The 56656-nt window shown below is 71.1% G+C and carries 54 protein-coding genes, 2 tRNA genes, 1 rRNA gene and 1 pseudogene (1 of these 58 cut by a window edge); 43 read left to right on the forward strand and 15 right to left on the reverse strand.

Annotation, left to right across the window (positions count from 1 at the left end; translation table 11 throughout):
* The 20 genes from rrf to AB0C16_RS21070 form a co-directional block, all read left to right on the forward strand.
* Nucleotides 1-91, forward strand: a 5S ribosomal RNA gene (gene rrf / locus AB0C16_RS20975); the annotation flags it as partial.
* 620 nt (nt 92-711) lie between these two features.
* Nucleotides 712-2001 (forward strand): folylpolyglutamate synthase/dihydrofolate synthase family protein, encoded by a 1290-nt coding sequence (locus tag AB0C16_RS20980; protein WP_357685505.1) that lies wholly within the window; start codon nt 712-714, stop codon nt 1999-2001.
* Nucleotides 1998-2342: a DUF4233 domain-containing protein gene (locus tag AB0C16_RS20985; protein WP_357685286.1), complete on the forward strand. Its 345-nt coding sequence runs from the start codon at nt 1998-2000 to the stop codon at nt 2340-2342. Before AB0C16_RS20980 ends, AB0C16_RS20985 begins: the two co-directional genes overlap by 4 nt.
* 86 nt (nt 2343-2428) lie before the next feature.
* Nucleotides 2429-4705, forward strand: coding sequence for a hypothetical protein (locus AB0C16_RS20990; RefSeq protein WP_357685288.1), 2277 nt, complete (start codon nt 2429-2431; stop codon nt 4703-4705).
* A 264-nt stretch (nt 4706-4969) separates the two neighbouring features.
* On the forward strand, nt 4970-5380 hold the full coding sequence (ndk, locus tag AB0C16_RS20995) for a nucleoside-diphosphate kinase (protein ID WP_357685289.1): 411 nt from the start codon (nt 4970-4972) through the stop codon (nt 5378-5380).
* 267 nt (nt 5381-5647) lie between these two features.
* Nucleotides 5648-6679 carry a rod shape-determining protein gene (locus AB0C16_RS21000; protein ID WP_357685291.1) on the forward strand — a complete coding sequence of 344 codons (1032 nt, stop codon included), beginning with the start codon at nt 5648-5650 and terminating at the stop codon, nt 6677-6679.
* Entirely contained in the window at nt 6679-7566 is an 888-nt protein-coding gene (gene mreC, locus AB0C16_RS21005; RefSeq protein WP_357685293.1) for a rod shape-determining protein MreC, read from the forward strand. The genes AB0C16_RS21000 and mreC overlap by 1 nt, the downstream gene beginning before the upstream one ends.
* Nucleotides 7563-8027 (forward strand): rod shape-determining protein MreD, encoded by a 465-nt coding sequence (gene mreD / locus AB0C16_RS21010; RefSeq protein ID WP_357685295.1) that lies wholly within the window; start codon nt 7563-7565, stop codon nt 8025-8027. Before mreC ends, mreD begins: the two co-directional genes overlap by 4 nt.
* A complete protein-coding gene (gene mrdA / locus AB0C16_RS21015; protein WP_357685297.1) occupies nt 8024-10069 on the forward strand; it encodes a penicillin-binding protein 2 in 2046 nt (681 codons plus the stop codon). The genes mreD and mrdA overlap by 4 nt, the downstream gene beginning before the upstream one ends.
* The gene (rodA, locus tag AB0C16_RS21020) at nt 10066-11232 is read left to right on the forward strand and encodes a rod shape-determining protein RodA (protein WP_357685299.1); all 1167 of its coding nucleotides are present in this window, start codon (nt 10066-10068) and stop codon (nt 11230-11232) included. Before mrdA ends, rodA begins: the two co-directional genes overlap by 4 nt.
* Before the next feature lie 54 nt (nt 11233-11286).
* Nucleotides 11287-13197 (forward strand): TIGR03960 family B12-binding radical SAM protein, encoded by a 1911-nt coding sequence (locus AB0C16_RS21025; protein ID WP_357685301.1) that lies wholly within the window; start codon nt 11287-11289, stop codon nt 13195-13197.
* Between the two features lie 167 nt (nt 13198-13364).
* The gene (locus AB0C16_RS21030; RefSeq protein ID WP_357685303.1) at nt 13365-14126 is read left to right on the forward strand and encodes a TIGR03936 family radical SAM-associated protein; all 762 of its coding nucleotides are present in this window, start codon (nt 13365-13367) and stop codon (nt 14124-14126) included.
* A 143-nt stretch (nt 14127-14269) separates the two neighbouring features.
* Nucleotides 14270-16963 (forward strand): Rne/Rng family ribonuclease, encoded by a 2694-nt coding sequence (locus tag AB0C16_RS21035; RefSeq protein ID WP_357685304.1) that lies wholly within the window; start codon nt 14270-14272, stop codon nt 16961-16963.
* Between the two features lie 227 nt (nt 16964-17190).
* Entirely contained in the window at nt 17191-17493 is a 303-nt protein-coding gene (gene rplU / locus AB0C16_RS21040) for a 50S ribosomal protein L21 (RefSeq protein WP_049575732.1), read from the forward strand.
* 15 nt (nt 17494-17508) lie between these two features.
* Complete coding sequence (rpmA, locus tag AB0C16_RS21045; protein WP_012893687.1) at nt 17509-17766, forward strand: 50S ribosomal protein L27; 258 nt, start codon at nt 17509-17511, stop codon at nt 17764-17766.
* Nucleotides 17767-17942: 176 nt separating this feature from the next.
* Nucleotides 17943-19295, forward strand: coding sequence for a GTPase ObgE (gene obgE / locus AB0C16_RS21050; protein WP_357685307.1), 1353 nt, complete (start codon nt 17943-17945; stop codon nt 19293-19295).
* 30 nt (nt 19296-19325) lie between these two features.
* Nucleotides 19326-20444, forward strand: a complete 1119-nt coding sequence (proB, locus tag AB0C16_RS21055) for a glutamate 5-kinase (protein WP_357685309.1) — start codon at nt 19326-19328, stop codon at nt 20442-20444.
* A 150-nt stretch (nt 20445-20594) separates the two neighbouring features.
* Nucleotides 20595-21875 carry a glutamate-5-semialdehyde dehydrogenase gene (locus tag AB0C16_RS21060; protein ID WP_357685310.1) on the forward strand — a complete coding sequence of 427 codons (1281 nt, stop codon included), beginning with the start codon at nt 20595-20597 and terminating at the stop codon, nt 21873-21875.
* A 66-nt stretch (nt 21876-21941) separates the two neighbouring features.
* Entirely contained in the window at nt 21942-22118 is a 177-nt protein-coding gene (locus AB0C16_RS21065) for a hypothetical protein (RefSeq protein ID WP_357685312.1), read from the forward strand.
* Nucleotides 22119-22200: 82 nt separating this feature from the next.
* The gene (locus AB0C16_RS21070; protein ID WP_357685314.1) at nt 22201-24237 is read left to right on the forward strand and encodes a serine/threonine-protein kinase; all 2037 of its coding nucleotides are present in this window, start codon (nt 22201-22203) and stop codon (nt 24235-24237) included.
* A gap of 3 nt (nt 24238-24240) precedes the next feature.
* Here AB0C16_RS21070 and AB0C16_RS21075 read toward each other — a convergent pair whose 3' ends face one another.
* A complete protein-coding gene (locus AB0C16_RS21075; RefSeq protein ID WP_357685316.1) occupies nt 24241-25272 on the reverse strand; it encodes a M48 family metallopeptidase in 1032 nt (343 codons plus the stop codon).
* An 87-nt stretch (nt 25273-25359) separates the two neighbouring features.
* Here AB0C16_RS21075 and nadD point away from each other — a divergent pair, with 87 nt between their 5' ends.
* From nadD to AB0C16_RS21095, 4 genes are all read left to right on the forward strand, one after another.
* Entirely contained in the window at nt 25360-25980 is a 621-nt protein-coding gene (gene nadD / locus AB0C16_RS21080) for a nicotinate-nucleotide adenylyltransferase (protein WP_357685318.1), read from the forward strand.
* A gap of 90 nt (nt 25981-26070) precedes the next feature.
* Nucleotides 26071-26466, forward strand: a complete 396-nt coding sequence (gene rsfS, locus AB0C16_RS21085) for a ribosome silencing factor (protein ID WP_357685319.1) — start codon at nt 26071-26073, stop codon at nt 26464-26466.
* Nucleotides 26463-27092, forward strand: coding sequence for a histidine phosphatase family protein (locus tag AB0C16_RS21090; RefSeq protein WP_357685321.1), 630 nt, complete (start codon nt 26463-26465; stop codon nt 27090-27092). The genes rsfS and AB0C16_RS21090 overlap by 4 nt, the downstream gene beginning before the upstream one ends.
* Nucleotides 27093-27201: 109 nt before the next feature.
* Nucleotides 27202-27274, forward strand: a tRNA-Ala gene (locus AB0C16_RS21095).
* A gap of 157 nt (nt 27275-27431) precedes the next feature.
* Here the strand turns inward: AB0C16_RS21095 and AB0C16_RS21100 are convergent.
* From AB0C16_RS21100 to AB0C16_RS21115, 4 genes are all read right to left on the reverse strand, one after another.
* Nucleotides 27432-27659, reverse strand: coding sequence for an arginase family protein (locus AB0C16_RS21100; RefSeq protein WP_357685507.1), 228 nt, complete (start codon nt 27657-27659; stop codon nt 27432-27434).
* Between the two features lie 144 nt (nt 27660-27803).
* Nucleotides 27804-28394, reverse strand: coding sequence for a TetR/AcrR family transcriptional regulator (locus AB0C16_RS21105; RefSeq protein ID WP_357685323.1), 591 nt, complete (start codon nt 28392-28394; stop codon nt 27804-27806).
* A gap of 24 nt (nt 28395-28418) precedes the next feature.
* On the reverse strand, nt 28419-29144 hold the full coding sequence (locus AB0C16_RS21110) for an ABC transporter ATP-binding protein (RefSeq protein WP_357685325.1): 726 nt from the start codon (nt 29142-29144) through the stop codon (nt 28419-28421).
* On the reverse strand, nt 29141-30283 hold the full coding sequence (locus AB0C16_RS21115; protein WP_357685326.1) for an ABC transporter permease: 1143 nt from the start codon (nt 30281-30283) through the stop codon (nt 29141-29143). Before AB0C16_RS21115 ends, AB0C16_RS21110 begins: the two co-directional genes overlap by 4 nt.
* Before the next feature lie 196 nt (nt 30284-30479).
* On the opposite strand from AB0C16_RS21115, the gene AB0C16_RS21120 reads away from it, so the two are divergent.
* Nucleotides 30480-31424, forward strand: coding sequence for a GNAT family N-acetyltransferase (locus AB0C16_RS21120; protein WP_357685331.1), 945 nt, complete (start codon nt 30480-30482; stop codon nt 31422-31424).
* Nucleotides 31425-31510: 86 nt separating this feature from the next.
* On the opposite strand, the gene AB0C16_RS21125 is transcribed toward AB0C16_RS21120, so the two are convergent.
* Together AB0C16_RS21125 and AB0C16_RS21130 are read right to left on the reverse strand one after the other, a co-directional pair.
* On the reverse strand, nt 31511-32482 hold the full coding sequence (locus AB0C16_RS21125) for a DUF2207 domain-containing protein (RefSeq protein ID WP_357685333.1): 972 nt from the start codon (nt 32480-32482) through the stop codon (nt 31511-31513).
* 94 nt (nt 32483-32576) lie between these two features.
* A complete protein-coding gene (locus AB0C16_RS21130; protein WP_357685335.1) occupies nt 32577-33563 on the reverse strand; it encodes a YafY family protein in 987 nt (328 codons plus the stop codon).
* 46 nt (nt 33564-33609) lie between these two features.
* Here AB0C16_RS21130 and AB0C16_RS21135 point away from each other — a divergent pair, with 46 nt between their 5' ends.
* On the forward strand, nt 33610-34062 hold the full coding sequence (locus tag AB0C16_RS21135) for a hypothetical protein (protein WP_357685337.1): 453 nt from the start codon (nt 33610-33612) through the stop codon (nt 34060-34062).
* On the opposite strand, the gene AB0C16_RS21140 is transcribed toward AB0C16_RS21135, so the two are convergent.
* Both AB0C16_RS21140 and nhaA read right to left on the reverse strand, forming a co-directional pair.
* Complete coding sequence (locus AB0C16_RS21140; RefSeq protein WP_357685339.1) at nt 34040-34861, reverse strand: hypothetical protein; 822 nt, start codon at nt 34859-34861, stop codon at nt 34040-34042. The two genes, AB0C16_RS21135 and AB0C16_RS21140, sit on opposite strands and share 23 nt — an antisense overlap.
* A 161-nt stretch (nt 34862-35022) precedes the next feature.
* Nucleotides 35023-36852, reverse strand: coding sequence for a Na+/H+ antiporter NhaA (gene nhaA, locus AB0C16_RS21145; RefSeq protein ID WP_357685341.1), 1830 nt, complete (start codon nt 36850-36852; stop codon nt 35023-35025).
* A gap of 319 nt (nt 36853-37171) precedes the next feature.
* Between nhaA and AB0C16_RS21150 the strand changes: the two genes are divergently transcribed.
* Together AB0C16_RS21150 and AB0C16_RS21155 are read left to right on the forward strand one after the other, a co-directional pair.
* Nucleotides 37172-38719 (forward strand): M28 family peptidase, encoded by a 1548-nt coding sequence (locus AB0C16_RS21150; RefSeq protein WP_357685343.1) that lies wholly within the window; start codon nt 37172-37174, stop codon nt 38717-38719.
* A 138-nt stretch (nt 38720-38857) separates the two neighbouring features.
* The gene (locus AB0C16_RS21155) at nt 38858-39481 is read left to right on the forward strand and encodes a TetR/AcrR family transcriptional regulator (RefSeq protein WP_357685345.1); all 624 of its coding nucleotides are present in this window, start codon (nt 38858-38860) and stop codon (nt 39479-39481) included.
* Nucleotides 39482-39554: 73 nt separating this feature from the next.
* Here the strand turns inward: AB0C16_RS21155 and AB0C16_RS21160 are convergent, their stop codons facing one another.
* Nucleotides 39555-40049: a DUF523 domain-containing protein gene (locus AB0C16_RS21160; protein ID WP_357685346.1), complete on the reverse strand. Its 495-nt coding sequence runs from the start codon at nt 40047-40049 to the stop codon at nt 39555-39557.
* Between the two features lie 104 nt (nt 40050-40153).
* Here AB0C16_RS21160 and AB0C16_RS21165 point away from each other — a divergent pair, with 104 nt between their 5' ends.
* The 6 genes from AB0C16_RS21165 (at nt 40154) to AB0C16_RS21190 (ending at nt 43305) form a co-directional block, all read left to right on the forward strand.
* Entirely contained in the window at nt 40154-40519 is a 366-nt protein-coding gene (locus tag AB0C16_RS21165; protein ID WP_357685348.1) for a hypothetical protein, read from the forward strand.
* Nucleotides 40516-40896, forward strand: coding sequence for a hypothetical protein (locus tag AB0C16_RS21170; protein WP_357685350.1), 381 nt, complete (start codon nt 40516-40518; stop codon nt 40894-40896). Before AB0C16_RS21165 ends, AB0C16_RS21170 begins: the two co-directional genes overlap by 4 nt.
* Nucleotides 40897-40927: 31 nt before the next feature.
* Entirely contained in the window at nt 40928-41542 is a 615-nt protein-coding gene (locus tag AB0C16_RS21175; protein ID WP_357685352.1) for an SRPBCC family protein, read from the forward strand.
* Between the two features lie 63 nt (nt 41543-41605).
* Entirely contained in the window at nt 41606-42433 is an 828-nt protein-coding gene (locus AB0C16_RS21180) for a metal-dependent hydrolase (protein ID WP_357685354.1), read from the forward strand.
* A gap of 122 nt (nt 42434-42555) precedes the next feature.
* On the forward strand, nt 42556-42771 hold the full coding sequence (locus tag AB0C16_RS21185; RefSeq protein ID WP_357685355.1) for a helix-turn-helix domain-containing protein: 216 nt from the start codon (nt 42556-42558) through the stop codon (nt 42769-42771).
* Between the two features lie 3 nt (nt 42772-42774).
* Nucleotides 42775-43305 carry a Clp protease N-terminal domain-containing protein gene (locus AB0C16_RS21190; protein ID WP_357685357.1) on the forward strand — a complete coding sequence of 177 codons (531 nt, stop codon included), beginning with the start codon at nt 42775-42777 and terminating at the stop codon, nt 43303-43305.
* A gap of 9 nt (nt 43306-43314) precedes the next feature.
* Here AB0C16_RS21190 and AB0C16_RS21195 read toward each other — a convergent pair whose 3' ends face one another.
* A complete protein-coding gene (locus AB0C16_RS21195) occupies nt 43315-44205 on the reverse strand; it encodes an RNA polymerase sigma-70 factor (RefSeq protein WP_357685359.1) in 891 nt (296 codons plus the stop codon).
* A gap of 77 nt (nt 44206-44282) precedes the next feature.
* On the opposite strand from AB0C16_RS21195, the gene AB0C16_RS21200 reads away from it, so the two are divergent.
* The 3 genes and pseudogenes from AB0C16_RS21200 (at nt 44283) to AB0C16_RS21210 (ending at nt 46686) form a co-directional block, all read left to right on the forward strand.
* Nucleotides 44283-44355: transfer RNA gene (locus AB0C16_RS21200), tRNA-Ala, on the forward strand.
* Between the two features lie 481 nt (nt 44356-44836).
* Nucleotides 44837-45545: pseudogene (locus tag AB0C16_RS21205) on the forward strand (transposase); the annotation flags it as partial.
* Nucleotides 45546-45903: 358 nt separating this feature from the next.
* On the forward strand, nt 45904-46686 hold the full coding sequence (locus AB0C16_RS21210) for a calcium-binding protein (protein WP_357685361.1): 783 nt from the start codon (nt 45904-45906) through the stop codon (nt 46684-46686).
* 70 nt (nt 46687-46756) lie between these two features.
* Here the strand turns inward: AB0C16_RS21210 and AB0C16_RS21215 are convergent, their stop codons facing one another.
* Genes AB0C16_RS21215 through AB0C16_RS21230 form a run of 4 tightly spaced genes read right to left on the reverse strand, consistent with a single transcriptional unit; the run spans nt 46757 to nt 51801 of the window.
* The gene (locus AB0C16_RS21215) at nt 46757-48874 is read right to left on the reverse strand and encodes a beta-L-arabinofuranosidase domain-containing protein (RefSeq protein WP_357685363.1); all 2118 of its coding nucleotides are present in this window, start codon (nt 48872-48874) and stop codon (nt 46757-46759) included.
* Nucleotides 48867-49631: a carbohydrate ABC transporter permease gene (locus AB0C16_RS21220; RefSeq protein ID WP_357685365.1), complete on the reverse strand. Its 765-nt coding sequence runs from the start codon at nt 49629-49631 to the stop codon at nt 48867-48869. The genes AB0C16_RS21215 and AB0C16_RS21220 overlap by 8 nt, the downstream gene beginning before the upstream one ends.
* Nucleotides 49628-50542, reverse strand: a complete 915-nt coding sequence (locus AB0C16_RS21225) for a sugar ABC transporter permease (protein ID WP_357685366.1) — start codon at nt 50540-50542, stop codon at nt 49628-49630. The genes AB0C16_RS21220 and AB0C16_RS21225 overlap by 4 nt, the downstream gene beginning before the upstream one ends.
* The gene (locus tag AB0C16_RS21230; protein WP_357685368.1) at nt 50539-51801 is read right to left on the reverse strand and encodes a sugar ABC transporter substrate-binding protein; all 1263 of its coding nucleotides are present in this window, start codon (nt 51799-51801) and stop codon (nt 50539-50541) included. The genes AB0C16_RS21225 and AB0C16_RS21230 overlap by 4 nt, the downstream gene beginning before the upstream one ends.
* Nucleotides 51802-51924: 123 nt before the next feature.
* Here AB0C16_RS21230 and AB0C16_RS21235 point away from each other — a divergent pair, with 123 nt between their 5' ends.
* The 6 genes from AB0C16_RS21235 to araA form a co-directional block, all read left to right on the forward strand.
* Nucleotides 51925-52929 carry a LacI family DNA-binding transcriptional regulator gene (locus AB0C16_RS21235; protein WP_357685370.1) on the forward strand — a complete coding sequence of 335 codons (1005 nt, stop codon included), beginning with the start codon at nt 51925-51927 and terminating at the stop codon, nt 52927-52929.
* A gap of 191 nt (nt 52930-53120) precedes the next feature.
* Complete coding sequence (locus AB0C16_RS21240; RefSeq protein WP_357685509.1) at nt 53121-54104, forward strand: LacI family DNA-binding transcriptional regulator; 984 nt, start codon at nt 53121-53123, stop codon at nt 54102-54104.
* A gap of 68 nt (nt 54105-54172) precedes the next feature.
* On the forward strand, nt 54173-54310 hold the full coding sequence (locus tag AB0C16_RS21245) for a hypothetical protein (protein ID WP_357685372.1): 138 nt from the start codon (nt 54173-54175) through the stop codon (nt 54308-54310).
* A complete protein-coding gene (gene araB / locus AB0C16_RS21250; protein WP_357685374.1) occupies nt 54307-55989 on the forward strand; it encodes a ribulokinase in 1683 nt (560 codons plus the stop codon). The genes AB0C16_RS21245 and araB overlap by 4 nt, the downstream gene beginning before the upstream one ends.
* Nucleotides 55986-56639: an L-ribulose-5-phosphate 4-epimerase gene (locus tag AB0C16_RS21255; RefSeq protein ID WP_357685375.1), complete on the forward strand. Its 654-nt coding sequence runs from the start codon at nt 55986-55988 to the stop codon at nt 56637-56639. The genes araB and AB0C16_RS21255 overlap by 4 nt, the downstream gene beginning before the upstream one ends.
* Nucleotides 56636-56656, forward strand: partial view of an L-arabinose isomerase gene (gene araA / locus AB0C16_RS21260; protein ID WP_357685377.1) — the 5' portion only. 1434 nt of this gene lie beyond the right edge of the window; only the first 21 of its 1455 coding nucleotides appear in the window; its start codon is at nt 56636-56638; its stop codon lies off the right edge, out of view. The genes AB0C16_RS21255 and araA overlap by 4 nt, the downstream gene beginning before the upstream one ends.

The raw sequence follows: 56656 nt of genomic DNA on the forward strand, positions 1-56656 counted from the left end.
ACCCGGTTACATTCCGAACCCGGAAGTTAAGCTTCTCAGCGCCGATGGTACTGCACTCGGGAGGGTGTGGGAGAGTAGGTCGCCGCCGGACAATCGTTTGATGTGGGAAGGGCCTCCTGGATTAGGGGGCCCTTCTCGCGTTTACGGGCCTTCGTTTACGGCCCTGTTCCTGTGTTTACGGACCTGCCTGCGTGTTCGCTTGGTTGGTGGGGTTTGGTCGGGTTCCGTTCGGGGCGGGGCCCGGTCGGGCTTGTTCGGGTGGGTTTCGGTCGGGCAGACCGCAGGCTTGTGGGTTGTGGTTGGGCGGGGCGCAGCCGGTTGGCTGCGGGCGGGCTCGGGCGCGGGTTTTCGGGTGGTTGGTTTGGGGTTCCGGTGGCGGGGCCCCTTTTTTTGCGTTCATGGGAAGCGTTTCGGAGTGCGTCAGGTGCCGGTAGGAGGGCTTTTCGCATGGGCTGGATTGCGCTTCTAGAGAAGCGCGCTCAGTCCATCGGAAGTGGCCAGGTGGCGACGTGACCGAGCAGGCCGTTTACGGTGGAAGCGATGTCGGCGTAAGAAATGGACCGCCGGCCCGTGCTACACGCCAGGGTGAGCGGCGAATCGATTCCAGTGGCTCGATATCAGATCCTTGGAGCGCCCTGGCGCGGCGTGGGGAGTGCTCTGTGCGGTCAGTAGGGTTGAGGGGTGGACTATCGTGCGGTTGAACGCGCGATCATGGAACGAGGCGTCGAGTGGCAGTTCGAGCCGACGCTCGACAGGATCGCGGCTCTCATGGATCTGCTCGGCTCGCCTCAGCGGGCCTACCCCGTCATTCACATAGCGGGCACCAACGGCAAGACGAGCACCGCGCGGCTCACGGAGGCATTGCTCAAGGAGCGCAACCTGCGCGTAGGGCGCTTCACCAGCCCCCACCTGGTCTCGATGCGCGAGCGCATCACGGTCGATGGCGCGCCGTTGAGCGAGGAGCAGTTCGCGCAGGCATATGAGGAGATCGCTCCTTTCGTCGAGCTGGCCGACACGCAGGGACGCCGCATCCAGTTCTTCGAGCTGCTGACGGCCATGGCGTTCGCGGTGTTCGCCGACACCCCGATCGACGTCGCGGTCGTGGAGGCGGGCATGGGAGGCTCCTGGGACGCCACCAACGTCGCCGACGGCACCGTCGCCGTCATCACGCCCATCTCGCTCGATCACACCGACCGGCTCGGGCCCGACATCCCGAGCATCGCGAGGGAGAAGGCCGGCATCATCAAGCCCGGCGCCACCGCCGTGCTCGCCCAGCAGGAGCTTGAGGCGGCCGAGGTGCTGATGCGTCGGGCCGCCGAGGTCGGCGCCGTCGTCGCGCGTGAGGGCCTGGAGTTCGGCGTGCTCAATCGTGAGATCGCGTTGGGCGGGCAGCTGATGACGCTGCGCGGCCTCAAGGGCGTCTATGACGAGGTCTACCTGCCGCTCCACGGCGCCCACCAGGCGAGCAACGCGGTCACCGCGCTGGCCGCCGTGGAGGCGCTGAGCGGCGGTGACGACCCGCTCGACATCGAGCTGGTACGGCAGGCGTTCGCGCAGGCATCGTCGCCCGGGCGGCTGGAGGTCGTGCGCCGCAATCCCACCGTCGTGGTCGACGCCGCACACAATCCCGGCGGCATGCAGGCCACGCTCGAGGCCATGCACGAGGCGTTCGACTTCGCCAAGTTGATCTGTGTCGTCGCGGTGATGCGAGACAAGGACGTTCACGGACTGCTCGAGCTGCTCGAGCCCATGGTCGACGAGATCGTCGTCACGAGAAACTCCTCACCGCGGTCGATGGCTCCCGAGGCGCTTGCCGCGCTGGCCACGCCCCTGTTCGGAGAAGACCGTGTGCACCTCGTCGAACGCCTCGACGACGCCATCGACAGAGGCATTGCGATCGCCGACGCCGAGGGCGAGTTCAGCGGCACAGGTGTGTTCATCACCGGCTCCGTGGTGACCGCGGGCGACGCCCGTCATCTGCTGAAGGCGGAAGGCTCATGATGAACTTCCAGGTCACACCCGGCATGCGCAGGCTCGGTGCCAGCGTCCTCGGCATGGAGGCCATCGTCGCCGGCCTCACCACGCCAGTGGCGATCAGTGTCGGCGGAGTCGCGCCCGCTCTGGCGGCGACCGTCGGTCTGGGGCTGGCCGTGCTCTGCGTCGTCGCGGCCGGGCTGCTCAAACGGCCGATCGGCTACATCCTGGGCAGTGCCGTACAAGTCCTTGCGATCTGCATGGGATTTCTCGTATCGACCATGTTCTTTCTCGGGGCGATCTTCGCGGCGCTGTGGATCACCGCGATATTCGTCGCTCGCCGTGTCGAGGGCGTGACTTCCCGCTAAAGTCGGCCTACATGGCCGTCCCCCCGATTCAGCGGTCCCCCAGAGCGCCAGCCGCGGGACCTACCGCGGGCGTCACGTTCCCGTGGTTGCTCGACATCGTGCTCGCGTTGCTCATCGTGGCGGCGCTGCCCCTGGCGATCGTCGCGATCCCCAACACCGTCTCCGTGGTCGGCGACCTGCTGCCCAACGGCGTCGACCGGCTCGAGCTCATGCGCGCTCACGGCCTCGCCCTCCCGGCGATGATCCTGACCGTGCCGCTCGCGGCGGTGGCGCTGGGGCGGATGAGAGTCGCCCACGTACTGGTCGGCGGGCTCGCGCTGCTGGCGGTGGCCGACGCCGCCGGCGGCTACGCCGGGTCGACGCTCCTGGTCGGCGTCCTGCGCGTGCTCCACGGCATCGGCGCGGGGCTGCTCATCCCGGCCACCCTGGTGGCCGCCTGGCAGCGTCCGCCGGTGCTGCGGGCCGTCTGGACCGGCATGCTCTCGCTGAGCCTGCTCGCCGCCCAGGCGCTGGCCCTCTGGCCGCTCGACGGCATCCATGACTGGAAGGTCACGCTCCAGCCCTACCCCATGCTGACCGGCATCGCGCTGGGGCTCGCGGCCGCCTACCTCGTCGTCTGGCAGCTGCACGGCCGTCCGCCGGCGCCCGTGCCACGAGCGAGCGAACGCAGCCGCCTGCTCCTCGCGACCGTGCCCGCGGCGGGCATCTCGGTCGTGGCCGTCAGCACCGCGACCGAGGACTGGCGGGCCAACCTGGTGATCCTGGTGGCGGTGCTGGCGATCGGGGCGCTGCTCGCGCTGGCGTCCATCGGCACCCGGGAAGGCCGCACCTTCGCCTACACCATGGTCGCGGTCGGCGCGGTGCTGCTGCCCAGCGTCGCCCAGGTGACCTACGTCGAGATGAGGGGGCTGGGCGGGCCAGGGCTGAAAGGGCTGTGGATTCCGTTCGCCGTCGCGGGTCTGCTCGCGGTGGCCGCGGCCGTCGCGGTCCGGCTGTTCGCGGGGTCGGCGACGCGGTGGCTCACGCCTCTGGGGCTGTTGTCCATGGTGGTCGGTCTCTGCTCGGTCCGCGTCGTGGTGCCCGCTCCGCAGGGGTTGGTGCTGATCGTGCCGCTTACCCTGCTGGCGGTGGGCGCCGCCGTGGCCGTCACCGCCGCGCTCGGCAAGGCCGGGCTCGGGTCTGCCCTCTTCGGCCTGGCGCTGTGTTTCCCCGGGGTGCTCGCGGGCTATCTGCTCGGCACCGGGGTGCAGATGGCGATGCTGCGCGGGGTGACCTCGACGCAGGAGCTGGTCGACCGGTTCGTGGGCGCTCTCCATCTGTGGGCGCTGATCGGCGGCTTCGTCGTGGTGGTGGTCATCCTTCTGGCCTCTCTCCTGGCTCGCCGCATGCCGGTCGCGGCCGACATCTCGTCGGGCACGGCCGGCGCCTCTCCGGACGAGGTCGCCCCCTTCTCCGGGCCGGGCCCGTCGGCGGAGGATGGTCCCGCGTCGATCGACCTGAACGAAGCCGCCGGCCAGGACGCTTCGCCACCCGAGGGTGAGCCTGCTCCCACGGCGGGCGGCGAGCGCGGCAGGAAGAAGCCATTCACGGAGGTCGATTCCGCCCCGGAGCCTTCGCGGCCCGCCGCGGGTGACGATCCCACGGGAGCGCTTCCTCGCGTCACCGCCCCCCTGACCGGTGGCGCCCGCCTCTCGAAGAACGACTCCGCCAGGTCCGCGACCCCGTCTGGTGGGCAGGAGCCGGATTCCGGCGCGCGCGTCGGCAGGGGGGCGGCGGCCTCGGATGCGCCGTCCGGCGAGGGCGGGGAGGCGACCTCGGAGACACGGCGCGCGGGCAAGAAGGCGGTGTCGTCGGAGGCGGCTGCCGCGCGTACGAGAGCGGCGACGTCCGGCGCGCCCGGTGAGGATGGGGGAGCGGCTTCCCCGACGCGGCGCGCGGGCGGCAAGAGGGCTCCGTCGTCCGCGGCCGGTCAGGGAGCCACGAAGGGTAGTGCGACCGCCGGCGGTGGACGATCGGCGTCCGAGACGCCGCGCGACGCCGATGAGGCGGCCGGGCCCGAGGCTGCCCGCGACGAGGCGGCCGCGTCTGACGCGCCCGCTGATGGCGGGGAGTCGACGGCCACGGCGCCGTCTGGGGGCGTGAGGCCGGGTTCCGGTGTGACCGGTGCCGGCAAGGAGATGACGCGGCCCCGGGGGCGTGGTGACGCCGATGCCCTCCGGAGCGGGCGTGGTGGGCCTGACGCGTCCATACCTCGCCAGGGCGGGCCCGATCAGGCGACGCCGGACGTTCAGGGTGAGTCCACGGGGCCGCTGCCGCCGGTGCCGCCGCCGACGCCATCGCCGGAAGACAGCGGATCCCCGTAGACCGTGACCGCCTGCCGATGGTCATCACGGCCCGCCGGAGGAGGCGGGCGTGGTGGTCGCGGGCGGTGAAGACGTGGCGGCGGCGCTGGTTTCGGGTGTTCCGGCGTGGGTTCGTGGAGACTGGCGCACCATCGTGGACGGTAAGCTGAGCCGCGGCTACAGCCGACGCGAGGTCCTCCGTGCCGCGGAGCGTTCTCCTTGGAGTGATCCCGGCAGCCGTAGCCGCATCCACGACCCCAGACCCTGTTCGAAGGAGAACCTCAAGTGTCCGAGCGCACTCTTGTCCTGATCAAGCCCGACGGGGTGAAGCGCGGCCTCATCGGCGACGTGATCGCCCGCATCGAGCGCAAGGGCCTCAAGGTCGTGGCGATGGACCTGCGCACCCTCGACGTTGACACCGCCAAGGCGCACTACGCCGAGCACTCCGAGCGCCCGTTCTTCGGCGAGCTCGTCGAGTTCATCACCTCGGCTCCGCTCGTCGCCATGGTGCTCGAGGGTCCGCGGGCCGTCGAGGCGTTCCGCGCCCTGGCCGGGCTGACGGACCCGGTCAAGTCGCCTCCCGGCACGATCCGCGGCGACCACGCCCTGGAGATCGGCGAGAACGTCGTCCACGGCTCCGATTCGGCCGAGTCGGCCGCCCGCGAGATCAAGATCTTCTTCCCCGACCGCTTCTAGCGTTCCGGAGGGATTCGCCCTCCCCGCTCCACCAGGTGCCCGCCGGCCACAGTGCCGAGCGGGCACTTCTGCGTTGGGGGACACTCCGGTCGCATTCCGGGGCCGCTTCCGAGGGGGCATTCCGGGCAAAATGGGACTTTACGGAGGGGCGGAAGTTTTTTGTAGGGCGCGTGGGCTCATTCTAGGTGCCCCGGGGTACGTACCGTTACGATTCGAATTCGATCCGTAGTCATTGGGCGTACGACATTACGGAAGGCTCCGTTCCCCATGGGCAGCAAGCTCGCTTTTCTCGGCCGGGACATGGCCGTAGACCTCGGCACAGCCAACACCTTGGTGTATGTGCGCGGTCGGGGCATCGTGCTCAACGAGCCGTCGGTCGTCGCCATCAACACCGCCACCGGCAAGATCGTCGCGGTGGGCATCGAGGCGAAGCGCATGATCGGCCGGACCCCTGGGAACATCGTGGCCGTTCGACCGCTCAAGGACGGAGTGATCGCCGACTTCGACGTCACCGAGCGGATGTTGCGATATTTCATCCAAAGGGTGCATAAGAGGCGCCACTTTGCCAAGCCGCGCATCATCATCGCGGTGCCCAGTGGCATCACCGGCGTCGAGCAGCGGGCCGTGAAAGAGGCCGGTTACCAGGCCGGGGCCCGCAAGGTCTACATCATCGAGGAGCCGATGGCCGCGGCGATCGGCGCCGGCCTGCCGGTGCACGAGCCGACCGGCAACATGGTTGTCGACATCGGGGGAGGCACCACCGAGGTGGCGATCATCTCGATGGGCGGCGTGGTCACCAGCCAGTCGATCAGGGTGGGCGGTGACGAGCTCGACCAGGCGGTGATCACCTTCGCCAAGAAGGAGTTCTCCCTGATGCTGGGCGAGCGCACCGCCGAGGAGATCAAGATGGCGATCGGCTCGGCCTGCTCCCTCGGAGAGGAGCCGCACGCCGAGGTGCGCGGACGTGACCTGGTGAGCGGCCTGCCGAAGACGATCGTGGTGTCCGGCGAGGAGATTCGCAAGGCCATCGAGGAGCCCGTCAACTCCATCGTCGACGCGGTCAAGACCACGCTCGACAAGTGCCCGCCCGAGCTGTCCGGTGACCTGATGGACCGCGGCATCGCCCTGACCGGCGGAGGAGCCCTGCTCAGGGGCATGGACGAGCGGATCAAGGCGGAGACGGGCATGCCCGTCCACCTGGTCGAGAACGCCCTCGACTCGGTGGCGCTCGGCTCCGGCAGGTGTGTCGAGGAGTTCGAGGCATTGCAGCAGGTGCTCGTGCCGGAGTCGCGTCGCTGATGGGAGAATCGCGCCGCGCCCGGCTGATCCTAGGAACGCTGCTGACGGCGGCGCTGGTCATCCTGACCGTCGACCATCGCGCCGGTGAGGGTTCGCCGTTCCAGCCGGTGCGACTGGCGGGCGCGTGGCTCTTCGGCGGGGCCGAGCAGCTCACCGGCACCGTGGTCCGACCGGTGAGCGACCTCCTGCACGCGGTGGCGAGCGCGCCCGGCGCCCAGAGCGACATCAAGAAGCTCCAGGCCGAGAACGCCAGGCTGCGTGCCGGCCTCGACGCGAGCAGACTCGACGCGGCCCGCTCCGCGCAGCTCAAGCGGATGCTCGGCCTGGCCGGGCGCGGCGGCTACAAGGTCGTGGCGGCCAACGTGATCGCCCGGCGCGGCAGCCCCGGCTTCGAGGACGCCGTCCAGCTCGACGCCGGCACCGACGACGGCGTACGGCCCGAGATGACCGTGCTCAACGGTGACGGCCTGGTCGGCCGCGTCATCCAGGCGTCTCGCAACACCTCGACGGCGGTGCTCATCAGCGACCGGGCGTCGGCCGCGGGAGCCCGGCTGGAGGGTGGTGAGGAGATCGGGGTCGTTCACGGGGTGGGGGAGAACGGGCGGCTCGTGCAGTTCAGGTTGCTCGACTCGACCGCGCCGATGACCCGTGGGGGACGCATCGTCAGCTTCGGTTCCCAGCGCGGCGCCCCATATGTGCCGGGGGTGCCGATCGGGGTGATCGAACGGGTCGAGGCGACGCCGGGCGAGCTGACCCGGGTCGCCTTCGCCCGGCCGTACGCCGATCTGACCGCGCTCGACGTCGTCGGCGTGGTCGTGGCCGCGCCCGCGCGCGACCCGAGGGACGCCGTGCTGCCGGAGAGCGCGCGTAAGGAGGGAGCGCGATGATAGCCGTGCTGATCGTGCTGGTGACGGTGCTGGTGCAGGTCATCGTGGTCAACCGCCTGGGGTTGCCGGGCGGCACCGCGCCCGACCTGGTGCTGCTGGCCGTGGTGGGCGTGGCGATGGCCCGGGGGCCGGTCGCGGGCACCGTGATCGGATTCTGCGCCGGCCTGCTGGTCGACGTCGTGCCGCCGACGGCCCACCTGCTGGGGCAGTACGCGTTCGTGCTGGCCCTGGTCGGTTACCTGGCCGGGCGCGGCGTCGGCAGCCCCGTCACGACCGTCATCGTGTGCGTGCTGATCGCGCCGCTGCTGGCCGCCGGGCTGGGCGGGCTGATCTCGGATCCGCGGGTGACGGTCGCCACCCTGACCGAGCAGATCCCGATCACGATCGTCTACACACTGATCGCCTCGCCCGTGGTGATGTGGCTGAACGGGCGCGGCAGGCAGCTGAGGTACGCGGTATGACGCGGATGCGGACCCGGCTGTTCATCCTGCACGTGCTCGTCCTGGCGCTGCTCGCGGTCCTCGCGGTACGCCTCTGGCAGGTGCAGGTGGTGCGCGGGCAGGAGTTCGTGACCAGGGCCACGGAGACCAGGACCCGGACGGTGATCGTGCCCGCCGTGCGCGGTCAGATCCTCGACTCGTCGGGGCGGCCGCTGGTGCGCAACCAGACCTCGCTGGTGGTCTCGGTCGACCGGAACGCGCTGCTGCGGATGAAGGACGGCGGTGTCGGGGTGCTGCGGAAGCTCAGCACGGTGCTGGGCAAGCCGCTCAAGCAGCTGCAGGACCGCATCAGGCCGTGCGGGCCGGGCGTCTCCAAGCCGTGCTGGACCGGCTCCCCTTACCAACCGGTGCCGATCGAGCGCAAGGCTGACACCCGCCAGGCGCTGCAGATCCTGGAGCGGCAGGAGGAGTTCCCGGGCATCACCGCGGAGATTCAGTCGGTCAGGCAGTATCCGGGTGGCAAGGCCGGGGCGCAGATGCTCGGCTATCTGCAGCCGGTCACTGAGGCGGAGCTGAAGAAGCGCGAGGGGTTGAAGGCCGCGTTCTCCGGGGTCGACCTGGCCGGGCGCGACGGTCTGGAAGAGGTCTACGACGAGGTGCTGCGGGGCAAGTCGGGGCTGCGCAGGGTGCAGGTCGACCGGATGGGCAAGGCCATCGGGGTGGAGCAGCAGGTGCCGTCGGTCGCCGGCGACCACCTGATCACCAGCATCGACGCGCGCGTACAGGACGTCGTGGAGCAGGCGTTGCAGAAGGCGATGAAGGGCGCGCCGCAGGCCGACGGGGGCGCGGCCGTGGTGCTCGACGCGCGCACGGGACGGGTGCTGGCGCTGGCGAGCGCGCCCAGCTACGACCCGGCGGTCTGGGCCGGCGGCATCACGACGAGCGGCTACAAGCGCCTGCTGTCGGAGGAGTCGGGCAAGCCGCTGGTGTCGCGGGCCATCAACGGGCAGTTCGCGCCCGGCTCGACCTTCAAGGTGTCGTCGGTGTCGGCGATGCTGCGGGCCGGCTATCCGCTGAACGGCAACTACGACTGCCCCGGCTCCTACATGGTGGGCGACCGGGCGTTCAACAACTTCCGCGGCATCGGCCTGGGCACGCTTACGCTGCACATGGCGCTGGTCAAGTCGTGCGACACGATCTTCTACCGGTCGGCGTACGAGCAGTATCTGCGTGACGGCGGGCGCACCCCCACGAAGGAGCCGAAAGAGGTGTTCGCCAACACGGCGAGAGCCTTCGGGTTCGGCAAGCCGACCGGTGTCGACCTGCCGGGAGAGTCGTCGGGGCGCATCCCCGACCGGGCGTGGAAGAAGAACATGTGGGCGCTCACCAGCGCCACCAACTGCAAGCGGGCGCAGACCGGCTATCCGGAGGTGACCGACGCCGCGCGGGCGGCGTTCCTCAAGCGGCTGGCGCTGGAAAACTGCACCGAGGGCTTCGTGCTGCGGCCCGGCGACTCGGCCAACTTCTCCATCGGCCAAGGCGACGTGCTGGTGACGCCGCTGCAGCTGGCCAGGGCCTACACGGCGCTGGTGAGCGACGGCAAGGTGCGCAGCCCGCGCATCGCCTGGGCACGGGTGCGGCCCGACGGCACGCTGGTCCAGAAGTACGACGTGCCGGTGGTGGGCAAGCTGCCGATCAGCGAGAAGGAACGCCTGTACATCAAGGACGCGCTCAGCGAGGTGGCCTCCGACGGCACCGCGGCCGGTGCGTTCAGCGGGTTCCCGATGGACAAGATCCGCATCGGCGGCAAGACCGGCACCGCGGAGGTGTGGGGCAAGCAGGACACATCCTGGTTCGCCTCGTTCGCGCCCACCAGAAATCCCCGGTTCGTCGTGGTCGCGATGGTCTCTCAGGGCGGGATGGGCGCGCAGACCGCGGCGCCCGCCGTACGGGAGATCTATGAGGGGATCTACGGCATCAAGCGGTCCGCCGCGCTGCCCGACGGGAAGCCCGTATCCAAGCTGCCGAAGTTCTCGCCGGACGGGACGGTGGAGGGCGGATGATCGAACGCGCGCTGGTGGGCGGGCGGCGGTCGTTCGCCCGGCGGGCGGTCGGCGCGCAGTCGGCGCTCTGGCGCCTCGACGGCGTGATGCTGGTCGCGGTCGCCGCGCTCTGCGTGATCGGCACGCTGCTGGTGTGGTCGTCCACCAGGACCTGGGCGCCCGGATCGACCGGGCTGGTCAAGAAGCACATGCTGAACCTGATCATCGGGGCGCTGCTGTGCAGCGGGGCGGCCATGATCGACCATCGCGCGATGCGCGCCTACTCGCCGCTGGTGTTCCTGGTCAGCATGGCCGGCCTGGTCATGGTGATCACCCCGCTGGGCGCGACGATCAACGGATCGCACTCGTGGATCCTGCTCGGCGGGGGTTTCGCGGTGCAGCCGTCGGAGTTCGCCAAGCTCGGCCTGCTGCTGATCATCGCCATGCTGCTGGCCCAGCCCGCCGAGGGCAGTGACCGGCCACGCAACCTCGACGTGGTCCTGGCGCTGGTCGCCGCGCTGCTGACGATGGGGCTGGTGATGCTGCAGCCCGACCTCGGCACCGCGCTGGTGCTCGCGGTGATCACCGCGTCCGCGCTGATCATCGGCGGGGTGCGCAAGCGATGGATCGCCCTGCTGGTGCTGGCCGCGGCCGCCGGGGTGTTCGCGGTGTTCCACTTCCAGATGCTGGAGCCGTACCAGGTGGCGAGGTTCACCGCCTTCGTCGATCCGGGAGTCGATCCGCGCGGCGTCGGCTACAACAGCACGCAGTCGCTGATCGCGATCGGCTCCGGGCAGTTGTTCGGCAAGGGGCTGCTGGGCGGCGGGCAGACCACCGGCAGGTTCGTGCCCGAACAGCACACCGACTTCATCTTCACCGTGGCGGGGGAGGAGTTCGGCTTCCTCGGCTCGGTCACCATCGTGCTGTTGCTCGGCGTGGTGCTGCTGCGCGGCCTCAAGATCGCCAGGCAGTGTGACGACCGGTTCGGCATGCTGGCGGCCGGGACGATCGTGTGCTGGTTCGCGTTCCAGACGTTCGTCAACGTCGGGATGACGATCGGGATCATGCCGATCACCGGCCTGCCGCTGCCGTTCGTGTCGTACGGCGGGACCGCGACCTTCGCCAACCTGATCGCGGTCGGGATCCTCCAGTCGATCCGGATCCGCGAGCAGTCGTTTAGTTAGAAATGTCCAAGTCCTCGGGCCTGCCATGCTCTGACCGCCGCTACCCTGGGGTGCATGCCTGTCGAGTCGATTTTCCACCGCCTGGAAGCGCTCCTGCCCAAGGTGCAGAAGCCCATCCAGTACGTCGGGGGTGAGCTCAACTCGACCGTGAAGGAGTGGGACTCCGCCGACGTTCGCTGGGCACTGATGTACCCGGACGCCTACGAGGTGGGGCTGCCCAACCAGGGCGTCGCGATCCTCTACGAGATCCTCAACGAGCTGCCGGCGACCCTGGCCGAGCGCACCTACGCCGTCTGGCCCGACCTCGAGGCGCTGATGCGGGCCGAGGGCGTGCCGCAGTTCACCGTCGACGGCCACCGCCCGGTGCGGGCCTTCGACGTGCTCGGCGTGTCGTTCTCCACGGAGCTCGGCTACACCAACATGCTGACCGCGCTCGACCTCGCGGGCATCCCGCTGATGGCCGTCGATCGCGGTGAGGACGACCCGATCGTGCTGGCCGGCGGCCACGCGGCCTTCAACCCGGAGCCGATCGCCGACTTCCTCGACGCGGCCGTGCTGGGCGACGGCGAGCAGATCGCCATCGCCATCAGCGAGGTCATCCGCGAGTGGAAGGGCGAGGGCAGGCCCGGCGGGCGCGACGAGCTGCTCATGCGGCTCGCCGAGTCGGGCGGCGTCTACGTGCCGAAGTTCTACGACGTCGAATACCACCCCGACGGCCGGATCAGGCGGGTCGCCCCCAACCGGCCCGAGGTGCCCTGGCGGGTCCACAAGCACACGGTCATGGACCTCGACGAGTGGCCCTACCCGAAGAAGCCGCTAGTGCCGCTGGCCGAGACCGTGCACGAGCGGTTCAGCGTGGAGATCTTCCGCGGCTGCACCCGGGGCTGCCGGTTCTGCCAGGCGGGCATGATCACGCGGCCGGTGCGCGAGCGGTCGATCACCACGATCGCCGCCATGGTCGACAACGGCGTCAAGGAGTCCGGCTTCAACGAGGTCGGCCTGCTGTCGCTGTCCTCGGCCGACCATTCCGAGATCGGCGAGGTGGCCAAGGGCCTGGCCGATCGCTACGAGGGCACCAACACCTCGCTGTCCCTGCCCTCGACCAGGGTCGACGCGTTCAACATCGATCTGGCCAACGAGTTCTCCAGGAACGGCCGGCGCTCCGGGCTGACGTTCGCCCCCGAGGGCGGGTCCGAGCGCATGCGCAAGGTGATCAACAAGATGGTCACCGAGGAAGACCTGATCCGCACCGTCACCACCGCCTACTCCCAGGGCTGGCGCCAGGTGAAGCTCTACTTCATGTGCGGGCTGCCCACCGAGACCGACGAGGACGTGCTCGGCATCGCCGACCTGGCCAAGAAGGTCATCAAGGCGGGCCGCGAGATCACCGGCTCGCGCGACATCCGCTGCACCGTGTCCATCGGCGGTTTCGTGCCCAAGCCGCACACGCCGTTTCAGTGGGCGAGCCAGGCCGACCACGAGACCGTGGACCGGCGGCTCAAGGCGCTGCGCGACTCGCTGAGGGGCGACCGGGAGTACGGCAGGGCCATCGGCTTCCGCTATCACGATGGCAAGCCGTCCATCGTCGAGGGCCTGCTCTCGCGGGGCGACCGCCGGGTCGGCGCAGTGATCCGGGCCGTCTGGGAGGACGGCGGGCGTTTCGACGGGTGGAGCGAGCACTTCTCCTACCAGCGCTGGATGACCTGCGCCGAGCAGGCCGGCGTCGACGTCGACTGGTACACCGTGCGTGAGCGGACGGAGAACGAGGTCCTGCCCTGGGACCACCTCGACGCCGGGCTCGACCGCGAGTGGCTCTGGCAGGACTGGCAGGAGGCCGTGTCCGGGGGCGAGGTCGAGGACTGCCGGTGGACGCCGTGCTACGACTGCGGCGTCTGCCCGACCATGGGCACGGAGATTCAGATCGGTCCGACAGGGCGCAAACTCCTTCCTCTCACGGTGGTATGACCGCGCTCGGTGCCCGGTCCGTACCCCGCCGTACATGATCCTGAGTCATACAGGCCTCGGAGCGGCATATCCTGAGACGAAGGAACTCTGAACACGGGAAGGACGACACAGCTCTGAAACCTGTTCCCGATGGGCCTCCGCCCGCGCCTACGGTGCAGCGACTGCGTGTGCGCTACGCCAAGCGCGGTCGTCTGCGCTTCACCAGCCACCGCGACATCTCGCGCGCCGTCGAACGGGCGGTTCGCCGTGCCGGCATTCCGGTGGCCTACAGCGCGGGTTTCTCGCCTCATCCGAAGATCTCCTATGCGGGGGCCGCGCCGACCGGCGTGGCCAGCGAAGCCGAATACCTCGAGATCGGCGTCACCACGCCGTGCGACCCCGAGCGTGTCCGGGCCGATCTGGACGGCTCACTGCCGCCCGGTCTCGACGTGCTCGATGTGCTCGACGTCGCCGAGGCGGGCCCCGGGGGGCTGGCAGACCGCTTGGAGGCTTCCGAGTGGGAAGTCCGGCTGCCCGGCGCGGATCGCGAGCTCGCAGAAGTGGCGGTGGAGAAGTTCCTCGCCGCCGGCGCCGTGGAGGTCGAGCGCCTCACCAAGAAGGGCCCGCGCCGTTTCGACGCGCGCGAGGCGGTGCTGAGGCTCGTGATGCCCGAGGGGACAGAGAGAACCGCAGCTCAAGTGCCCGGACAGTCGTGTGTCATACTGCGCATGGTTGTTCGGCACGTGACTCCTGCCGTTCGACCCGACGATGTGCTCACAGGGCTGCGCCTTGTGGCCGACTTCGCGCCGCCGGTCCCCCCCGAGGTGACCAGGCTGGCGCAGGGGCCGCTCGACGCCAGCACCGGTGCGCTTGCCGACCCGTTCGACCTTGACCGCGAGACTACGCGCGGCGGCGAAGCGGGACCGGCGGGTGAGTACGACGTCGGCTAAGGGAGTGCCTTGCGTGAGCCGGGCACGACCGCTGACAGGACTTGGCGCCCATGCCCCCTGGCGGGGACGCGGGCGGACAACGAGACACGATGGCTCCTGCGCGGCGCGGCGACGCGCCCGGGAGCTGACGGGAGAGCGCCCGCATGCTCGAGAACGAGCCCAACACCGGGGCCACTGGCCCCGACGGCGAAACAACTGAACAGACCAAGGTGACCAGGCGTCGCCGTGCCGCGAGCCGGCCGGCGGGGCCGCCACCGGAGATTCCCGACGAGCCCGCCCCCGTGACCGTCGCGGCCGCCCAGGCGGTGTCCGCCCCGGCGCAGCAGCCGGCCCAGGCCCCGGCCCCGGCGGAGTCGTCCGCGGTCGTCGAGAGCCCGGTCGAGGCCGCGGTCGCGGAGGCCGTCGAGGCGGCGCCCAAGCGGACACGGACGCGGTCCACGGCCACCACGACGCGCCGCCGCACCACCAGGAAGGTCGCCGAGCCCGAGGCCACCGAGGCCGAGCCTGAGGCCGCGCCCAAGGTGGCGCCCGAGACGGTGGCCGACGTGACGGAGGGGGCCGAGCAGGCTCCGCGCCGCCGCACGCGCAAGAAGGCCGAGCCCGTCGCGGTCGCCGCGGTCCAGGAGGCCCCGCCGCAGGAGGAGATCCTGCCGGAGGAGGAGGACATCCTGGAGGTGCTGCCGGAGGACGAGCCGCTCGACGACGAGCCCGCCGGCGAGGACCTCGACGAGGACGTCGACCGGCCCAGCCTGCTGTCCGACCCGTTCGGCCTGTCGGTGCGCCGGCAGGACCAGCCCGGCACCGCCTTCCAGCGCCCGGCGGCCATCTTCGCGCCGCTGTTCCAGGCGCCCGACCCGAGCCAGGCCAAGCCCGTACGCCTCGAGCCGGAGCCGGTCGCCGAGGCCGAGGAGCCCGTCGACGAGACGGTCACCGAGGACGAGAGCGCCGAGCACGACGACGAGGACGAAGGTGAGGGCGGCAGCCGCCGCCGTCGCCGCCGTCGTGGCGGCAGGGGGCGCGGCAAGGCGCGCGAGCGTGACGAGTCCGACGAGAGCGACGAGTCCGAGGACGAGACCGACGAGGAGCAGGCCGAGGAGTCGCAGGAAGAGGAGACGACCGGCTCGCGTCGCCGTCGCCGTCGCCGCCGTCGTGGTTCCGACGAGGTTGCCGAGCCGGCGGGCGACGACCCGCCCAACACGGTCGTGCGCATCCGCGCGCCCCGCACGGGCCGTGCCGCCTCGCACGACATCTCCGCCGACGGCGTGCAGAGCGTGCGCGGCTCCACCAGGCTCGAGGCCAAGAAGCAGCGCCGCCGCGAGGGCCGGGAGCTCGGCCGCAGGCGTCCGCCGATCATCACCGAGTCCGAGTTCCTCGCCAGGCGCGAGTCGGTCGACCGGATGATGGTGGTGCGCCGCCAGGGCGACCGCACGCAGATCGCGGTGCTGGAGGACGGCGTCCTCGTCGAGCACTACGTCAACCGCGAGGCCAGCCAGTCCTACGTCGGCAACGTCTACCTCGGCAAGGTGCAGAACGTCCTGCCGTCGATGGAGGCGGCGTTCGTCGACATCGGCAAGGGCCGCAACGCCGTCCTCTACGCCGGTGAGGTCAACTTCGACACCGCGGGCCTGGAGGGCCAGCCCAAGCGCATCGAGGTGGCGCTGAAGTCAGGCCAGTCGGTGCTCGTCCAGGTCACCAAGGACCCGATCGGTCACAAGGGTGCCCGTCTGACCTCGCAGATCAGCCTGCCCGGCCGCTACCTCGTGTACGTGCCCGACGGCTCGATGACCGGGATCAGCCGCAAGCTGCCCGACAAGGAGCGCACCCGGCTCAAGAGCATCCTGAAGAAGGTCATGCCGGAGAACGCCGGCGTGATCGTGCGCACCGCCGCCGAGGGGGCCTCCGAGGAGGAGCTCGACCGCGACGTGGCCCGGCTGTCGGCCCAGTGGGAGAACATCCAGAAGAAGGCCAAGTCGGCCAGCCCGCCCGAGCTGCTCTCGGCCGAGCCCGACCTGACGGTCCGGGTGGTGCGCGACGTCTTCAACGAGGACTTCACCTCGCTGGTCGTGCAGGGCGAGGGGGCATGGGAGACGGTCGACGAGTACGTCAACTACGTCGCGCCGCACCTGGCCGAGCGGCTGACGCGCTGGGACACCGAGCAGGGCGACGTGTTCGAGTCCTACCGGATCGACGAGCAGCTGGCCAAGGCGATGGAGCGGAAGGTCTGGCTGCCGAGCGGCGGCTCGCTGGTGATAGACCGCACCGAGGCGATGACCGTCGTCGACGTCAACACCGGCAAGTTCACCGGGCAGGGCGGAAACCTCGAGGAGACCGTCACCCGCAACAACCTGGAGGCGGCCGAGGAGATCGTCCGCCAGCTCCGGCTCCGCGACATCGGCGGCATCATCGTCATCGACTTCATCGACATGGTGCTGGAGTCCAACCGTGACCTGGTGCTGCGGCGGCTGCTGGAGTGCCTGGCCCGCGACAGGACCAAGCACCAGGTGGCCGAGGTGACGTCGCTGGGTCTCGTCCAGATGACCCGTAAGCGGGTCGGACAGGGCCTCCTGGAGGCGTTCTCGACGCCGTGCGACTGCTGCAACGGGCGGGGCCTCATCGTCTCCACGGAGCCTGTGGAGGCCAAGCCGGAGCCCCGTGGCACGCAGGGCAAGATGGCGGTCGAGAAGGCGGTGTCCGAAAAGGTCTCCGCGGCGAAGGACTCCGCTGGTCGTGATACCGTGACCGGTGCGCTTGAAGACGTCCCGGTCGAGGACGACCAGGCCAGTCAGACTTCCGGCAGAGGGCGGCGACGCTCCCGCCGAGCCAAGTCCGCCGAATAGCCAGGCGCTGCTTGGCGGACTGTCCGACGATCCGTCCGGTTCGCCTAGGGCACCGTTAATCCGGTACTCTAGTGGATCGGTGCGTCAGGTGACGTGCCCTGTTGGCGCGCCCACTAGGTTCGTTGGGTTTCAGACAGGACTCGGGTGTGGGCGCAGCACTCGGCGGTCAGTGGCCGTTCCTTCGGGATGGCCGAGGTTGCAACAGCAGACAGCAGAAGGGTTCCGCGGTGTACGCGATCGTTCGTTGCGGCGGCAGGCAGCAGAAGGTCTCCGTCGGTGACGTCCTCGAGGTGGACAAGGTCGCCGGCGAGGTCGGCTCTTCGGTTTCGCTGCCGACGGTGCTCGTCGTCAACGACGGCGATGTGACCACGGAGGCGGGCAAGTTCACGGTCAGCGCCGAGATTCTCGGTGAGACCAAGGGCCCCAAGATCCGGATTCTCAAGTACAAGAACAAGACCGGTTACAAGAAGCGCCAGGGTCACCGCCAGCGGTACACCCAGGTGAAGATCACCGGTATCGACCAGGCCTGATTCGGAGTTTGAGAGATGGCACACAAGAAGGGCGCGTCGTCCACCCGGAACGGCCGTGACTCCAACGCTCAGCGCCTGGGCGTCAAGCGCTTCGGCGGCCAGCTGGTCAACGCGGGCGAGATCATCGTCCGTCAGCGTGGCACCCACTTCCACCCCGGCGACAACGTCGGCCGTGGTGGCGACGACACGCTGTTCGCGCTGGCCGCGGGTCACGTGCAGTTCGGCGTCAAGCGCGGCCGCAGGGCCGTGAGCATCGTCCCGGTCGCGGAGTAATCCGCCACCGGAGAGCGTTGACAAGGGGTGGATCGGTGAGCGATCCACCCCTTTTCGCGTTCGTACCCTCCTGCGCGGTCTGGAGACCGGCGGGTTCGCGGTCCGGGACCCGGCAGGCGAGGGGCTGAAGAGCATCAGAGGAGAAGCCTCGTCAGGGGCGTAAGGGAGAGGCGGAAATGCCGGACTTCGTGGACCAAGTGGTTCTGCATGTCAGGGCCGGTGACGGAGGAAACGGCTGCGCCTCCATCCACCGGGAGAAGTTCAAGCCCCTCGGCGGCCCCGACGGCGGCAACGGCGGGCGGGGTGGTGACGTGATCCTCGAAGTGGATCCCAGCACCGCGACCCTGCTCGACTACCACCGCCGGCCGCATCGCAACGCCGACAACGGCAAGCAGGGCCAGGGTTCCAACCGCGACGGGGCCAACGGCACCGACGTCGTCCTGCCGGTGCCCAACGGGACCGTGGTCAAGGACGCCGCCACCGGCGAGGTGCTGGTCGACCTGATCGGCGCGGGCACCCGCTACGTGATCGCGCAGGGCGGGCACGGCGGGCTGGGCAACGCCGCGCTGGCCTCCACCAAGCGCAAGGCCCCCGGGTTCGCGCTGCTCGGGGAGCCCGGTGACGGGCTCGACGTCATGCTGGAGCTCAAGAGCGTGGCCGACGTGGCCCTGGTCGGCTTCCCCAGCGCGGGCAAGTCGTCGCTGATCGCCGCGCTGAGCGCGGCCCGGCCCAAGATCGCCGACTATCCGTTCACCACCCTCATCCCCAACCTGGGCGTGGTGACCGCGGGCGAGACCGTGTTCACCGTCGCCGACGTGCCGGGGCTGATCCCGGGAGCCTCCCGGGGCAAGGGGCTGGGGCACGAGTTCCTGCGCCACGTCGAGCGGTGCGACATGCTCGTGCACGTCATCGACTGCGCGACCATGGAGCCGGGCCGCGACCCCCTCACCGACTTCGAGGTGATCGAGGCCGAGCTGCACGCCTACGGCAAGCTCGAAGGCCGGCCGCGCATGGTGGTGCTGAACAAGGCCGACGTGCCCGACGCGCGCGACCTGGCCGACCTGGTCAGGCCCGAGTTCGAGGAGCGGGGGCTGCGGGTGTTCACGATCTCCGCCGCCACCCACGCCGGGCTGCGCGAGCTGACCTTCGCGATGGGCGAGTGGGTCGCCGCCGCCCGGGCCGCCAAGCCGGTGGAGGAGCCCACGCGGCTCGTGATCAGGCCCAAGCAGCTCGGTGAGGCCGGGTTCTCGGTGCGCCGGGTCAACGACAACCTGTTCCAGGTCACCGGCGAGAAGCCCGAACGCTGGATCAGGCAGACCGACTTCAGCAACGACGAGGCCGTCGGCTACCTGGCCGACCGGCTGGAGCGACTCGGGGTGGAGGAGCAGCTGGTCAAGGCCGGCGCCACCGCGGGAGCCGAGGTGGTCATCGGGCCCATGGAAGGCGGCTACCTCTTCGACTGGCAGCCGACCCTCAACGCCGAGTCCGTACGCCAGGGGCCACGGGGCTCTGACAGCCGGTTGGCCTAGGGGTTTCACAAGCTTGGATAGGGTTTTGCCGTGAGAGATCGGATCAGCGCAGCGTCGAAGGTCGTCGTCAAGGTCGGCTCCTCGTCGCTCACCACCGCCCAGGGGGTGATCGACGTCGACCGGGTCGACGCGCTGGTCGACGTCCTGGCCGCGCGTCGGCGCGCCGGCACGCAGATCGTGCTGGTCTCCTCGGGAGCGATCGCGGCCGGTCTCGGCCCGCTGGGGCTGTCCGCGCGTCCCCGTGACCTCGCCACACAGCAGGCCGCCGCCTCGGTCGGACAGGGTGTGCTCGTCGCGCGCTACACCTCCTCCTTCGCCCGATACGGCCTGCGCGTCGGCCAGGTGCTGCTGACCGCCGACGACATGATGCGCCGCGCCCACCACGCCAACGCCCAGCGCACCCTCGGCCGGCTGCTGGAGCTCGGCATCATGCCGATCGTCAACGAGAACGACACCGTCGCGACCGACGAGATCCGCTTCGGCGACAACGACCGGCTGGCGGCGCTGGTCACCCATCTGATCCATGCCGACGCGCTGGTGCTCCTCTCGGACGTCGACGCGCTCTACGACGGCCCGCCGAGCCGGCCCGGGTCGCGGCGGCTGGCCGAGATCCGCGGGCCCGAGGACCTGGCCGGAGTCGAGCTGGGCAGGAACGGCGCGGCCGTGGGCACCGGCGGGATGGTCACCAAGGTGCAGGCGGCGAGGATCGCCACCGGCGCCGGGGTGCCCGTCGTGCTGACCGCCGCCGCCCACGCCGCGCAGGCGCTGGCCGGAGCCGACGTGGGCACCTACTTCCACCCGGAGGGGCGTCATCCCGGCACCCGGCTGCTGTGGCTGGCGCACGCCACGACCGGGCGGGGGCGGCTGCTGCTCGACCACGGGGCCGTCGAGGCCATCGTGGCCCGGCGCATGTCGCTGCTGCCGGCCGGGGTGACCTCGGTCGAGGGCGAGTTCGCCGCCGGAGATCCGGTGGACCTGTGCGGTCCCCAGGGCGGAGTGGTGGCCCGGGGCCTGGTCAACTTCGACGCGGGGGAGATTCCCGGGCTGCTGGGACGGTCCACCCGCGACCTGGCCAGCGAGCTCGGTCCGGAATATGAACGCGAACTGATCCATCGGGACGACATCGTCATACTGGAGTCCCGCGGTTGAGCGCTCGCCCGGCGAGACGATGAGGAGCGGGTGACGTCCCGCGAAGGGCTCGCCCAGCTCTTGGCTGAGGAAAGCGGGGAGCGAAGCGACCGGAGTGACAAGGGAAGAGCGGGGCTTGAAGAGCCCTGAGCAGCGGAGCGGAGCGAAGCGATGACTACAGAGTTCCTGAAGGTGGCCCGTGCGGCACGAGAGGCCGCCGCCGAGCTGGCCCCGCTGCCGCGGGCGCCCAAGGACCGGGCTTTGCGTGCCGTCGCCGACGCCCTGGTCGCGCGGGCCGCCGAGATCGTCGAGGCCAACGCCGCCGACGTCGAGCAGGCCAGGAAGCAGGGCACGTCCGAGGCGATGATCGACCGGCTGCGGCTCGACGAGGCCAGGGTGACGGCCATCGCCGAGGCCGTGCGCCAAGTCGCCGATCTGCCCGACCCGGTCGGTGAGGTGATCCGCGGGAGCACGCTGCCCAACGGGCTCGAGTTGCGCCAGGTGAGGGTGCCGCTGGGAGTGATCGGCATCATCTACGAGGGCCGTCCCAACGTGACCGTCGACGCCGCCGCGCTCTGCCTCAAGAGCGGCAACGCGGTGCTGCTGCGGGGCTCGTCCAGCGCCTACTCCTCCAACACCGCGCTGGTGCGCATCATGCAGGAGGCGCTCCGGGAGACCGAGGTGCCCGCGGGCGCGGTGCAACTCGTGCCCGGCCTCACGCGTGACTCCGTCAAGGAGCTGATGCGGGCTCGGGGGCTGGTCGACGTGCTGATCCCGCGTGGCGGTGCCTCACTGATCAACTCGGTGGTCGAGGAGTCGACGGTGCCGGTGATCGAGACCGGCGTGGGCAACTGCCACGTGTACGTGGACGCCGACGCCGACCCCGACCTGGCCGTGGAGATCCTGGTCAACGCCAAGGCGCAGCGGCCGTCGGTGTGCAACGCGGCCGAGACGTTCCTGGTCCACGCCGACATCGCGGAGAGTTTCGTGCCCAGGGCGCTCGAAGCGCTCAAGGGCGCGGGGGTGACCGTGCACGGCGACGAGCGGATCGGCCGGTTCGGGGAGGTCGTGCCCGCCACCGAGGACGACTTCTACGCCGAATACCTGTCGCTCGACATCGCCGCCGCCGTCGTCGGCTCGCTGGAGGAGGCGGTGACGCACATCCGGCGTTACGGCTCGGGGCACACCGACGCCATCGTCACCCGGTCCCAGCAGGCCGCTCGCAGGTTCGTGTCGCTGGTCGACTCGGCGGCCGTTGCCGTCAACGCCTCCACCCGCTTCACCGACGGGGGAGAGTTCGGGTTCGGGGCCGAGATCGGCATCTCCACGCAGAAGCTGCACGCGCGGGGCCCGATGGGCTTGCCCGAATTGACCTCCACCAAGTGGATCTATACGGGTGAGGGGCAGCTGCGCACGTCGGAGGGCACGGTCATCGCTCGGTCAGCGGGCTGACCGGATTGAGGCAGGCGGCGGCGTGTCGGCCTGCCCGGCGCTCACGGCCTGGTTTGGCTGGGCCGCATGCAGATCGTCATCGCTCTGACCTCCGCGGCCGTCGTGCTGTTCGGCGCTGATCGCCTGATGCTCTGGCTGGAGAGCCGTGGCCACGTCAACTGGCGCCGGAAGGGCCGCAGGGACCTGTCGCGGGAGCCGCGGGCGACGCTCGACAGCCTGCTCGCCGAGTCACCGCGCCGGTAAAAGTCTCGGCGTGCCTCAGACGTAACCTGCTGTCCCAGCGCTAGAGTTGTGTCCTTATGGGTGCGCCGAGCAGGGAGGGACGGTGACCAAGCTCGGCAAGGTCGGACCGTATACCTTGCTCGAGCGGCTTGGCCGGGGCGGCATGGGCGAGGTTTACCTCGCCAGCGCCCGACGTGGCGAGCGGGTCGCCCTCAAGGTGCTGCACGACCTCGTAGAGGATGACTCGTCCCGTATAAGGCTGGAACGCGAGGTTCGTGCCCTTCGCCGGGTCGAGAGCCCCTACGTGGCCAGGGTGCTCGACGCCGATCTCGACAGCGCCCGGCCCTACCTGGTCATGGAGCACATCGAGGGCGCCAACCTGCTCGATCGGGTGCGGCAGAGCGGCCCGCTCGATCTCGCTCAGCTGGTCGAGCTGGCCCAGGGCATCGCCACGGCGCTGGCGATCATCCACGCGGCCGGGGTCGTCCACCGCGATCTGAAGCCGGCCAACATCCTCATGGGGGCCGAGGGGCCCGTGCTGATCGACTTCGGCATCGCCCAGGTGCTCGACGCCACCCGGCTGACCATGACCGGCACCTTCCTCGGCACGCCCGGCTACACCGCCCCCGAGATCTTCGCCGACGAGCAGGTCGAGTCGCCCGCCGACGTGCACGCCTGGGCCGCGACGGTGGCGTTCGCCGCGACCGGGCGGCCCACGTTCGGGCGGGGCACCGCCGAGGCGCAGATGTACGCGGTGCTGAACGGGCAGGCCGACCTCAAAGGTGTGCCCGTGGCGCTGCTGCCGCTGGTGCGGGCCGCCCTCAACCGGGAGCCCGGCAAGCGTCCCACGGCGGCGCTGCTGGCCGATCGGCTGGCTCGGCTGGCCAAGGCGACCGGCGCCCCCGACCCCGACCCGCCGGGCCAGCGTGCCGTGCCTGCCGACGGCCGTGCCGGTGACGACGCCGCGTCCCGCTCGACGGGGGGTGACGCCACGCCGCGTCCCGGGCGGGGCCGCTCGCCCGGGGAGGGTTCGGCGCGGGGCCGCGCTGCCGACGGCAAGGTTCCGGCGCCGCGCGGGCGCATGAACACCGACGGAGGGGCGCGGGGTCGCCCGGCCGCGGACGACCCGGCACGCGGACGCGGTGCCGCCGACGCCGCCGCGCGGGCTCGGACGGCCGCCGAGGGAGTGACGCGGAGCCGGTCCGCCGCCGACGACCAGGGACGTGTACGCGGGGCCGCGGACGCGCGTCGGGCCGCCGCTGAGGAGGCCGGGCGTGGGGCGGCGGACGCCCGGAGTCGCGCGGCGGGTGAGGCGCCGGCGCGGACTCGTACGGCTGCGGAGGAAGTGGGGCGTGGGCGTGGAGGCGGCGATGCGGCCGCCCGCAGTCGCGCCGCCGCCGAGGGAGTGGGACGTGGGGCGGCCGACGCCCGGAGCCGCACGGCCACCGACGCGGCGGCGCGGAGCCGCGCCGCCGCGGAGGGGAAGGTGCCCGCGCCGCGTGGGCGGATGATCGACGGCAAGGCCCGGGCCCGCACGGTTGAGGCCGCCAAAGCGGGGCGGGCTCGGGCGAAGGCCGCGACCGGCACGGTCAGGTCGCGGCGCGACGACCCGGGCGGCACCGCGCTCCCGGCGGGCAACACGGCGTTGCTGCTGCTGGCCGTGCTGGCCGTGCCGTGTGTGGTGGTGTCCGTGATCTGGCCGATCGCGACGATCGCCATCACGACGGTGTTCGTGGTGCTCATCAGGCTGGTCTGGATGAGCCACTGGATGGTCAGGAAACGCGCGTCACGGCGGTGGCGGGTGACTCTGAGGGTGTTGTTCTTCCCGTTCGCGTTCACAGGTTCGGCCGTGACCGCGCTGGTCTGGCCCGGTGCGCCCGTGGCGATGGCGGCAGGCGGGGCGCTCTGGCTCATCGGCGGCGGTCAGATCGACGCCGACTGGTGGCAGCAGCCCGCTCCGGTCACCGCCGCGGGCGTGGTGTTCGGCATGCTGTGCGGCGGCATCACCGGCCGCGAGATCGAGCGGGTCGGTGAGCGCCTGCCGGAGCTGCGCCGCGAAGGGCTGCGCGCACTGGCCGTGCTGGGCGGGTTCGTCGCCCTGTGCGCGGCTGCCGTGCGCGCGATCGCCCTGCTGCTCTGAGCGTCAGCCCTGGCCGCCGTCGCGGCGGGAGAAGCGGTTGAAGATGCGCTCGCCCGCGTTGACCGCGCCCTCGGCCACGTCGCGCAGCACCCCGATGAACGGGTCCTGCGACTGCGACCACGACTCACGGTAGGACTCGGCCGCCGCCTTGACCTCGTCGGTGACCCTGGCGTTGGAGTCGTCCTCCCTGCGCGGGTAGTCGCCGCCGAGGATGCGATCGTAGTCGCCGCCGCGGTGCCACTTGTCCAGCTCGGCCACGCGCACCACGGCGAACGGGTGCGTGGTGCCGAGCAGGTTGAGGACCTTGAGGAAGCCGTCGCGCAGATCGCCCGCGGTGTCGTACTCCTGGTACTGCTCCAGGAACGCCTCGATGTTCATCTCGTGGGTGTAGTCGCCGCCGGCGAGCTTCATCAGCGCACGCTTGGCCGCCTCGGGGTCCTGGCCGGTGAGCAGGCCGCCGCGGTCGGAGGACAGCTCGGACTTGCGATACCACTCCTCGAGCCCCGCGACGATCGCGCGCAGGCCGATGTAGCCGAGCGGGATCCAGGCGACGCGGGTGGCCAGGCGGGTGAGGATGTCGAGCATCGTCCGGTAGACCGCGTGACCCGACAGGATGTGGGAGGTCTCGTGGCCGATGACGAAGCGCTGCTCCTCTTCGTTCATGAGGTTGAGCAGGCCGGTGGTCACGACGATGAACGGATCGTCGAAGCCGATGGCCTTGGCCTGCACCTGGGAATCCTGCTGAACGTAGATCTCGGGGATCCGGTGCAGGTCGAGGATATAGGCGGCGTCGCGGCCCATGTCGTAGAGGGAGCGGAACTGGGTCTCGCTCACGCGCACGGCCGACGCGAGGTACATCAGGCGCAGCCGCCGCTCGCTGATCAGGCCGGACATCTGCTTGAGGACCGTGTCGAACCCACTCAGCTTACGCAGAGCGACCAGAGCCGACCGGTCTGCGGGATGTTCGTAAGCACGGGACGAGATGCCGGGCAGTTGGACGCGGTTGCGGTCCGGGGTGGTCGTCATGCCCGGCATGCTACGTCCGCAGGGGAAGGGATGCGCGTTCATCACCAAGGGGGGTGCCATCAGGTTGTGGCACGGCTTCCGCGTAAGGTCCGTTTCATGATGAACGCGCCTGGGGCTCAGGGGAAGCGACGCGTTGGTGTCATGGGCGGGACGTTCGATCCCATCCACCACGGCCACCTGGTCGCCGCCAGTGAAGTGGCCCATCACTTCGAACTCGACGAGGTCGTCTTCGTGCCCACGGGGCGGCCGTACCAGAAGGCGGAGCGCGAGGTGTCGGCGCCCGAGGACCGCTATCTGATGACCGTCATCGCGACCGCGTCGAACCCGCGTTTCTCCGTCAGCCGGGTCGACATCGACCGGCCTGGGCCGACCTTCACCATCGACACCCTGCGGGACGTCTCCGACATCTACGGGCCCGACTCCGAGCTCTACTTCATCACCGGAGCCGACGCGCTCGGCGCCATCCTTACCTGGCAGGACGCGGACGAACTATTCGAACTTGCCCATTTCGTCGGTTGCACCAGACCGGGGCACACCCTGCACGATCCCGGGCTGCCCGAGGGCAAGGTCACACTGCTCGAGATCCCGGCCCTGGCCATCTCGTCGTCCGAGTGCAGGCACCGCGTGGCCGAGGGGGAGCCGATCTGGTATCTGGTGCCCGACGGCATCGTCCAGTACATCAACAAGCGCGGTCTTTACCGCGCCGGGGGCGCCTAGGGGGTCGGAGTCGTGCGTGAGCTGTCCGAGCCGGGAAGGGTAGGCTCAGGACAAGGGCATGCTGCCGACACAGGAGGACAGACCCGCATCGTGACCGCATCTGAGAGAGCCGTCCAGCTGGTGCAGATCGCCGCAGAGGCCGCGGCAGACAAGCTGGCCGATGACATCCTCGCCTACGACGTGAGCGAGCAGCTCGTCATCACCGACGCGTTCCTGCTCTGCTCCGCCACGAACGACCGCCAGGTACGCGCCATCGTCGACGAGATCGAGGACAAACTGCGCACCGAGGCCGACGCCAAGCCGGTGCGCCGCGAGGGCGAGCGCGAAGGCCGCTGGGTGCTGCTCGACTACATCGACATCGTCGTGCACGTCCAGCACGAGGAGGACCGCACCTTCTACGCGCTCGAGCGGCTGTGGAAGGACTGCCCGGCCATCGCCCTGCCGGAGGGCGTGATGCAGGCCAACATCCAGCGGGCCCGCACTTGAGCAAGCGCATCGTCTGCCTTCGGCACGGCCAGACGCTTTGGAACGTCGAACAGCGCTTCCAGGGCCACTCCGACATCCCCCTCGACGAGACCGGCCTGGCACAGGCGACCAGGGCGGCCTCCCTGCTGGCGTCGCTGCGTCCGACCCTGATCGTCTCCTCCGACCTGCAACGGGCCAACGACACCGCGCTCGCGCTGGGCCGGATCGCCGGCCTGGACGTGCTGATCGACAAGGACTTCCGGGAGCGGGGCGGCGGGCTGTGGGAGGGGCTGACCCGCGAGGAGATCGCCGCCCGCTGGCCGTCCGAATACGTGGCCTGGGAGGCCCCCGACGGTGAGGCGGTCGGTGATGTCGCCTTGAGGGTCGCCGCCGCCATGCGCCGCTGGGCCTCACGGCTCGACGACGACGGCCTGCTGGTCATCGCCTCGCACGGCGCCGCGTTGCGGCTCGGCATCTGCGCGTTGCTCGGCCTGCCCGAGCAGCTCTGGCCGGCCCTCGGCGGGCTGGGCAACTGCTCGTGGTCGGTGTTGCAGGAGGGGCGCAAGGGATGGCGCCTGCTGGAGCACAACGCGGGCACGCTGCCGGAGCCCGTCAACAGCGACGACCGTCCCGAGGCCGTGGCCTGACGCCGTGCGCACGAGCCGAACACCGTGCGGCTCGTGCGATTAGGCGAATCCCGGGGTTGGTTATATGCTGCCGAGGCGCCGCTCGCGAGCACACTCGTGGCGGTGACCAGGGGCTATGGCGCAGTTGGTAGCGCGCCTCCATGGCATGGAGGAGGTCTGGGGTTCGAATCCCCATAGCTCCACGTTGACCGAGGGCTGGTAGCGAGCTTTGCTCGCTACCAGCCCTCTTCGACGTCGACAAGGACCGCCAGCCGCGGCCGCTTGCCCTGGACCGTCAGGTCGTCGAAGAACGGCGCGTCCGACACGAGCGCCGCGCGGCCGTTCCCCGCAGTGTCTCGTTCATCCCCGAAACGATGAACAGCGGCCCGACGTGGGGGTTGCGCAGCACGCTGCGGAAGCTGTCGAGCCGGTGGCTGCCGGGCCGGCCGGGGTGGCCGGGGTGGCCGGGGTGGCCGCTCCGGTGCCGGTCGCGTAGCCGAGCTCCAGCACGTCGACGTCCACGGTGACGTAGATCGCGCCGGTGCCGTCGCCGGGCGATCCGCGCCACTGCTCGATCACGGCGTCGATGCCCCGTCCGGCCCACCTGGCGGCCGGTGATGACGGTGGCGCCCTAGCCCAGCCCTAGCCCTCCGCCCACCGCCTGTGCATCTGGTACGCCGCACAACATCTGTCGAGCGGCCTCGTCCGGATGTAGCCGAGACCCGCGCCTCCTCAGGGCGCGGTCTCGCCCGCGGCACGCAGGAACGGCTCCAGCAGGGCCCGAGCGGAGTGCCAGGCGGTCTCCAGGTCGGTGCCGGACTCGATCAGGCGGGATCCGGCGAACACGATGGCGTTGATCATCTCCGCCGTCTCGGGCACCGCGGGGACGCCGAGCTCGCGCAGCGCCACCACGAGCGGCTCCAGCAGCCGCTGGTGCATGGCGCGGCTCTGCTCGGCGACCGTGTCGCCGGGGGCGACCTCCGCGAGGACCGTGGCCAGCGCGTGCTCACCCTCCGTGATGAGCTCGAAGTTGGTCAGCACGTAGGCGAGCACGCGGTCGGCGGGATTCGCGGCGGCGTCCATCGCGGCGGCGACCCGGGCCGACCAGCGGGGGAAGACGTCCTTCACCACCGCGTTGAGCAGGTCCTCGGCCGACCGGAAGTACTGGTAGAGGCTCGGCCGGGCGAGCCCGGCGCGAGCCGCGACACGGCCCAGCGTCGGAGGCCGCCCGGTCTCCGCGAGGAGCGCCCTGGCCGCGTCGAGCAGCGCCCGGTGCTGAGCCGCGCGATGCTCGGCGACGGTCGACGCCTGGATACGTGGCACCTGCCCTCCTCCACCATGGTCTGCCTACCCGGACAGTTTCCCATCCACCATCGACAGGACGCGGTCGCAGTGGCCGAGCACGTCGTGATCGTGCGTGACCATGATCGTCGCGACGGCGGACTCGTGCGTCTCGTGCGCGAGCAGCTTGACGATGTCGTCGCTGCGAGCGCGATCGAGCGCGGCGGTCGGCTCGTCGACCAGCAGCACGGCCGGCCGGGTGACGAGCGCGCGGGCGATGCCGACACGCTGGCGCTCGCCACCGGACAGGTGCTGGGGGCGGTGCCGGGCGCGGTGCGCCATGCCGACCCGTTCGAGCAGCGCGAGCGGCTCGTGACCGGCACTCGGACGCTTGCCCGCCACGTCGAGTGCGAAGCGGAGCTGGTCGACCGCGGTGAGTGCGGGGATGAGGTTGCCGGACTGGAAGACGAACCCGATCCTGTTCCGGCGGTGGCGCGCCTTCTCGCGCGAGCTCGCCCGGGTGATGTCGACGCCGTCGAGCAGGACGCGGCCGGAGTCGGGCGTGGTGAGCGCGCCCGCGACGGCGAGCAGGCTCGACTTGCCGGAACCGGACGGCCCGACGATGGCGACGAACTCGCCGGGCGTCACGGCGAGGCGCACGTCGTCGAGCGCGGTGACCGTGGCGTCGCCGTCGCCGAGGCGCAGGGTGACGCCCTCGACCAGCAGGCCGGCGCTCTCCGGGGTGCCGGCGCGGCGGGAGCCGGGTCGCGCGGACGTGGAGCGGCTGTTCATCGTTGCCCTCCCAGGGCTGCGAGCGGGTCGACGCGGACGATGCGGCCGACGGCCGCCGCGGCACCGGCGAGGCCGAGGCCGACGAGGAGCAGGGCGGCGAAGACGAGCGGGCCCGCCTCCAGCGCGAAGGGCATGGGGGTCGTGGTGAGCAGCGTGCCGCCGCCCACCCCCGCCAGGAAGCCCACGGCGGTGGACACGATCAGGATGATGGACGCCTGGATCATCGTGTCCCGCATGAGATAGCCGGTCGAGGCGCCCATGGCCCGGACGACGGCGAGTTCGTGCTTGCGCTGGATCGTCCACACGGTGAAGAACGTTCCGACGACGAGCGCGGAGATCGCGTACAGGAAGACCTGGATGAGCGTGAGCGTGGAGGTCTCGGCGGTGAAGCCGGGGGAGGCGCCGAAGGACTCCTCCAGCGTGAGGCTCGTGGTGCCCGCCCCGGCGTCGCCGCCGGGCAGGTCGATCCGAGCTCCGTCCCGCGCGCGCAGGGCGATGGCCGTGGCCTCCTCGTACGCGTCGGCGCGCACCTCGTCGCCCGGGCCCGCGCCCGCGTGCAGCTGCTGCCAGGTGCGCAGCGGCAGGTACGCCACGTCGACGTGCCCGAACGTGCGCTGATCGCCCGTGGTGCCGACGACCGTGAGCCGGGTGCCGAGGCGTTCGACGGTCAGAGTGTCGCCGATCGCCACGCCTTCGTCCAGGACGGTCTGGCTGACCACGATCCCGTCGGCGGCGCCGAGCCGGACGCCGGTGGAGACGGCGGGCGCGAGGAAGGAGCCGGGGTCCACGCCGAACAGGGCCAGGTCGATCGGCACCTGAGCGCCGCCGGCCGTGGTGGCCCTGGCGTTGATGAGCATGTTGCCGAACGGCGCGGCGTCGCCGACGTCGTCACGACTCTTCCACGCCTCGGCCTGTGCCACGTCGACCGTGCTGCGGGAGAAGGCGGAGTCGGTCTTGGTGCCCTCGGCGAAGGCGAACGCGGTGACGGGCAACCGCTGGAGTCCGGAGACGCCGTCGTTGACGAGTCCGGAGGAGAGGCCGGACAACAGGACGACGAGGATCGCGATGAGGGCGACGACTCCGCCCATCAGGCCGAAACGTGCGCGGGCGAAGACCAGCTCGCGCCAGGCCAGGAACATGGCACTCCTTCATGGGGACGGCGGACATGCGCCGCCGCTTGCCGACGCACCGTTGGCAAGATAGCAACACGTAGTTGGAAAGATGAAATTCCCGATCCACGCCCTTTACGCGCCCGCCGACGGCCCTGGTAGGGTCCCGAGCCGGATCGGCCGTGGCCCCGGCGGCGGGCCCGGATGCGTCGCGGGAGGGATGCCGATGGTCACTGTTCGCGGGTTCCGGGCGGGGGATGAGGACTGCCTGGTCGAGGCGTGGAACCGCAGCATGCCGGCCGATCCCACGACCTCCGGGTGGTTTCGCGACTGCGTGCTCCTCGACCCCAACTTCGACCCCGAGGGCCTGCGTGTGGCCGTCGTGGACGGCGCGGTCGCCGGCTGCGCCTACGCGGTGCGCAGGCTGACGCCGCTCGCGCCGGGCACCGGTCTGGAGCCGGAGACCGGCTGGATCCCCTACTTCTTCGTCGTTCCCGGGCATCGGGGGCGCGGGCTCGGCCGGCGGCTGCTCGGCGAGGCGCTCGGCTTCCTGGCCGAACGGGGCAGGACCACGGTCGACTTCGCCTCCTACACGCCCAACTACGTGCTGCCGGGCGCCGATCCGGTGCTCTACCCCGACGGGTTCGGGCTGCTGCGCCGGGCCGGGTTCGAGACGCTCCACTCGCCGGTGGCGATGGACCGCACCCTGGTCGGCTATGCCACGCCGGACGAGGCGCACCGGCTGCGGGCCGCGCGCGAGAGCGAGGGGTACGCCTTCCGCTCGCCGTCGGACGGTGAGTTGCCGGAGCTGATCCGCTTCGCGGCCGGCGGCTTCAACCCGGACTGGGGCGAGGCGATCAGGCGGCACGGAGATCCCGGACGGATGATTATCGCGAAAAATGATCGCATCGTGGGATTCGCCGTGTACGGCGCCTATCGCGGGATCCCCGAGAGGTTCGGGCCGTTCGGCGTCGATCCCGGGGAACGCGGCACCGGGCTCGGCAAGATCCTGCTCCACCTCACCATGACCAGGATGCGCGCCGAGGGGCTGCACTCGTCGTGGTTCCTGTGGACGGGGGAGGACAGCCCCGCGGCCGGGCTCTACGGCGCGGCCGGCTACGAGATCACCAGGCGGTTCCACGTCATGCGGCGGTCGGGGCTCACGCGGTGAGGGCCGCCCACCGCCGTTCGCGGTGGGTGGAGCACGGACAGGCGCCCAAACCCGTCCTGCGGGGACGTCCGGGAGCGTTCACGGGGTCATCGTTCATCCGGGAGGGCATCCCGATCGTGCGTGTTGTGGTGTTCGTCGGGGAGTCCGGTCCGGCGGATGCGGCCGACGGCCTGCGGTAACCGGCCGAGGATCATGATCACGGCGGTGGCGGCCGCCGCCAGGCCGCCGAAGCGCCACCAGGCCGGGCCGGCCTCCTCCTTCCCGGTCTGAGCGCAGGCCCCGCCTCCGGCGGCGGTCACGAGCCGGCCGCCCGAGCGGAGCGTCGCCAGGTCGGCCGCGCCGTCCGCGCCGTCCCTGCGCTGGACGTTCCGCGAGCCGAGCGGCGGCAGGTCGAGCCGCTCGCGCGGGAAGACCAGGTCGAGGGCCGCCGCGTGCCCACGGGGCACTCTCTGGGCGGTGGCCGTGGTGACCTGCCCGGCCTCGCCGACGCTCGTCGTCAGCCGCCTCGCGGGCTGCCCGAACGCCTCGTGCACCCCGCCGGCCGCCTGCTCCGTGCGGGGCAGCCGTACGGTGACCTCCAGGCGGTCGAGGTCGCGCGGCCAGTAGCGCCCCCACACGGGAAGGTGCAGGAACGCGTGCCGGTCGTAGGCGATGATCGCGTTCCGGAGCGTGTAGCCGAGCCGGAACGTCCGGGTAGTGCGCGGCGCGGCGGTGAAGTGCCAGACCACGCGGTGCGAGTGGGCGCAGGGCTGCTCGGTGTAGCCGCCGTCCGGGCCGTCGGCGCCCGGCTCGGCCACGCCACCACGCCGGTACGGCAGGGCGTCCTCGCTGACGGTGACGTCGCCGACGGTCACGTGGGCGGCCCGCGGGATGTCCACGTAGGCGCCGTGGCTCTCGGCGGTGAACGTGAATGTGTGCTCCTGCACCACGCTGACCGTGCCGTCGGCGTTGACCGTGGCGGTCACCGCCGTTCTGGGGAGGGTGTAGTGGGGTTCGGCGGCCAGGGGCGGCAGGACCCCCGTGACGGCGAGGACCCCGGTCATCGTGAGCGTTAGCACTGTTCGAGTCCCCCGAAACGGTCATGGATCTTCCGCGGGAGTCTGTACGGGAGGGCTTGCAGGCCGCTTGATCACCTTGATCGTCCGGCTCGGCTCAGTCGTCCTGTTCGCCGCGATAGAGCAGGACCAGCCGCTCGGCGGTGGCGAGCACCTGCCGGCGCAGCTCGGGCGGGGAGATCACCTCGACGTCGGCGCCCAGCCTGAGGAACTCGCCCACCGCGTGGTCGATCGACTCGATCGGCACCGTCGCCCGCGTCCAGCCCTCCTCGTCGGCCGGTTCGGCGCTGGCCTTCGCCGCCGCCACCACGCCGGGGGTCATCAGGTTCGCCAGGAGCCGCAGCCCGTCCGGCGACAGCCGCACCACCGCCTCGCCCCTGCGCAGCCGGGCCTCGAACTCCGCCAGGTAGGTCTGCCAGTAGGCCGCCAGGTCGAAGTCCGCGGGCCGGGCGAACCGTTCGGGCAGCGGCCGCAGGCGGAGGATCTGCGAGACCCGGTAGGTGCGCACCTGTTCACCGGAACGCGCCACCAGATACCATCGGCCCGCCTTGACGACCAGCCCGTACGGCTCCAGCCTCCGGTCCACCTCCTGGGGCGCCTTCCATCGGCGGTATCTGACCTGGAGCGGGCGCTCGTTCCACACGGCGTCGGCCACGGCGGGCAGGTGCGTGACCGGCTCCAGGTCCCGATACCAGGTGGGGGCGTCGAGGTGGAAGCGCTGCTGGATCCGGTCGGCCCGGTCGCGCAGCTCCACGGGCAGCGCGGCCATCAGCTTGAGCTGCGCGGCCGTCACCACCGCCCCCAGTCCCAGCTCGGCGGCGGGTCCCGGCAGCCCGGCGAGGAACAGCGACTCGGCCTCGTCGGGGGTCAGCCCGGTCAGCCTGGTGCGATAGCCGTCGAGCAGCTGGTAGCCGCCCTTCGGGCCCGCGTCGCCGTACAGGGGGATGCCGGCGGCGTGCAGCGACTCGACGTCGCGGTAGATCGTCCGGACCGAGACCTCGAGCCGCTCGGCGAGGGCCTGGGCGGTCATGCGGCCGCGCGTCTGCAGGAGCAGCAAGATCGAAACGAGGCGAGATGCGCGCATATTCACTGACATTACCTGTCAGTGACCCTGGCCTACGGTCTTGCTCATGAACGACTTCGACTTCCTCATCGGTACCTGGAACGTGGTCAACCGCCGGCTCGTCGAGCGGCTCGCCGGCTGCGACGAGTGGGACGAGTTCCCCGGCCGGTCCGTCATCACCCGCGCCTTCGACGGCGCCGCCAACTTCGACGAGATCGTCTTCCCGACCAAGGGCTACTCCGGGCTGACGCTCCGGATCTACAACCCGGCCACCGAGGAGTGGTCGATCTACTGGGCGAGCAGCGTCACTGGGGTGCTCGGCCTGCCGCCCATGGTCGGCCGCTTCGACGGGGATCGGGGTGAGTTCTACGCCGACGACACCGACGACGGGAAGCCGGTGCGCTGCCGCTTCGTCTGGACCGTCCTCGGCAAGGACGCCTGCCGGTGGGAGCAGGCCTTCTCGGTGGACGGCGAGCAGACCTGGGAGACGAACTGGATCATGGAGTTCGCGCGGGCGTGACGCTGTCCAGGATCGCGTCGAGTGCCTGGCGGGCCGCCTCGCCGTCGGGCACCGTGCTGCCGTAGACGTAGGAGATCGCGCCGCCGGCCTGCACGGCCACCACGCGGACGTAGGCGGGGTCCTGGCCGGCGCCGGCGAACACCACGCGGAACGACGCCGTCGCCGCGGGCAGGCCGCCGAGCTCCAGCATCCGCGTGCGCACGTCCTCCCTGCTGTCCACGGCGGGCAGCAGCCGCCGCGCCGTGTCCAGCGCGACGGATCCGGCCCTGGCCTGCAACTGCTCGGCGCTCAGCGTGGGTCCCTCCTCCCGGAAGGCGACCACGGTCGCGCCGCCGCGCGTGATGCCCGAGGTGAACGAAGGGTCGTCGGCCTTCGCCCAGCCCGGGGGGAGGAGGTAGGAGACCTGGGAGCGCGTGTCGGTGACGCGCGGCGGCCCCGCGGCCGTTCCCACCGGCTCGGCCGGCGCCTGGGCGCCGGTCTGGGCCCGCATCCACAGGATCGCGGCCACGGCCAGCGCCGCCACGAGCACCGCGATGCCGCCCACCACGATCGCCCACCACCAGCCGGATCTGGCGGGCCTGGCTTCGTACTGGGGAACGTCGGGCAGCATGTCGGGGGTGTAGGGCAGGCGCTGCGTGCCCGGTGGCTGCTGCCCGGGCGGGGCGGGGTGCGGCCAGCGGTGCCTGACGGTCCGGTTGGGATCGGGCTCCTGGGGGCCGGGACGCTCTGCGGTCGTGACTCCTCCGCTCCCTGAAGGGCGCGGCTTCTCGCTTCCTCGGCTGAGGGAGGCGACGGACAAGCCCTGCCCGATTCGAACACAAGGACCGTATCAGGCAAGCGATTCCCCTGACACGGGTAAACCCGGCACCTCGCCAGATCTGATGGATCCTCGAACACGGGCCGAGGTCATACGGGATTGTCCGCACCCGTACGGTACGCCCCGTCCAGCCGGAAGTTCGGTCAACTCCCGGAATCGGACTCGGTCGCGGCGACGCCGGGCTGGTTGCGGGCCTCCTCGACGGCCCGGGAGATCGACCCGAGGTCCAGCTTGCCCTGGTAGCGGACCCCGTTGACGAAGATCGTGGGCGTGCCCCGTGCCCCGCTCGCGTGGCCCGACGCCTCGTCCCCGGCGATCCGGGCGGTCTGCCGCGCGGGGTCGGGCCAGGGGTCCACGCCGAGCCGGCCGGCGTAGCGCGCCAGGTCGGCGTCGGTCAGGAAGCGCTGGTTGTCGAAGAGGATGTCGTGCATCTCCCAGAACTTTCCCTGCTCGGCGGCAGCCTCGGCGACCAGCGCCGCGGGGAAGGCCCTCGGGTGGATGGCGCGCAGCGGGAAATGCCGGAACACGACCCGCACGTCCCGGTGCCCGTCGAGCAGCTCGCGCAGGATCGGGTGCAGCCGGCCGCAGTAGGGGCACTCGAAGTCGCCGTACTCGACGATCGTCACCTTCGCCTTGACCGGCCCGCGCACGTGGTCGCCGGGGCCCACGGGGACGGTCAGCCGAACGGGCGGCTCCTCCTCCGGCTCGACGTCGGGCGGCGCGCACACCCCGCCCCTGTTCCAGGCCAGCCGGAAGATGATCCAGCCGGCCAGCGCCGACATCAGGGACCCGGCCAGGATGCCGATCTTGGCCTGGTTGTGCAGCGCGGTGTCATCGAAGGCCAGGTCGACGATGAACAGCGACACGGTGAAGCCGATGCCCGACACCGCCGCGCCGCCGAACAACTGCCCCCACACCAGGTTGCCCGGCAGCACGCCCCAGTTGAGCCGCAGCGGCAGCCAGGTGCCGAGCACGATGCCGGCGAACTTGCCGAACACCAGCCCGAGGGCCACACCGATCGCGATGGGCGAGGTCGCGGCCTGGCGCAGCGTCTCGGTGTCGAGCCGCACCCCGGCGTTGGCCAGCGCGAAGATCGGCACGATCACGTAGGCGCTCCACGGGTGGAGCCGTAGTTGCAGCCGTTCGTTGACCGAGACGGCCCTCTGCACCCGCCGCGTCACCTCCCGCGCCGCACGGGGGTTGGGGTCGTTGGTGAACTCGTGCACCGCCTCACCCGCGGCCAGCAGTTTGTACTCGCTCGGCGCGTACACGAAGACCAGCACGCCCAGCGCGATGCCGACCAGCGTGGGATGCACGCCGCTCTCCAGCGTCGCCAGCCACAGCCCGAACCCCAGCACGATGTACGCGGGCGCCCGCCAGATCTTCAGCCACCGCAACGTCAGGATCGCCGCCAGCAGCGCCGCGGCCATGAGCAGCGCGACGACGGACAGGCTCTCGGTGTAGAAGAGGGCGATGACGATGATCGCGAGCACGTCGTCCACGATCGCCAGCGTGAGCAGGAACGCCCGCAGCGGATCGGGGCACCTGGCCCCCACGATGGCGAGCAGCCCCAGCACGAAGGCCGTGTCGGTGGCGATCGGGATGCCCCACCCGCCCGCGCCGGGGCCGCCGGCGTTCAGGGCGAGATAGACCCCGGCGGGCAGCAGGATCCCGCCGAGCGCGGCGACGGCCGGGACGGCGATCAACCGCCGGTCCCTGAGCTGCCCCACCCGCACCTCGTAGGAGATCTCCAGGCCGATGAGGAAGAAGAAGATCACCATGAGGCCGTCGTTGACCCAGTGGCGCAGGTCCAACGAGAAGTCGGCGGTGCCGAACGACAGGCCCATCTGGGTGTGCCAGAAGGCGTCGTAGGTGTCGCCCCAGGGCGAGTTGGCCCACAGCAGAGCCAGCAGGGTCGCGCCCAGCAGGACGCTGGTGCTTCCCGCCTCGGTCCTGAAGAACGCCCGCAACATTCTCGAACCTCCGATGTCCGATCATACGGGGAGTGATCACGGAGCCGCCCGCCCGGAAGCGCGCTGACTGACGACGCTCCGAGCCCGGCAACCGCGCCGGCTCGTGGCTATGTCAACAGCGTCGTGGCCTGCCCTGATTCCGCCGGTTCGGCACTCCGCGCCATGCGTAAAGCCGGAGATGTCGGGATTTATGGGCCTTTTCAAGATGAGCGTGGCTCGTTACGTTCGGGCGGCGCGCAGATAGGCCAGGACGGAGCGGCGCACCCCGGCCGCCCCCTTGGCGAGCACTCCTCTGTCCCACCCCCCAGCGGAGGAAGCCATGAAGCTGCTCCTCACTACGTTAGGCGCATTCGTCCTGCTCGTCCCACTGGCGCTGACCGCGCCGGCGGCGGCGTCCCCGGCCGTGTCCACGGCGGCGTCCACGGCGGCGTCCACGGCGGTGGCGCCGCCCGACATCCCGCTGGCGAACGTCAAGGCCCACCTCACCCAGCTCCAGACGATCGCCACCGCCAACGGCGGCAACCGGGCCCACGGCCGCCCCGGCTACCTGGCCTCGGCCAACTACGTCAAAGGACGGCTCGACGCCGCCGGGTTCACCACCACGCTGCAGTCCTTCACCTACAACGGCGCCACCGGCTACAACGTCATCGCCGACTGGCCCGGCGGCGACCCGAACGACATCCTCATGACCGGCGCCCACCTCGACAGCGTGACGGCCGGGCCCGGCATCAACGACAACGGGTCCGGCTCGGCCTCGATCCTGGAGGTCGCGCTGGAGGTCTCGCGTCAGGCGCTGCAGCCGTCCAAGCACCTGAGGTTCGCCTGGTGGGGGGCCGAGGAGCTGGGGCTGCGCGGCTCGCAGTTCTACGTCAACAACCTGCCCGCCGCCGAACGGTCGAAGATCAAGGCGTACCTGAACTTCGACATGGTCGGCTCGCCGAACGCCGGTTACTTCCTGTACGACGGCGACAACTCCGACGGCGTCGGCGCGGGTCCCGGTCCGGCCGGCTCGGCCGAGCTGGAGCAGACGCTGCAGTCCTACTTCGGCTCCATCGGCGTGGCCACCCGCGGCACCGACTTCGACGGCCGCTCCGACTACGGACCGTTCATCGCGGTCGGCATCGCCGCCGGCGGCACGTTCACCGGCGCCGAGGGGATCAAGTCCAGCGCCCAGGCGCAGCTCTGGGGAGGCACGGCGGGGCAGGCGTTCGACCCCTGCTACCACCGCTCCTGCGACACGACGGCCAACATCAACGACACGGCGCTGGACCGCAACGCCGACGCCATCGCCCATTCGGTGTGGACGCTCGGCACCGCCGTACCGCCGGCGACGGTGTGGTCGGACACGTTCGAGACGAGCACCGGCTGGGTCACCAACCCCGACGGCACCGACACCGCCACCACGGGCCTGTGGGAGCGCGGCGACCCCGAGGCGACCACCTCCAGCGGCGCCAAGCAGCTCGGCACCACGGTGAGCGGGACGAACGACCTGGTCACCGGGCGGACGGCCGGATCGAGCGCCGGCGCGAACGACCTCGACGGCGGCGTCTCGTCGATCCGGTCACCGGCGATCACGCTGCCGGCCGGCGGCGTGCTGAAGGTCTCCCTGTCGTGGTACCTGGCCCACGGCAGCAACTCCTCCAGCGCGGACTTCTTCCGCGTCCGGATCGTGGGAGCCTCCTCCAGCGCCACGGTGTTCACCCAGTCCGGCGCGGCCGCCGACCGGGACGGGGCATGGAGCACGGCCACCGCGGACCTCTCCGGCTTCGCCGGGCAGAGCGTCCGCATCGTGATCGAGGCCGCCGACGCCTCGGGCGCCAGCCTGGTCGAGGCCGGCGTCGACGACGTCAAGATCACCCAGCAGTGACGTGAGGATCGGTCCGGTGGTGATGTCAGCACGTCCGGCGATCCGGTCGTCGTGATTTTCCCCATGCGGCGCGGGAGATCCGCGTACCGGCCGTCATAATGCGGTCATGCGCCGGTCTCCCAGATCCGCAGCGAAAGCGTGAAGAACCGCCGCTGGGGACGCTCCAGCAGCACCCGTGACGCGCTGCTGCGCGCCGCCCGCGAGGTCTTCCTGGCCAAGGGGTACGGCGAGGCCACGGTGGCCGACATCGTCGAGGCGTCGGGCATCAGCGTCGGCAGCCTTTACCACCACTTCGGTGGCAAGCCGGGCCTCTTCCTCGCCCTGTGGGAGCAGTTCATGCGCGGCCAGGAGGAGCGCACGTCCAGAGCGACCCGGGCGAGCGAGGGCACCCAGGAGCGCTTCCTGGCGGGCGCCCGCGCCTACCTCGAAGGGTCGTGGGAGCAGCGCTCGGTGGCCAGGTTGTTCCTGGAGAACGACGGGCCGGCCGAGTTCGCCGGGCTGCGCAGGCAGCGCGGCTGGGACTGGATCGGCGGCAACAGGCGGCTGCTCGGCCTCGACGACTCGCGGCGCAGCCAGGTGCTGGTCGTCCTGCTGACGACCATGATGGGCGAGGCCGGGCGGGAGGTGGCCGCCTGCGGGTCGGACGAGGACGCGCAGGTGACCATCGACGAGGTGATCCGCCTGGTGAGACGGGTCCTGTCCACCACCGGCGGCGTGGGCGAGTCCCCGGCACGTGTTTCGGGCCTTGGCGAGACGGCGTGAGCCCGGCCCGGGAGACGCCCGAAGGCCGAGCCGTCGCCGATGGCCGACTCGATCTCGGCCTGGAGGTCATCGGCTACGTCTCGAGGGCGCGCAGGCAGGCGGCGGCCTCGTCGAGCTGATCCTCGGTGAACACCCGGATGCCGCTCCGCTCCAGCAGCGCCGTGGTGACGCCCTGGCCCGGGGTGCGACGCCCGCTGAACGTGCCGTCATAGACGGCCAGCGCGCCGCACGACGGGCTGCCCTCCTTCAGCACCGCGAGCCGCACCCCTCGCGTCCGGGCGGCGTCGAGCGCGGCCCGCGCGCCCGCCAGGAACTCCGCCGTGACGTCGGAGCCGTCGGCGGCCAGCACGCGGGCGTCGCCCGAGAGCACCGCGGCGCCCCCGAGACCGCCCTCGATCTCCGCGGCGGGCCGCGGCACCGCCAGCCCGCCCTCCACCTCGGGGCAGAACGGCACCAACCGGCCCTCGCGCCGCCAGGCGGCCAGCACGGCGTCGGAGCTGGTCTTGGCGCCGCCGTCGTAGCGCACCCGCCGGCCCATCAGGCACGCGCTGACGAGGATCCTCTCCACACCTTCGATCCTATGAGCCCCTGTGAGCGCGACGTCGGGCGCGGCCTCACCCGGGTGCCGGACGGAATCCGGGGCGACCTGCCCGGGCGATAACCTTTCTCCCGATGAACACCACCGTCGCCACGATCGTCATCGCCGGGTCGCTGCTGCTCGCGCTGTCGAGCCTGATCGTGGCGATCCGAAACCGGCCCATGGGCATGGTCCTGCTCATCGGCTTCGCCGTGCTCGAGGTGGCCGTGCTGGTCCAGGCGGGCATCGTGATCGCGGCCGTCGCGGGCGGCCAGGGCGCGGCCGTCCCCAAGGGCACGCTGTACGGCTACCTCGCCGGCCAAATCGTCATCCCGCCGGCCGGGGTGTTCCTGGCGCTGGCCGAGCGGAGCCGCTGGGGGCCGGGGATCCTCGTCGTGGCCGGGTTCGCGATCGCGGTCATGACCGGGCGGCTGCTGCAGGTCTGGCAGGGCACGGCGTGACCCCCACCTCGCTCGGCACCGGGCCCGGCCGCGCGCTGATCGCCCTCTACGGGCTGTTCGCCCTGGCGGCCGGGGCGCGGGCCACCGTGCAGATCCTCACCAGGTTCGACGAGGCGCCGCTGGCCTACTCGCTGTCCGCGTTCGCCGCGCTGGTCTACCTGTTGCTCACCGTCGCCCTGGTGCGCGGCGCCCGCGGGCTCGCGCTGGCCGCGCTGGGCGTCGAGCTGGCGGGCGTGCTCGTCATCGGCACCGCCAGCGTGCTCGATCCGGCGGCTTTTCCCGAGGCCACCGTCTGGTCGGTCTACGGCAAGGGTTACCTGTTCATCCCCCTGGTGCTGCCCCTCGTGGGCCTCTACTGGCTGATGCGCCGACGTTAGCGGCGCGGGCGCGGGGGCAGGGGCGGCTCCCATGAGCACGATCGAACACGCAGTAGACGTCAACGTTCCCGTCCGGGTCGCCTACAACCAGTGGACCCAGTTCGAGAGCTTCCCCGAGTTCATGGAGGGAGTCGAGTCCGTCAAGCAGATCACCGACACGCGCACGCACTGGATCAGTGAGATCGCCGGTGTGAAGCGCGAGTTCGACGCGGAGATCACGGAGCAGCACCCCGACGAGCGCATCGCCTGGCAGTCGATCGACAAGCCCAGGCAGGCCGGGGTGGTGACGTTCCACCGGCTCGACGGCGACACCACCAGGGTCACGCTCCAGATGGAGTACGACCCGGAGGGCTTCGTCGAGACCGTCGGCGACTGGCTGCAGGTCGTCCGCCTCCGGATCAGGAACGACATGGAACGGTTCAAGTCGTTCATCGAGTCGCGCGGCGGCGAGACCGGCGCGTGGCGCGGAGACGTGCCCGGCCCGCACCAGCAGGGCTCCGGCTACGACGCCGGCGACCGGCCCGTGCCCCCCGGCACGGTCGGAGGCGGCGCCGACCACCCGCCGGGTTCCGGCTCCACGCTCCCGCCCCCCGGACCGATCCCCACCCGCGACGACCCGCCGCAGGGACCGCGTCCCGTCCTGTGAGCACCCCACCCCCGAAGCGATGGGCATGAGGTGTTCCCTCCGGCGCTCGTGAAGAATGGCGGGATGAACTCGACCATCGTCACCTTCCCGGACGGCCGGGTCAGCGGGCGTTCGGAGATCGTCTTGGCCGTGCCGGCGGGAGACCGGCACGGCCTCGTCGTCGCCGAGACCCCGTTCCATCCACTCGACCACACCTGGCCCGACCAGCCCGCCGACCGCGGCACGATCGGCGGGCTGCCGGTCGTCGACTGCGTCACGGGGGCCTGGTCGGCCGACGGCTTCCACCTGGGCGAGGAGATCCCCGTGCGACGGGGCGCCGAGGGCTGGCAGTGGCTGGTCGTGCACGTGACCGACACCCCGCTGCCCGTCGGCGCGGCCGTCGAGCTGGAGGTGGACGCGGGCCACCGGACCGCCCTGTCGACCGGCCACACCGCGTGCCACCTGGCGGCCCTCGCCCTCAACTCCGCCCTCGCCGGTCACTGGCGCAAGGAGACGGCGCTCGACGGGCTCGGCCATCCCGACTTCGACCAGGCGGCGATCACCTCCTCGCGGATCTCGCCCAACGGCAGCGTGGACGTCTACCGGCTTGGCAAGTCGTTGCGCAAGAAGGGCTTCTCGGCCGACGGCCTCGACCTCGACGAGGTCGCCGGCGAGGCGAACGACCGGCTCAAGGCGTGGGTGGCGGCCGACGCGCCGGTCCGGCTCGACGTGCCGGGGCCCGAGCTCACCGCGCGCCGCACCTGGCACTGCTCGCTGCCCGAGGGGGCGGTGTCGATCCCGTGCGGTGGCACCCACCTGCCGCGCACCTCCGAGCTGGGCGCCGTCACGGTCTCCCTCTCGCTGGACGACGCGGCCCTGACCATGCGCACCACCGCGACGCCTCCCGCCTGAGCCCGGCGAGGTCGAGCGGCTCGCCGCCGCCCTCCCGCTGCTCACCCCGCCGGCGGACCGGCCCCCTGAAGGATTGTCAGCATATGCTGACAAGCACCTGCTTGTCAGCATATGCTGACGCCATGAACGCCACGGAGCTGGCTCGGGCGGCCGGTGACCACGACCCGGCCGTGGGCCTGGCGGCGGTCGCCGCGCTCAGAGCGCTGCTGGAGCAACTCGAGGCCACCCACGTGTCCAACGCCCGCGCCCAGGGCTGGTCCTGGGAGCAGGTCGCCGACGCGCTCGGGGTCAGGCGGCAGTCCGCCCATCGCAAGCACGCCCGCAGGATCGGGAGGTAACACATGTTCGACAGGTTCACCGAGCCCACCCGCCGGACCACGATCAGAGCGGGCACGCTCGCCCTCGACGCGGGCCATCCCACGCTCACCGCCGGCCCGCTGCTGCTCGCCTTGGCCGAGACCCGCCCGTTCGAGCTCGCCGCCTTCACCGCGACCCCCGCCGCACTGCGCGCCCACGTGCGCCTCGGCGACGCGCACGCCCTGCTCGCCACGCTCGGCATCGACCTCGACGAGGTGCGCCGCCGCACCCGGCACGGCACCGACGACCCCGCCCGATGGCGCCTGACCCGCTCGCGGCTCAACCCCCTCCGAGTCGCCCTGTACGGGCCGCTCGGTGTGATCCCGCTGGCCGCGCACGTCAGGAAGGTCGTCGAGGTGGCCTGCTGGCGGCCCGGCCCGGTGACCGGCGAGCGCCTGCTGCACGGGCTGCTCGCCGACCACGCGAACGGCGCCGCCCGCATCCTGCGCGCCACGGGCGTCGACCTGCCCGCCCTGATCCGCGAAGCGGGGATGCCGGTGCGCGGAGCGGCCTGAGGCAGGCGGTCAGGGGAGTTCGACGTGGGACATCTTGTCCGGGTTCGCGATGAGGTAGACGGTGTCGATCTTCCCGTCCGAGATCAGCAACGAGATGATCGTGACGACCCGCCCCGCGACGGTCATGACCGCCGCGGGCGCGCCGTTCACGTCGGCGAGGCCGTACCGGAGGTCCTCGAAGTCCGTCACGCCGATCGACGCCATGAACCTGGCGATGCCCTCCGGAGTGGACACCGAGACGAGGAAGCGCATGACGCTCTCGGCGCCGGTGAGCACGCGCAGCGGCGACCTCGCCTTCCCGCCGCCGTCGCTGACCAGCGTCACGTCGCTGGACAGCAGCGAGATCAGGCCGTCGAGGTCGCCGTCCAGTGAGGCGCTCAGGAACCGCTCCGTGACACGCCGGCGCTCGTCCCGGTCGACCTCGGAACGCGGCTGCTTCCGCTGGACGTGCTCACGAGCCCGCCTGGCCAGCTGGCGGGTGGCCGGCTCGGCCCGGCCGATCACCTTCGCGATCTCCGCGTACGGCAGGTCGAACGCCTCCCGCAGGACGAACACCGCCCGCTCCAGCGGCGACAGCGTCTCCAGCACCACGAGCAACGCCAGCTCCACCGAGTCGGCCAGCTCCACGTGGTCGGCCGCGTCGGGCGCGGTGCTGACGGGCTCGGGGAGCCACGGCCCCACGTACGACTCGCGCCGCGACCTCGCCCAGCGCAGCCGGTCGATCGCCAGCCTCGACGTGATCCGCACCAGGTACGCCCTGGGCTCCGAGACCGACGCCTGATCCACGTCCGACCAGCGGAGCCACGCCTCCTGCACGACGTCCTCGGCGTCGGCCATGGTGCCCAGAACACGGTAGGCGACCCCGGTCAGCAGGCTCCGGTGGTCCTCGAAGGTCGACATGGCATCTAAGACGTATCACGGGCGGGCATGTGTGACACGGGGACGATGGGATTCCGATACACTTGGCGACGGATCAAGGGGCTATGGCGCAGTTGGTAGCGCGCCTCCATGGCATGGAGGAGGTCTGGGGTTCGAATCCCCATAGCTCCACAAGATCAGGCCGCCTCTCACCTGCGAGACATCACAGGTGAGAGGCGGTTTCGCGTATCAGGAGGCTCCTGCTACTCCCGGGCGGAGCCAAAGCCGGGCGGCGGCATCTCGCGGAATGAGCGCGAAATGTCCTGATGGTGAACGCGCTGACGCGGTCGGTCGGCATTCGCCCCTTCGCGCCGCCCTGCGCATCGCCTTCCGGACTGTAGGCGGACGCGACGGAGAGGCGCCCCGGGAAGCGGCCAGGGGAAAACCCTGAATTCCTGCTCACGCGGCGAATGAGCGTCGAGATGACCATGCCGGTCACATCCGCGGATGGTGCGGACGGGCGTCGGTGCTTCCGGGGTTGCGGCGATTTCCGTCATCGAATCTCCTTGAGGCTGGAGACCCCGTCCTTCAGGGCAGGGGCGAAAGCCGGAACAATCCGGCAAAGTCGAACACTCATTCGATATTTGGCTGATCTTGCCGTACGGTGTGCGGCGTGGCGCAGAGCGTGAAGGGGGCCTACAGGTACCGCTTCTACCCGACTCTCGAGCAGGCAGTGGAGCTTGCCCGGACGTTCGGCTGCGTCCGTCTGGTCTACAACAAGGCGCTGCAAGAGCGCCCCGCGCCTACCGGCTGGAGGGCCGCGGCGTCTCCTACGCGGAGTCGTCGGCGGCGCTGACACGGTGGAAGCGCACCGAGGAGCTGAGGTTTCTGGGCGAGGTGTCGTGCGTCCCGCTGCAGCAGGCGTTGCGCCACCTCCAGGTGGCGTTCGCCTGCTTCTTCGCCAAGCGGGCCAAGTACCCGGTGTTCAAGTCCCGTAAGAAGTCGCGCCTGAGCGCCGAGTACACCCGTTCGGCGTTCCGCTGGCGCGACGGCCGGTTGACGCTGGCGAAGATGAACCTGCCGCTGGACATCGTGTGGTCGCGGCCCCTGCCCGAAGGCGCGCAGCCGTCCACGGTGACCGTGAGCAAGGACGCGGCCGGACGCTGGTTCGTGTCCATCCTGGTCGAGGAGAAGATCTCCCACTGCCCCCGGTGGACGCCCGCGTTGGGGTGGATGCGGGCATCACCGCTCTGGTCACGTTGTCGACCGGGGAGAAGATCGTCAACCCGCGCCATGAGCGGGCCGACCGCAGGCGGCTGGCCCGCGCTCAGCGGGCGCTCGCCCGCATGGAGACGGGATCGGCCAACCGGGCCAGGGCCCGTTGAGGCGTCCGTCGTGGGCCGCGCTCTAGCTTCGGCATCTAACGCGCACCGATCCGCACGCCGGCCCCAGACGGGCGGCGGGTGAGAGGGATCGGCTCGTGCGTCCGATCGGTGTGACGAGTGGGTGATCTCGTGGGCATTCGCGACAGAGTTGCGGGAGACGCCAAACGCCCTCCGGGAAACCGGGCAGGACGGCATCAGCCGTCCCGGTGGAGCCGGTGTCGGCCCGGGGCACTAGGGATAACCCCTGCCCGGCTCCTGTGTTGCCGCGCGGAGCGCGCACCTACCGTCCGAATGGTTGGAGCACATCCCGAGGAACGCTTCTCCCCAGCGGGTGAGCGTTGACAGGAGGACAACCATGAAGGGAAGGCTTCTGGGCCGCGCCCTGGTCGCGGTGGCGGCCGTCACCCTGACCGGTGCGCAGGCCCTGCCCGCGATGGCCACCACCGCGTTCGCCGACGCCGGCACCTGCACCCGCAGCGGCACCGAGCTCAGGTACACGGCGGAGCCCGGCGTCGACAACGACGTCACCGTCAGGTTCGGCCCCGCCAACCTCACCATCGTGGTCGAGGACCAGGGCGGCGAGGTCGTGGCCGGCACCGGATGCACGGCCGTCGGCGACAACGCGTCCGCGCCCGCCGGGGCCATCACGCGGGTCCGCGTGACCACCCTGAACGGCGACGACACCGTGCACGTGAACGTCACCCGGCCGTCGACCCTGCGTGGTGGCGACGGCGAGGACGCGCTGTTCGGCGGTCCCCAGGCCGACGACATCGGCGGCGGCAACGGCGAGGACGATCTGCGCGGCCTGGGCGGCGACGACGTGCTGTCCGGTGGAGCGGCCGACGACATCATCCGCGGCGGCGACGGCAACGACACGATGAACGGCAACGGCGGTAACGACGACCTGCGCGGCGGCAACGGCGACGACGAGCTCAACGGCGCCACCGGCGACGACGAGCTCAACGGCGGCGCGGGCAACGACGAGCTCAACGGCGGCGCCGGCGTGGACGAGCTGGCCGGCAAGGCGGGCAACGACGAGCTGAACGGGGGCTCGGGCAACGACGAGCTCAACGGCGGGGCCAACACCGATGACTGCAACGGCGGTCCCGGCAACGACACCGTGGTCAACTGCGAATGACGCGTACGACACGGGGGTCCTGCGCATCGGTTCGCGACGGCGGCCAGGCTTTCCGGCCTGGCCGCCGCTGTCAGTCCGCCACGGGCAGCCAGACGCGCATGGTGGCGGGCCCGCGGTTGCCCCACCGGTGGTAGGGCACGAGCCGCAGCGTGGTGTCCGCGCCGCTCGCGGGATCCGGCTCCGTCCGGTACGGCCAGCCGTCCGCGTCCGGCGCGCCCAGCACGGCGGCGATCTCCACCTCGTGCGCCACCTCGTGCGCCGCGCCCTGGAAGGGCACGTGGCCGCCCGGGGTGACGGCTAGGGTGCCGTCCGGAGTGCCGACCGGGGTAACGCCCGGGGTGTCGCCCGGGGTAACGACTGGGGTGACGCCCGGGGTGACGGCCGGGGTAACGGCCGGGGTAACGCCCGAGGTAACGCCCGGGGTAACGACTGGGGGGACGGCCGGGGGGACGGTGACGAGGGCGGCCGGGGGGACGGTGACGAGGGCGGCCACGTCGGCGAGGGGAGGCTCGTCGTCTACCGACTCCGCGCAGTAGACGAGCGGCCCCCGCTCCACGGCGACGCTCCCGCGCAGGGCGTCGACGCGCCGGTCCGGGAACGTCCAGCGGGGCGCCATGGGCAGCACCAGCCGGATCACGTCGCCCGCCCGCCACTCGCCCTCCACGACCGCGTACCCGGGCGCCACCACCCGGACCTCGGAGCCGCCCGGGGAGCCGTCCGGGAAACCGCCCGGGAAACCGCCCGGGGAGCCGTCCGGGATACCGCCCGGGAAACCCCCCGAAGAGCCGGCAGGAGAGCCGTCCGGGGAACCCGGGGAGTGGTGCGACAGGGTGGCGCCGGTCGCCCAGGCGGGCACGCGGAGCGACACGCGCCCGCTCGCCCCCGACAGCACCCGTACGACCACCTCGCCCGACCACGGGTAGCCGGTCTCCACCCGCAGCGCCAGCGAGCCGTGCCGGATCTCGCCGGGCGTGAAGTGGTGGATCTGGATCCCGCCCGGATCGGCCGTCGCCACGTAGGCGGCGAACGAGGCCAGCGTGCGGGCGATGTTGTTCGGGCAGCACGACACGTCGAACCAGGGTGAGCGCAGCCCGCCCTCCGCCGCGTGGTTCACCCCGTCGAGCGGCTCGGCGGGCACCCGGACGCGCAGCGGGTTGGCGTAGAAGAACGACCTGCCGTCCAGCGCCACCGCCGTGGCCAGCACGTTGTACAGCGTCCGCTCGGCCACGTCGGCGTAGCGCGGGTCGCCGGTGGCGAGCAGCAGCCGGTGCGCCAGCATGATCGACGCGATGCCGGCGCACGTCTCGGAGTAGGCCCGGTCCGGCGGCAGCTCGTAGTCCTCGCCGAACGACTCGTCGGCATGCCGCGAGCCCATCCCGCCGGTCAGGTGGGTGCGCCGGGCGACGGTCCGCTCCCACTGCGCCTCGATCGCCTTCAGCAGTCCTTCGTCGCCGGTCTCGACCGCCACGTCCACCGCGCCGCTCGCCAGGTAGAGCGCGCGCACGGCGTGCCCGCGAAACACCTGCGCCTGCCGTACGGGGACGTCGTCCTGGAAGTAGGCGCGGCCGAGGTGGATCTCGCCCAGCGCGGGCAGGCCGCGGCGTTCGACGAGGCGGCGGGCCATCTCCAGGTAGCGTTCGGTGCCGGTCGCCCGGTAGAGCTCGACCAGCGCCATCTCGATCTCGGGGTGCCCGCAGGTCTCGGTCGTGTCCATGAAGCGGCGGCAGACGTGGTCGGCGGCCCGCCTGGCCACCTCGGTCAGCCGGTCCTCGCCGTGGTTGCGCAGGCGGGCGACGCCGGCCTGGATGAGGTGGCCGTAGCAGTAGAGCTCGTGGCCCCACTCCAGATCGGAGTAGCGGCTGCCGGCCCAGCGGGTGTTGAGGTAGCCGTCGCCCTCCTGGGCGCCGGCCACGGTCTCGGCCAGCGGCGCCAGGCCGGGGTGGCCGGCCCAGGCCATCGCCTCCAGCAGCTTGTAGATCTCGGAGTCGCTGAACTCGCGGCCCCTGCGCGGGCGCCGGCCCCGGAAGTTGCCGATCCAGCCTTCGCGTTCCATCCACTCCCGGCAGTGGGCGATGGTGACGTCCCGGTTGAGCGTCACGCGGTCGCCCCAGAAGCCCGGGGCCAGCCGTACGGCGTCGAGACCGAGGGGGGACAGCACGCCCGAAGAGGGCAGGACAGGGTTAGCCACGCAGAGCTCCCGACATGAATCCGCGCACGTAGTGGCGCTGCAAGATGACGAACAGGATGAGACAGGGCAGGGCCATGACCATGACGCCGGCCTGGAGCATGCCGTAGTCGATCGCGCCGAAGGTGTGCTGGGTCATGCTGACCACGGCCACCGGCAGCGTGAACGACGAGCCGTCGTTGAGCAGGATGAGCGGCGCGAAGAAGTCGTTCCACGAGGCGAGGAACGCGAACAGGCCGACGGTCACCAGCGCCGGCCGCACGGCGTGCAGCAGGATCCGGGAGAACGCGCGGAACGTGCCGCAGCCGTCGACCAGCGCCGCCTCCTCCAGCTCGCGGGGGATCGCCTCGAACGCGTTGCGCATCATGAACAGCGCGAACGGCAGCTGGAACATCACGAACACCAGCGACAGCCCGACCAGGGAGTTCTGCAGGCCGAGGTAGCCGAGCAGCACGTACAGCGGGATCAGGATGGTCGCGTACGGCACCATCAGGATCGCCAGCGTGGCCAGGAACAGCAGGTTCTTGCCGGGGAAGTCGAACCTGGCGAAGCCGTAGCCGCCGAGCGAGGAGACGACGAGGGTGCCGCCCACCGTCATGCCCGACACCAGCACGCTGTTGCCGGCGTAGGTGCCGACGCCCTCGCCGAAGCTCGCCATCCGCAGGTAGTTGCCGGGCTCCTCCAGCGACGCCCAGCCGCTCCACAACAGCGGGAACAGGAACAGCACGGCGAGAGCCGAGATCGTGGTGTAGTACCTCATCGCAGCCTCCGCATCATCAGGGCGTTCAGTCCGACCAGGCCCACCAGCAGCACGACCGACAGCGCGGCGGCGCCGCCGAGGTCGAAGCGGAAGAACGCGTCGCGGTAGACGACCATGACCATGGAGACCGTGCTGTTGTCCGGGCCGCCGTTGGTGAAGATGAAGAACTGGTCGAAGGCCAGCAGCGAGCCGGTGACGCTGAGGATCAGCATCAGCGCGATCGTCGGCCGCAGCAGCGGCAGGGTGATCTTGGTGAAGATCTGCCACCGGTTCGCGCCGTCGCTCCTGGCGGCCTCGTACACCTCGACCGGGATCGACTGCAGCCCGGTCAGCAAGATCAGCATGTTGAACCCGGCGAAGCGCCACAGCACCAGCCCGATCGTGGAGAACAGCGCCATGTTGGGCGTGCCGATCCACTTGACCGGCTCGTCGGTGATCCCCAGCGTCTGCAGCAGCGGGTCGACGGGGCCGAAGTCGTTGTTGAGCATGCCGTAGAAGAGCAGCGCCGCCGCGGCGAAGCCGACCGCGCCCGGCAGGAAGAACGCGGTGCGGAAGAAGCCGACGCCCGGCCTGCGCTCCTGGACGAGCAGCGCCAGGCCGAGCGCCACCGCCGACAGCAGGACGGTGGTGATGGCGGTGTACTTCAGCGTGAAGAGCACCGCGTCCACGAAGAGCGGGTTGTCGCCGATCTTGAGGTAGTTGCCGGGGGCGTTGAAGGCGGCCGGGCCGAGCAGCGGCCAGCGGTTCAGCGACATCCAGACGACCAGCATCAGCGGCGTCAGGAAGAGCACGCCCACGATGACGGCGGTCGGCGCGGCGTACAGCCAGCCCTGGATCCTCCTGCTCCGCCAGCCGGCGGGCGGCGTCGAGTGCGCCCCCCGCCGTCCGGACCGGGTGACCGTCAGCGTCATTGCTGCAGTGACTTCGTGACCTCGGCGTTGAGCGCCGGCACCTTCGAGGCGTCGCCGAACACCGCCTCACGGGCCAGCCGCAGCCACGGCCCCTGCGGGTCGTTGAAGGTCTGGCCGAACCGCAGCGCGTACGGGGTCTCGCCCTTGGCGACCAGCGAGTTGATCAGCACCACGCGCGGGTCCTCGGCGGAGTACTTGTTGCTCGCCAGGTCGGTACGGGCCAGCACGTCCTTGTTCTTGGCCATGACCTCGACCTGCGCGTCGTCCGACACCGTCCAGGACAGGAACTCCCACGCCGCGTCGGCGTTCTTGGTGGTGGAGGCGATGCCGATCGAGTCGCCGCCGACGAAGGTCGACTCGCCGCCGTCGGGCCCGGCGATGGGCGCGACGCCGATCTTCATGTCCGGCGGCATCAGGCCGAGCGTGGTCGACGGCATCGGCATGACGCCGATCTCCCCCTTGGGGAAGAACCCGGTCCAGGTCGGGCCCTGCTCCTCCTTGGCCGTCGGGCCGGTGACCTTCTTCTCGTACAGGTCGCGCCAGATCCCGAACACGTCGGTCATCGCGGCCTGGTCGTTGAGCGAGGTCGTGCCCTCGGCGTTCATCACCTGGCCCCCGGCGGCCCACACCGAGGGCCAGAAGGTGAAGACGTAGCAGCCGCCGCAGTTGCCGCCGAAGAACGTGCCGTGCACCTTGCCGTCCTTGCCGAGCTTCTCCTGGACGGTGGTGGCCTGCTCGGCGAACTCCTTCAGCGTCTTCGGGCCCTGCTCGGGGTCCAGCCCGGCCTTGGCGTAGAGGTCCTTGTTCCAGAACCAGACCGACAGGTCGAGCGTGTGGGGCACGGTGTACTGCTTGCCGTCCAGCGTGCCCAGCTTCATGTGCGAGGGCGCGAGCCCCTGCTTGTACGGCAGGGCGGCGATGCGGTCGGTGATGTCCAGGAACAACCCCTGGGAGGTGTAGTTCGGGACGAAGATGACGTCGGCGGCGAACACGTCGGGCAACTGCCTGGCGCCGGCCGCCGAGGCGATGCGGGGCTGGTAGTTGTCCGTCGGGATGACGGTGAGCTTCACCTGGTTCTTGTGACTGCCGTTGTAGGCCTGCACCAGCCGCTCGCTCTGGGCCTGCGTCGCGGCGCGGGTCCACATGGTTATCGTGACCGGCCCGTCGGCGGCGGGCTGCTCGGTGCCGCCTCCGCTGCCGCAGGCCGTTGTGAGCGCTAACACTCCGAAGATGGCGATCCCGGTCAGCCGTCGTCTCATGGTGTCTCCTTCGGGGACCCCCGGAAACTAAAAGGTTTTCGGAAACGTAAGAGAAACACTTGAGCATGTCAATGGGTGTTATGGTTCGCGTCGGATAAGGGTTATGGAAAAGGGTTTCGAAACATGGCGGGTAGGCGCGCGACCATCAACGACGTGGCCTCCCTGGCGGGGGTGTCGATCGCCACGGCGTCCAAGGCGCTCAACGGGCGGCAGGACGTGCGTGACTCGACCCGGCGGCGGGTGCTCGCCGCCGCCGAGGAGCTCTCCTTTCAGCCCAACGCGCTGGCCAGGGGGCTGCTGTCCGGGCAGACCCGCACGGTCGGGCTGCTCACCTCCGACAGCGTGGGCAGGTTCGGCATCCCGGTGCTGCTCGGCGCCGAGGACGCGTTCGGCGCGGGGGAGATGGCGGTGATGCTCTGCGACGCCCGCGGCGACGCCATCAGGGAGCAGCACCACCTGCGGGCGCTGCTGTCGCGCCGGGTGGACGGGCTGATCGTGGTGGGCGAGAGCACCGACCCGCGGCCCTCGGTCAGCAGGAACCTGCCGGTGCCCGTGGTCTACGCCTACGGCCCGTCCGACGACCCCGGCGACGTCTCGTTCGTGCCCGACGACGTGGGCGGGGCGGCGATGGCCGTGCGGCATCTGCTGGCTCTGGGGCGGCGCCGGATCGCGCACGTCACCGGGCCCGACGACTACAAGGCGTCCCGCGACCGGGCGGAGGGGCTGCGGCTCGCGCTGGCGGCGGCGGAGTTGCCGCAGGCCGGCGAGACGCTGTGGGGCGGGTGGTCGCAGCGGTGGGGGCGGCACGCGGCGGAGATGCTGCTGATGGCGCAGCCCGACGTGGACGCGGTGTTCTGCGGCAGCGACCAGATCGCGGCCGGGTTCGTGGAGGCCGCGCGCGAGCGGGGGCGCCGGGTGCCCGACGACATCGCGGTGGTCGGCTACGACAACTGGGAGGTGCTGTCCACCGAGACGCGCCCCGCGTTGACGACCGTGGACATGAACCTCGAACGGCTCGGCCGCACCGCCGCCCAGCACCTGTTCGCCGCCATCGACGGCAGGGCGACGCCCGGCGTCCACCGGATGCCCTGCCGGCTGGTGATCCGTGACTCCACCGCGCCGGCGTGAACGTCCCGGGCCGGATCCCGCCCGGGCGCGGGGCCTCACCACACGGGCGTCGGCGCGCCGTCCAGGCCCCGCGCGTGACGGGACCGTAATCGGCCCGCCCCTTGACGAGACCCGTTGTTAACGTTCACAGTCTTGCCAGAGCCAGGAAAGGAGTGCCTGTGGGGTCGACCCGGGACCACCGTCCGCCGGTGATGGCCGACGTGGCCAGAGAGGCGGGCGTGTCCCACCAGACGGTCTCCCGGGTGCTCAACGAGCATCCCAACGTGCGCGGCGAGACCCGCGCCCGGGTGCTCGAGGCGATCGGCAAACTCGGCTACCGCCGCAACCTGGTCGCCCGCGCGCTCGTCACCAAGCACTCCAGGACGCTCGGCGTGGTCAGCTTCGACACCACCCTGTACGGCCCGGCCAGCACGGTCTACGGCATCGAGCAGGCGGCCAGGGCGGCCGGCTACTTCGTCAGCATCGTCAGCCTGAAGTCCATCGACCGCTCCGGCGTCCGCGACGCCCTCGACTACCTGGCCGACCAGGGCGTCGACGGCATCGTCGTGGTCGCGCCGCAGCGTTCGGCCGCCGAGGCGCTGGCCGACCTGCCGGTCGGGGCGCCCACGGTCGCGGTCGAGGGCGGCGAGGCCGGCGACGTGTCCGTGGTGTGCGTGGACCAGGTGGAGGGAGGCAGGCTGGCCACCCAGCACCTGCTCTCCCTGGGGCACGAGACGGTGTGGCATGTCCGCGGGCCCTCCGACTGGCTGGAGGCCGAAGGGCGCGTGGCCGGATGGCGGTCCGCGCTGGCACTGGCGGGCCGCGAGGCCCCGCGACCACTCGCCGGAGACTGGAGTCCTCGCTCGGGTTACGAGGCGGGGCGCAGCCTGGCGAGCATGAAGGACGTCACCGCGGTCTTCGTCGCCAATGACCAGATGGCGCTCGGAGTGTTGCGGGCGTTCACCGAGCGGGAGGTGCGGGTGCCCGACCGGGTGAGCGTCGTCGGCTTCGACGACATTCCGGAGTCGGAGTTCTTCTCGCCGCCGCTCACCACCATCAGGCAGGACTTCGGCGCCGTGGGCAGGCACAGCATCGAGGTCCTGCTCCGGCAGATCGAGGGGCAGGGCCCGCACGTGCGCGAGCGTCTCGTGGTCCCGCCCTCGTTCGTCTCCCGGGCCAGTACGGCCCGGCCCTGACCGGGCACGGCGGCGGGGATGCCGGCACGGCGTCTATGTTAGCGCTCACATAGAAAGGAACCCCCCACGTGTTGAACAGGATCTCGACGCTCGTGCTCGCCCGGCTCACCGCCCTGGCGATGGCCGGTTGCGGTGGTGTTCTCGGCGCGGCGCCGTACCTGATCGTCCGTACGGCGCAGCCGTACCAAGCCTGGGAGAGTGTGTGAACGCTAACGCGGACAGTTATGTGATCGGCGTCGACTTCGGGACGCTGTCGGGGCGTGCCGTGGTGGTGCGCGTCTCCGACGGGGCCGAGGCCGGCACGGCGGTGCACGAGTTCGCCCATCGGGTGATCGAGGACCGGCTGCCCGGCGACGGGGTGCGGCTGGGGCCCGACTGGGCGCTGCAGTCGCCGCGGGACTGGCTCGACGTGCTGCGCACGGCCGTGCCGGAGGCGGTGGCGGCGGCCGGGATCGACCCGTCCCGCGTCATCGGGCTGGGCACCGACTTCACCGCCTGCACCGTGCTGCCGGCCAGGGCCGACGGCACGCCGCTGTGCTTCGAGACGCCCGAGCGCCCGCACGCCTGGCCGAAGCTGTGGAAGCACCACGCCGCGCAGGCGCACGCCGACCGGATCAACGCGCTGGCGGCCGAACGCGGGGAGCCGTGGCTGCCCAGGTACGGCGGGAAGATCTCCTCGGAGTGGGAGTTCGCCAAGGGCCTGCAGGTTCTGGAGGAGGACCCCGAGGTCTACGCCAGGGCGGAGCGGTGGATCGAGGCGGCCGACTGGATCATCTGGCAGCTCACCGGCGTGGAGACCCGCAACGTGTGCACTGCCGGTTACAAGGGGATTTTTCAGGATGGGTCCTATCCCTCTGCGGACTTCCTTGCCGCGCTGAATCCCGACTTTGCGGGATTTATCGACAAGTTAGGGCACGATCTATCCTCGCTGGGTGGCCTGGCCGGGCGGCTGACCCCCGAGGCCGCCGGATGGACCAAACTCCCCGAGGGCATCGCCGTCGCGGTCGGCAACGTCGACGCGCACGTCACCTCGGCCGCCGCCGACGCGGTCCGGCCCGGCCAGATGGTCGCCATCATGGGCACCTCCACCTGCCATGTGATGTCCTCCGACCGGCTGGCCGAGGTGCCCGGCATGTGCGGCGTCGTACGCGACGGGATCGTGCCGGGGCTGTGGGGCTACGAGGCCGGCCAGTCGGGGGTGGGCGACATCTTCGCCTGGTTCGTCGACAACTCCGTGCCCGCCTCCTACACCGGCCGGGCACGGCAGCGCGGCCAGTCCGTGCACGACCTGCTGGCCGAGCTGGCCGCCGCGCAACCCGTCGGCGCGCACGGCCTGGTCGCGCTCGACTGGCACAACGGCAACCGCTCGGTGCTGGTCGACCACGACCTGTCCGGCGTGATCGTCGGCCAGACGCTCGGCACCCGGCCCGAGGACGTCTACCGGGCGCTCATCGAGGCCACCGCGTTCGGCACGCGGGTGATCGTCGAGACGTTCGAGGCGGCGGGCGTGCCCGTGGAGGAGTTCGTCGTGGCCGGCGGCCTGGTGAAGAACCCCTTCCTCATGCAGGTCTACGCCGACGTGCTGCGGCGCCCGCTGTCGCTGATCGGCTCCGAGCAGGGCCCGGCGCTCGGCTCGGCCATCCACGCGGCGGTCGCCGCCGGGGCCTACGACGACATCCAGCGGGCCGCCGCCGCCATGGGCCGCCGGCGGGAGAACGCCTACCTGCCCGACGGGCGCGCCGCCGACGCCTACGACCGGCTCTACGCCGAGTACCGCGCACTCCACGACCACTTCGGGGACGGGCGCATGCTGCACGCCCTGCGCGCGATCCGGAACGAGGCCCGCGGCTCCGCGACCGAGCCGCCGAACGGAGTGAGGCCGTGAGCACGAGGAGGATCGTCAGCGAGCTGCACGCCGAGCTGGTGCGCAACGGGCTCGTCGCCTGGACCGCCGGGAACGTCTCCGGCCGGATCCCCGGCGAGGACCTGTTCGTGATCAAGCCCTCCGGCGTCTCCTACGACGAGCTGACCCCGGAGAACATGGTCGTCTGCGACCTCGACGGCAACCTGGTCGAGGGCGGGCACCGGCCGTCGAGCGACACCGCGGCGCACGCCTACGTCTACCGCGCGATGCCCGAGGTGGGCGGCGTCGTGCACACCCACTCGACCTACGCCTCCGCGTGGGCAGCCCGGGGCGAGCCGATCCCGTGCGTGCTGACCGCGATGGCCGACGAGTTCGGCGGCGAGATCCCCGTCGGGCCGTTCGCGCTGATCGGCGACGACTCCATAGGCCGGGGCATCGTGGCCACGCTCAGGGGCCACCGCTCGCCGGCCGTGCTGATGCGCAGCCACGGCGTGTTCACGATCGGCGCGGACCCGCGCGCCGCCGTGAAGGCCGCCGTGATGTGCGAGGACGTCGCCCGCACCGTGCACGTCGCCAGGCAGCTCGGCGAGCCGCTGCCCCTCGCGCGGGACGACATCGACCGCCTGTACGACCGCTACCAGAACGTCTACGGACAGAGGAGCCCGCGTTGAACATCTGGTTTCTGACC

Origin of the sequence: Nonomuraea sp. NPDC048916 (genome assembly GCF_040649575.1) — a bacterium.
GTDB lineage: Bacteria > Actinomycetota > Actinomycetes > Streptosporangiales > Streptosporangiaceae > Nonomuraea.

Excerpts from the sequence above, each read along its gene's own strand:
- AB0C16_RS20980 (WP_357685505.1), top strand. The coding sequence starts at position 712 with ATGGAACGAGGCGTCGAGTGGCAGTTCGAGCCGACGCTCGACAGGATC.
- AB0C16_RS20985 (WP_357685286.1), top strand. The coding sequence starts at position 1,998 with ATGATGAACTTCCAGGTCACACCCGGCATGCGCAGGCTCGGTGCCAGC.
- AB0C16_RS21000 (WP_357685291.1), top strand. The coding sequence starts at position 5,648 with ATGGGCAGCAAGCTCGCTTTTCTCGGCCGGGACATGGCCGTAGACCTC.
- mreC (WP_357685293.1), top strand. The coding sequence starts at position 6,679 with ATGGGAGAATCGCGCCGCGCCCGGCTGATCCTAGGAACGCTGCTGACG.
- mreD (WP_357685295.1), top strand. The coding sequence starts at position 7,563 with ATGATAGCCGTGCTGATCGTGCTGGTGACGGTGCTGGTGCAGGTCATC.
- mrdA (WP_357685297.1), top strand. The coding sequence starts at position 8,024 with ATGACGCGGATGCGGACCCGGCTGTTCATCCTGCACGTGCTCGTCCTG.
- rodA (WP_357685299.1), top strand. The coding sequence starts at position 10,066 with ATGATCGAACGCGCGCTGGTGGGCGGGCGGCGGTCGTTCGCCCGGCGG.
- AB0C16_RS21025 (WP_357685301.1), top strand. The coding sequence starts at position 11,287 with ATGCCTGTCGAGTCGATTTTCCACCGCCTGGAAGCGCTCCTGCCCAAG.
- AB0C16_RS21035 (WP_357685304.1), top strand. The coding sequence starts at position 14,270 with ATGCTCGAGAACGAGCCCAACACCGGGGCCACTGGCCCCGACGGCGAA.
- rpmA (WP_012893687.1), top strand. The coding sequence starts at position 17,509 with ATGGCACACAAGAAGGGCGCGTCGTCCACCCGGAACGGCCGTGACTCC.
- obgE (WP_357685307.1), top strand. The coding sequence starts at position 17,943 with ATGCCGGACTTCGTGGACCAAGTGGTTCTGCATGTCAGGGCCGGTGAC.
- AB0C16_RS21060 (WP_357685310.1), top strand. The coding sequence starts at position 20,595 with ATGACTACAGAGTTCCTGAAGGTGGCCCGTGCGGCACGAGAGGCCGCC.
- AB0C16_RS21065 (WP_357685312.1), top strand. The coding sequence starts at position 21,942 with ATGCAGATCGTCATCGCTCTGACCTCCGCGGCCGTCGTGCTGTTCGGC.
- AB0C16_RS21075 (WP_357685316.1), bottom strand. The coding sequence starts at position 25,272 with ATGCCGGGCATGACGACCACCCCGGACCGCAACCGCGTCCAACTGCCC.
- nadD (WP_357685318.1), top strand. The coding sequence starts at position 25,360 with ATGATGAACGCGCCTGGGGCTCAGGGGAAGCGACGCGTTGGTGTCATG.
- AB0C16_RS21110 (WP_357685325.1), bottom strand. The coding sequence starts at position 29,144 with ATGAACAGCCGCTCCACGTCCGCGCGACCCGGCTCCCGCCGCGCCGGC.
- AB0C16_RS21115 (WP_357685326.1), bottom strand. The coding sequence starts at position 30,283 with ATGTTCCTGGCCTGGCGCGAGCTGGTCTTCGCCCGCGCACGTTTCGGC.
- AB0C16_RS21120 (WP_357685331.1), top strand. The coding sequence starts at position 30,480 with ATGGTCACTGTTCGCGGGTTCCGGGCGGGGGATGAGGACTGCCTGGTC.
- AB0C16_RS21130 (WP_357685335.1), bottom strand. The coding sequence starts at position 33,563 with ATGCGCGCATCTCGCCTCGTTTCGATCTTGCTGCTCCTGCAGACGCGC.
- AB0C16_RS21135 (WP_357685337.1), top strand. The coding sequence starts at position 33,610 with ATGAACGACTTCGACTTCCTCATCGGTACCTGGAACGTGGTCAACCGC.
- nhaA (WP_357685341.1), bottom strand. The coding sequence starts at position 36,852 with ATGTTGCGGGCGTTCTTCAGGACCGAGGCGGGAAGCACCAGCGTCCTG.
- AB0C16_RS21150 (WP_357685343.1), top strand. The coding sequence starts at position 37,172 with ATGAAGCTGCTCCTCACTACGTTAGGCGCATTCGTCCTGCTCGTCCCA.
- AB0C16_RS21165 (WP_357685348.1), top strand. The coding sequence starts at position 40,154 with ATGAACACCACCGTCGCCACGATCGTCATCGCCGGGTCGCTGCTGCTC.
- AB0C16_RS21175 (WP_357685352.1), top strand. The coding sequence starts at position 40,928 with ATGAGCACGATCGAACACGCAGTAGACGTCAACGTTCCCGTCCGGGTC.
- AB0C16_RS21180 (WP_357685354.1), top strand. The coding sequence starts at position 41,606 with ATGAACTCGACCATCGTCACCTTCCCGGACGGCCGGGTCAGCGGGCGT.
- AB0C16_RS21185 (WP_357685355.1), top strand. The coding sequence starts at position 42,556 with ATGAACGCCACGGAGCTGGCTCGGGCGGCCGGTGACCACGACCCGGCC.
- AB0C16_RS21190 (WP_357685357.1), top strand. The coding sequence starts at position 42,775 with ATGTTCGACAGGTTCACCGAGCCCACCCGCCGGACCACGATCAGAGCG.
- AB0C16_RS21195 (WP_357685359.1), bottom strand. The coding sequence starts at position 44,205 with ATGTCGACCTTCGAGGACCACCGGAGCCTGCTGACCGGGGTCGCCTAC.
- AB0C16_RS21210 (WP_357685361.1), top strand. The coding sequence starts at position 45,904 with ATGAAGGGAAGGCTTCTGGGCCGCGCCCTGGTCGCGGTGGCGGCCGTC.
- AB0C16_RS21220 (WP_357685365.1), bottom strand. The coding sequence starts at position 49,631 with ATGAGGTACTACACCACGATCTCGGCTCTCGCCGTGCTGTTCCTGTTC.
- AB0C16_RS21225 (WP_357685366.1), bottom strand. The coding sequence starts at position 50,542 with ATGACGCTGACGGTCACCCGGTCCGGACGGCGGGGGGCGCACTCGACG.
- AB0C16_RS21230 (WP_357685368.1), bottom strand. The coding sequence starts at position 51,801 with ATGAGACGACGGCTGACCGGGATCGCCATCTTCGGAGTGTTAGCGCTC.
- AB0C16_RS21235 (WP_357685370.1), top strand. The coding sequence starts at position 51,925 with ATGGCGGGTAGGCGCGCGACCATCAACGACGTGGCCTCCCTGGCGGGG.
- AB0C16_RS21240 (WP_357685509.1), top strand. The coding sequence starts at position 53,121 with ATGGCCGACGTGGCCAGAGAGGCGGGCGTGTCCCACCAGACGGTCTCC.